General features: G+C 74.3%; 39 protein-coding genes, 1 tRNA gene and 1 other RNA gene. 19 read left to right on the forward strand and 22 right to left on the reverse strand.

Annotated elements, in window-relative coordinates:
* Positions 1 to 270 precede the first annotated feature (270 nt).
* Genes ABD158_RS17120 through ABD158_RS17135 form a run of 4 tightly spaced genes read right to left on the reverse strand, consistent with a single transcriptional unit; the run spans position 271 to position 5,900 of the window.
* Entirely contained in the window at positions 271 to 3,282 is a 3,012-nt protein-coding gene (locus ABD158_RS17120) for a bifunctional [glutamine synthetase] adenylyltransferase/[glutamine synthetase]-adenylyl-L-tyrosine phosphorylase (protein WP_344008835.1), read from the reverse strand.
* Between the two features lie 5 nt (positions 3,283 to 3,287).
* The gene (locus tag ABD158_RS17125) at positions 3,288 to 4,052 is read right to left on the reverse strand and encodes a type 1 glutamine amidotransferase (protein ID WP_344008836.1); all 765 of its coding nucleotides are present in this window, start codon (positions 4,050 to 4,052) and stop codon (positions 3,288 to 3,290) included.
* Between the two features lie 29 nt (positions 4,053 to 4,081).
* On the reverse strand, positions 4,082 to 5,386 hold the full coding sequence (locus ABD158_RS17130) for a glutamine synthetase family protein (RefSeq protein ID WP_425573229.1): 1,305 nt from the start codon (positions 5,384 to 5,386) through the stop codon (positions 4,082 to 4,084).
* A gap of 55 nt (positions 5,387 to 5,441) precedes the next feature.
* Positions 5,442 to 5,900: a hypothetical protein gene (locus ABD158_RS17135; RefSeq protein WP_344008838.1), complete on the reverse strand. Its 459-nt coding sequence runs from the start codon at positions 5,898 to 5,900 to the stop codon at positions 5,442 to 5,444.
* Between the two features lie 82 nt (positions 5,901 to 5,982).
* Here ABD158_RS17135 and ABD158_RS17140 point away from each other — a divergent pair, with 82 nt between their 5' ends.
* Positions 5,983 to 6,672 (forward strand): response regulator transcription factor, encoded by a 690-nt coding sequence (locus tag ABD158_RS17140; RefSeq protein ID WP_344008839.1) that lies wholly within the window; start codon positions 5,983 to 5,985, stop codon positions 6,670 to 6,672.
* A gap of 7 nt (positions 6,673 to 6,679) precedes the next feature.
* The gene (locus ABD158_RS17145) at positions 6,680 to 7,996 is read left to right on the forward strand and encodes a sensor histidine kinase (protein ID WP_344008840.1); all 1,317 of its coding nucleotides are present in this window, start codon (positions 6,680 to 6,682) and stop codon (positions 7,994 to 7,996) included.
* 78 nt (positions 7,997 to 8,074) lie between these two features.
* On the opposite strand, the gene ABD158_RS17150 is transcribed toward ABD158_RS17145, so the two are convergent.
* From ABD158_RS17150 to ABD158_RS17160, 3 genes are all read right to left on the reverse strand, one after another.
* The gene (locus tag ABD158_RS17150; protein ID WP_344008841.1) at positions 8,075 to 8,470 is read right to left on the reverse strand and encodes a hypothetical protein; all 396 of its coding nucleotides are present in this window, start codon (positions 8,468 to 8,470) and stop codon (positions 8,075 to 8,077) included.
* Positions 8,471 to 8,649: 179 nt separating this feature from the next.
* A complete protein-coding gene (locus tag ABD158_RS17155; protein WP_344008842.1) occupies positions 8,650 to 9,294 on the reverse strand; it encodes a DUF998 domain-containing protein in 645 nt (214 codons plus the stop codon).
* A gap of 1 nt (position 9,295) precedes the next feature.
* Positions 9,296 to 9,664 carry a winged helix-turn-helix transcriptional regulator gene (locus tag ABD158_RS17160; RefSeq protein ID WP_344008843.1) on the reverse strand — a complete coding sequence of 123 codons (369 nt, stop codon included), beginning with the start codon at positions 9,662 to 9,664 and terminating at the stop codon, positions 9,296 to 9,298.
* 129 nt (positions 9,665 to 9,793) lie between these two features.
* Between ABD158_RS17160 and ABD158_RS17165 the strand changes: the two genes are divergently transcribed.
* Positions 9,794 to 10,648 (forward strand): NAD(P)H-binding protein, encoded by an 855-nt coding sequence (locus tag ABD158_RS17165; protein ID WP_344008844.1) that lies wholly within the window; start codon positions 9,794 to 9,796, stop codon positions 10,646 to 10,648.
* A gap of 8 nt (positions 10,649 to 10,656) precedes the next feature.
* On the opposite strand, the gene ABD158_RS17170 is transcribed toward ABD158_RS17165, so the two are convergent.
* On the reverse strand, positions 10,657 to 12,708 hold the full coding sequence (locus ABD158_RS17170; protein WP_344008845.1) for an NAD(+) synthase: 2,052 nt from the start codon (positions 12,706 to 12,708) through the stop codon (positions 10,657 to 10,659).
* A 332-nt stretch (positions 12,709 to 13,040) separates the two neighbouring features.
* On the opposite strand from ABD158_RS17170, the gene ABD158_RS17175 reads away from it, so the two are divergent.
* From ABD158_RS17175 to ABD158_RS17190, 4 genes are all read left to right on the forward strand, one after another.
* Positions 13,041 to 15,254 carry a carbon starvation CstA family protein gene (locus tag ABD158_RS17175; protein WP_344008847.1) on the forward strand — a complete coding sequence of 738 codons (2,214 nt, stop codon included), beginning with the start codon at positions 13,041 to 13,043 and terminating at the stop codon, positions 15,252 to 15,254.
* Positions 15,251 to 15,472, forward strand: coding sequence for a YbdD/YjiX family protein (locus ABD158_RS17180; RefSeq protein ID WP_344008849.1), 222 nt, complete (start codon positions 15,251 to 15,253; stop codon positions 15,470 to 15,472). Before ABD158_RS17175 ends, ABD158_RS17180 begins: the two co-directional genes overlap by 4 nt.
* 73 nt (positions 15,473 to 15,545) lie before the next feature.
* Complete coding sequence (panB, locus tag ABD158_RS17185) at positions 15,546 to 16,427, forward strand: 3-methyl-2-oxobutanoate hydroxymethyltransferase (RefSeq protein WP_344008851.1); 882 nt, start codon at positions 15,546 to 15,548, stop codon at positions 16,425 to 16,427.
* A 58-nt stretch (positions 16,428 to 16,485) separates the two neighbouring features.
* Positions 16,486 to 17,676 carry a PQQ-dependent sugar dehydrogenase gene (locus tag ABD158_RS17190; protein WP_344008854.1) on the forward strand — a complete coding sequence of 397 codons (1,191 nt, stop codon included), beginning with the start codon at positions 16,486 to 16,488 and terminating at the stop codon, positions 17,674 to 17,676.
* 48 nt (positions 17,677 to 17,724) lie between these two features.
* Here the strand turns inward: ABD158_RS17190 and ABD158_RS17195 are convergent, their stop codons facing one another.
* Together ABD158_RS17195 and ABD158_RS17200 are read right to left on the reverse strand one after the other, a co-directional pair.
* On the reverse strand, positions 17,725 to 17,988 hold the full coding sequence (locus tag ABD158_RS17195; RefSeq protein WP_344008856.1) for a hypothetical protein: 264 nt from the start codon (positions 17,986 to 17,988) through the stop codon (positions 17,725 to 17,727).
* A gap of 6 nt (positions 17,989 to 17,994) precedes the next feature.
* The gene (locus tag ABD158_RS17200; RefSeq protein WP_344008858.1) at positions 17,995 to 18,183 is read right to left on the reverse strand and encodes a hypothetical protein; all 189 of its coding nucleotides are present in this window, start codon (positions 18,181 to 18,183) and stop codon (positions 17,995 to 17,997) included.
* 61 nt (positions 18,184 to 18,244) lie between these two features.
* Here ABD158_RS17200 and rnpB point away from each other — a divergent pair.
* Positions 18,245 to 18,646: RNase P RNA component class A (gene rnpB, locus ABD158_RS17205), an RNA gene on the forward strand.
* Between the two features lie 16 nt (positions 18,647 to 18,662).
* Here rnpB and ABD158_RS17210 read toward each other — a convergent pair.
* A complete protein-coding gene (locus tag ABD158_RS17210) occupies positions 18,663 to 18,863 on the reverse strand; it encodes a hypothetical protein (RefSeq protein WP_344008860.1) in 201 nt (66 codons plus the stop codon).
* A gap of 88 nt (positions 18,864 to 18,951) precedes the next feature.
* On the opposite strand from ABD158_RS17210, the gene ABD158_RS17215 reads away from it, so the two are divergent.
* Positions 18,952 to 19,725 (forward strand): YaaA family protein, encoded by a 774-nt coding sequence (locus ABD158_RS17215; protein WP_344008906.1) that lies wholly within the window; start codon positions 18,952 to 18,954, stop codon positions 19,723 to 19,725.
* A gap of 16 nt (positions 19,726 to 19,741) precedes the next feature.
* Here ABD158_RS17215 and ABD158_RS17220 read toward each other — a convergent pair whose 3' ends face one another.
* The 4 genes from ABD158_RS17220 to ABD158_RS17235 form a co-directional block, all read right to left on the reverse strand.
* Positions 19,742 to 20,455, reverse strand: coding sequence for a histidine phosphatase family protein (locus ABD158_RS17220; RefSeq protein ID WP_344008862.1), 714 nt, complete (start codon positions 20,453 to 20,455; stop codon positions 19,742 to 19,744).
* Positions 20,452 to 21,156: a zinc ribbon domain-containing protein gene (locus tag ABD158_RS17225; RefSeq protein ID WP_344008864.1), complete on the reverse strand. Its 705-nt coding sequence runs from the start codon at positions 21,154 to 21,156 to the stop codon at positions 20,452 to 20,454. Before ABD158_RS17225 ends, ABD158_RS17220 begins: the two co-directional genes overlap by 4 nt.
* Before the next feature lie 72 nt (positions 21,157 to 21,228).
* Positions 21,229 to 22,356, reverse strand: a complete 1,128-nt coding sequence (locus ABD158_RS17230; protein ID WP_344008866.1) for a Nif3-like dinuclear metal center hexameric protein — start codon at positions 22,354 to 22,356, stop codon at positions 21,229 to 21,231.
* Between the two features lie 42 nt (positions 22,357 to 22,398).
* Complete coding sequence (locus ABD158_RS17235; RefSeq protein ID WP_344008868.1) at positions 22,399 to 23,931, reverse strand: AMP-binding protein; 1,533 nt, start codon at positions 23,929 to 23,931, stop codon at positions 22,399 to 22,401.
* 126 nt (positions 23,932 to 24,057) lie between these two features.
* Between ABD158_RS17235 and ABD158_RS17240 the strand changes: the two genes are divergently transcribed.
* Genes ABD158_RS17240 through ABD158_RS17250 form a run of 3 tightly spaced genes read left to right on the forward strand, consistent with a single transcriptional unit; the run spans position 24,058 to position 26,694 of the window.
* Positions 24,058 to 24,447 (forward strand): hypothetical protein, encoded by a 390-nt coding sequence (locus tag ABD158_RS17240; RefSeq protein WP_344008870.1) that lies wholly within the window; start codon positions 24,058 to 24,060, stop codon positions 24,445 to 24,447.
* Positions 24,416 to 26,041, forward strand: coding sequence for a sensor histidine kinase (locus tag ABD158_RS17245; protein WP_344008872.1), 1,626 nt, complete (start codon positions 24,416 to 24,418; stop codon positions 26,039 to 26,041). The genes ABD158_RS17240 and ABD158_RS17245 overlap by 32 nt, the downstream gene beginning before the upstream one ends.
* Positions 26,026 to 26,694, forward strand: a complete 669-nt coding sequence (locus tag ABD158_RS17250) for a response regulator transcription factor (protein WP_344008874.1) — start codon at positions 26,026 to 26,028, stop codon at positions 26,692 to 26,694. The genes ABD158_RS17245 and ABD158_RS17250 overlap by 16 nt, the downstream gene beginning before the upstream one ends.
* Before the next feature lie 22 nt (positions 26,695 to 26,716).
* Here the strand turns inward: ABD158_RS17250 and ABD158_RS17255 are convergent.
* From ABD158_RS17255 to ABD158_RS17270, 4 genes are all read right to left on the reverse strand, one after another.
* A tRNA-Val gene (locus ABD158_RS17255) sits at positions 26,717 to 26,788 on the reverse strand.
* 167 nt (positions 26,789 to 26,955) lie between these two features.
* The gene (locus tag ABD158_RS17260; protein WP_344008876.1) at positions 26,956 to 27,444 is read right to left on the reverse strand and encodes a peroxiredoxin; all 489 of its coding nucleotides are present in this window, start codon (positions 27,442 to 27,444) and stop codon (positions 26,956 to 26,958) included.
* Positions 27,445 to 27,512: 68 nt separating this feature from the next.
* The gene (locus ABD158_RS17265) at positions 27,513 to 29,123 is read right to left on the reverse strand and encodes an AMP-binding protein (RefSeq protein WP_344008878.1); all 1,611 of its coding nucleotides are present in this window, start codon (positions 29,121 to 29,123) and stop codon (positions 27,513 to 27,515) included.
* Between the two features lie 43 nt (positions 29,124 to 29,166).
* Positions 29,167 to 29,544 carry a DUF3052 domain-containing protein gene (locus ABD158_RS17270; protein ID WP_344008880.1) on the reverse strand — a complete coding sequence of 126 codons (378 nt, stop codon included), beginning with the start codon at positions 29,542 to 29,544 and terminating at the stop codon, positions 29,167 to 29,169.
* Between the two features lie 258 nt (positions 29,545 to 29,802).
* On the opposite strand from ABD158_RS17270, the gene aceE reads away from it, so the two are divergent.
* Positions 29,803 to 32,580: a pyruvate dehydrogenase (acetyl-transferring), homodimeric type gene (aceE, locus tag ABD158_RS17275; RefSeq protein WP_344008882.1), complete on the forward strand. Its 2,778-nt coding sequence runs from the start codon at positions 29,803 to 29,805 to the stop codon at positions 32,578 to 32,580.
* A 106-nt stretch (positions 32,581 to 32,686) separates the two neighbouring features.
* Here the strand turns inward: aceE and ABD158_RS17280 are convergent, their stop codons facing one another.
* Positions 32,687 to 33,664 carry an alpha/beta fold hydrolase gene (locus ABD158_RS17280; protein ID WP_344008885.1) on the reverse strand — a complete coding sequence of 326 codons (978 nt, stop codon included), beginning with the start codon at positions 33,662 to 33,664 and terminating at the stop codon, positions 32,687 to 32,689.
* Between the two features lie 122 nt (positions 33,665 to 33,786).
* On the opposite strand from ABD158_RS17280, the gene ABD158_RS17285 reads away from it, so the two are divergent.
* The 6 genes from ABD158_RS17285 (at position 33,787) to ABD158_RS17310 (ending at position 40,427) form a co-directional block, all read left to right on the forward strand.
* Positions 33,787 to 35,076 carry a PucR family transcriptional regulator gene (locus ABD158_RS17285; RefSeq protein ID WP_344008887.1) on the forward strand — a complete coding sequence of 430 codons (1,290 nt, stop codon included), beginning with the start codon at positions 33,787 to 33,789 and terminating at the stop codon, positions 35,074 to 35,076.
* An 80-nt stretch (positions 35,077 to 35,156) separates the two neighbouring features.
* Complete coding sequence (locus ABD158_RS17290) at positions 35,157 to 36,344, forward strand: acyltransferase domain-containing protein (protein ID WP_344008889.1); 1,188 nt, start codon at positions 35,157 to 35,159, stop codon at positions 36,342 to 36,344.
* Positions 36,341 to 37,336, forward strand: coding sequence for a beta-ketoacyl-ACP synthase III (locus ABD158_RS17295; RefSeq protein ID WP_344008892.1), 996 nt, complete (start codon positions 36,341 to 36,343; stop codon positions 37,334 to 37,336). The genes ABD158_RS17290 and ABD158_RS17295 overlap by 4 nt, the downstream gene beginning before the upstream one ends.
* Positions 37,337 to 37,388: 52 nt before the next feature.
* Positions 37,389 to 37,634 carry an acyl carrier protein gene (locus ABD158_RS17300; RefSeq protein ID WP_344008894.1) on the forward strand — a complete coding sequence of 82 codons (246 nt, stop codon included), beginning with the start codon at positions 37,389 to 37,391 and terminating at the stop codon, positions 37,632 to 37,634.
* Positions 37,635 to 37,698: 64 nt separating this feature from the next.
* Positions 37,699 to 38,979, forward strand: a complete 1,281-nt coding sequence (locus ABD158_RS17305) for a beta-ketoacyl-[acyl-carrier-protein] synthase family protein (protein WP_344008896.1) — start codon at positions 37,699 to 37,701, stop codon at positions 38,977 to 38,979.
* Complete coding sequence (locus tag ABD158_RS17310) at positions 38,979 to 40,427, forward strand: carboxyl transferase domain-containing protein (RefSeq protein ID WP_344008899.1); 1,449 nt, start codon at positions 38,979 to 38,981, stop codon at positions 40,425 to 40,427. Before ABD158_RS17305 ends, ABD158_RS17310 begins: the two co-directional genes overlap by 1 nt.
* A gap of 81 nt (positions 40,428 to 40,508) precedes the next feature.
* Here the strand turns inward: ABD158_RS17310 and ABD158_RS17315 are convergent, their stop codons facing one another.
* Positions 40,509 to 41,036 carry a DUF3145 domain-containing protein gene (locus ABD158_RS17315; protein WP_344008902.1) on the reverse strand — a complete coding sequence of 176 codons (528 nt, stop codon included), beginning with the start codon at positions 41,034 to 41,036 and terminating at the stop codon, positions 40,509 to 40,511.
* 164 nt (positions 41,037 to 41,200) lie between these two features.
* Positions 41,201 to 41,863 carry a tetratricopeptide repeat protein gene (locus ABD158_RS17320; protein WP_344008904.1) on the reverse strand — a complete coding sequence of 221 codons (663 nt, stop codon included), beginning with the start codon at positions 41,861 to 41,863 and terminating at the stop codon, positions 41,201 to 41,203.
* Positions 41,864 to 42,248: the final 385 nt, after the last annotated feature.

Genomic DNA, 42,248 nt, shown 5'->3' on the forward strand with positions numbered 1-42,248 from the left:
GCCGCACCCGCAGCCGCGGTGACCATGACGACGGTCGCGAGGACCTTGGTGGAGGTGGAACGCTTGCTGGTCTTGCTGGTCTTGGTGGCCTTGTGGCTCATGGCGGTGTCTCTTCCCTCGTGCGGGACCCGGCCCCCCCGGGCTCCCTGATGAGAAGAACTCTGCCGTTCAACCCTCAACGACCCCCACGGTCAAGACCCCGCGTACGACGGAGGTATCCGCAAGCCCCCGCCACGCTTCCTCAAGGATTCCGCAATCGCCTGCGGAGCCTCAGGAGCCCTCGCCCCAGAACACCCGGTCGACGACCTCGTGGGCACGGCGGGTGGTGCGCAGCAGGTCGTTGACGAGCTCGTCGGAGCGGCCGGGGCCGTAGCCGAGCAGCGCCGCGACCCCGGCGCGCTCGCGGGCGTCGGTGGGGATCTGGTCGCCGGCCTTGCCGCGCACCAACGTGATCGCGTTGCGCACGCGGCTCACCATGCGCCACGACGCGGCGAGCCGGTCGGCGTCCTCCCGGTCGACCAGGCCGGCCTCGGCGGCGGCGTCGAGGGCGGGCAGGGTGCGCGGCGTGCGCAGCCCCTCGAGCCTGCCGGCGTGCTGCATCTGCAGCAGCTGCACGGTCCACTCCACGTCGGCGAGCCCGCCGCGGCCGAGCTTGAGGTGCGTGCGACGGTCCGCGCCGCGCGGGAGGCGCTCGGCCTCGACGCGCGCCTTGATGCGGCGGACCTCGGTCACCCCGTGCTCGTCGAGGCCGTCCGCGGGGAAGCGCAGCGGGTCCACGAGCTCGTGGAAGCGTCGCCGCAGCCCCTCGTCGCCGACGACGGCGTCGGCGCGCAGCAGCGCCTGGAACTCCCAGACGTCCGACCAGCGCCGGTAGTAGGCCTCGTACGACGCGAGCGTGCGCACGAGCGGTCCCTGCCGGCCCTCGGGGCGCAGGTCGGCGTCGACCTCGAGCGGCGGGTCGCTGGCGGGCAGCGACAGCAGGCGGCGCAGCTCGTTGACGACGCCCTGGGCGTACGACGCCGCGACCTGCGGGTCGGCGCCCTCGACGGGCTCGCTGACGAACATCACGTCGGCGTCGGAGGCGTAGGAGAGCTCGAAGCCGCCGTAGCGGCCCATGGCGACCACCGCCATCCGCGCCGGGGGTGCGTCGAGGCCGCGGGCGGCGGCCACCGAGCGCAGGGACACGTCGAGGGTGGCCTCCAGGGTGGCGTCGGTCAGCCGCGAGAGCGTCTCCTCGACCTCGGTGACGTCGACGGTGCCCACGAGGTCGCCCGCGGCGGTGCGGAACAGCTCGCGGCGGCGGATCCCGCGCACCGCGCGGACGGCGTCCTCGGCCCCGTCCCGGCGGCGGGCGACGCCCAGCATCTCGGCGGTCACGGCCTCCAGGCCGAGCGGACGCAGGTCCCCGGCGAGCATCCGCACGCCCTCGGGCTCGCGCTGCAGCAGGTCGGTGGCGTAGCGCGAGCTGGCGAGGATCCGCGCCAGCCGCTCGGCCACCTGGCCCTCGTCGCGCAGGACGCGCAGGTACCAGGGGGTGTGGCCGAGGCTCTCGCTGATCCGGCGGAAGCCGAACAGGCCGGCGTCGGGGTCCGGGGCGTCGGCGAACCACTCGAGCATCACCGGCAGCAGCGTGCGCTGGATGGCGGCCGTGCGGGAGACCCCGGAGGTCAGGGCCTCGAGGTGGCGCAGCGCCGCGGCGGGGTCGTCGTAGCCGAGGGCGGCGAGGCGGGCGCGGGCGGCGTCCGGGGAGAGCCGGATGTCCTCGCCGGCGATCTGCGCGACGGCGCCGAGCAGCGGGCGGTAGAAGAGCTTCTCGTGCAGGCGCCGGACCTCGCGCCGGTGGTGGCGCCACCACCGGTCGAGCTCGCCGGTGGGGTCCTTGTAGGCCCCGAGCGAGCGACCGAGGCGTCGCAGCACGTCGTCGTCCTGGGGGACGACGTGGATGCGCTGGAGCCGGTCGAGCTGCATGCGGTGCTCGAGGGTGCGCAGGAACGCGTACGCGTCGTGCAGCGCCTGCCCGTCCTCACGGCCGACGTAGCCGCCCTCGGTGAGCGCGTGCAGCGCGCTCAGGGTGGCCGGCTGGCGGATGCTCTCGTCGCCGCGCCCGTGGACCAGCTGCAGCAGCTGCACCGCGAACTCGACGTCGCGCAGCCCGCCGGAGCCGAGCTTGAGCTGGCGCTCGGCCTGGCCCGCCGGGATGTGCTCCACCACGCGGCGGCGCATCGCCTGCACGTCGGGCACGAAGTTCTCCCGCTCCGCGGCATGCCAGACCATCGGCGCCAGCGCCTCGACGTAGGCCCGTCCCAGCGCGGCGTCGCCGGCGACCGGCCGCGCCTTGAGCAGGGCCTGGAACTCCCAGGTCGCGGCCCACTTCTCGTAGTAGCCGACGTGGCCGGCCAGGGTGCGCACCAGCGCCCCGGCCTTGCCCTCGGGGCGCAGGGCGGCGTCGACGGGCCAGATGGTGCCCTCGGCGGTGTGGTCGCCGCAGATGGCGATGAGGTCGCTGGCCAGCCGGGTGGCGACGCGGCGGGCCTCGTTCTCGTCGGCGCCCTCGGCCGGCTCGTGGACGAACACGACGTCGACGTCGGAGACGTAGTTGAGCTCGTGGCCCCCGCACTTACCCAGCGCGACGACCGCGAGCCGGGCCGCGGCGTGGCGCTCGCCCACGCCCCCACGGGCGACCGCCAGGGCCGCGTCGAGGGTGCCGGCGGCGAGGTCGGACAGCTCCGCGGCGACGTCGTCGACGCCCATGTGGTGGGCGAGGTCGCGGGCGGCGAGCCGCACCAGCACGCGGCGGTACTCCACGCGCAGCGCGTCGGCCGCCGCCGCACGGTCCAGCTCGGCGACCGGCACCGCGGCCGGGTCCTCGCGCTGCTCGGGGGGCACGCCGACGGCCGCCAGCAGCCCGGCGCGCACGGCGTACGCCGCGGGGCGGGTCGAGCCCAGGGCGGGGTCACGCAGCTCGCGCCACTGCTCGGGGTGGCGCACGAGGTGCTCGCCGAGGGCCTCGCTGCCGCCGAGGACGCTGAGCAGGCGCATCGCGGTGCCCTCGTCGTCGACCAGCTCGCCCAGCAGGTCGGACGCGTCGTCGCCGAGCGCTTCGACCAGGGCGACGAGGAAGCGCAGCGCCCGGTCGGGGTCGGCGGTGCGCCCGAGCAGCGCGACGACCGCAGCGGCCTCGTCGCCGAGCCCGTCGCCGAGCCCGAGGAGGCGCTCCTCGCCCGCCTCGGCGTCGGTGAACCCGGCCCGGACCAGGGTGCCGCGCAGGGTGCCGCGGTTCATGCGGGTCACCCCACCCGGTCGGGCTGGCGACAGCGCCCGGCGAAGGCGAGCGCCAACGGCTCCCAGGCGGCCCGCAGCTCGGCGGCGGCGGACCCGACCTCGTCGAGCACGGCGGCCTGGTCGAGGCCCCGCTCGGCGTGGCGGGCGGCGTCGCCGACGGCCCACTCCTCGACGACCGCGCGGTCCGCCTCCGGGTGCAGCTGCACCCCCCACGCGGTCTCGGCGAAGCGGGCCACCTGCAGGGTGCCGTCGGCGCCGCGCGCGAGGGCGACGGCGCCCGGCGGCTCGGCGACGACCACGTCGTCGTTCCAGTGCACCCCGCGGCGGGGGCTCGCGAGCGGGCCGACGAGGGGGTCGGCGACGGCCTCGGGCGTCCACCGCACCGGCGTCAGGCCGACGGTCTGGCCCGCGGGGTTGCGATCGACGCGGCCGCCCAGGGCGACGGCGACGAGCTGGTGGCCGAGGCAGATGCCGAGGGTGGGCACCCGGCGCGCCACGGCGTCGCGGACCAGCGCCTTGACCGGTCCGAGCCACGCGACATCGGCGTCGTCGTGGGCGCCCATCGAGCCGCCCAGCACGAGCAGGCCGTCGTGACCGGCCAGGTCGTCGGGCAGCGCGGCGGACGACGGGTCCGAGCGCCACGGCTCGACGACGTCGAGGTCGCAGCCGGCCTGCGCCAGCCAGCGGCCGAACCAGGCGGGGGCGCAGTCGGCCTGGTGCTGGACGACGAGGACGCGGGGACGGCGAGGAGAAGGGGCGACGTCGCTCACAGCGACGAACCTACCGCCCGTCGCGGGCCTCAGATCACCGACAGCATCCGGTCGCGCTCGTAGGCGTGCACGTGCCCGCGGTAGTCCTCCCACTCGCTGCGCTTGTTGCGCAGGAAGAAGTCGTAGACGTGCTCGCCCAGCACGTCGGCGAGCAGCTCGGAGCCCTCGGCGACCTCGATGGCCTCCGCGAGGCTGCCGGGCAGCGGGTCGATGCCCAGCGCCCGACGCTCGCGGTGGGTCAGCGACCACACGTCGTCCTCGGCCTCGCGGGGCAGCTCGTAGTCCTCCTCGATGCCCTTCAGGCCGGCGCCCAGGATCACGGCGTAGGCGAGGTAGGGGTTGCAGGCGGCGTCGACGGTGCGCAGCTCGATGCGGGTCGACTGGCCCTTCGACGGCTTGTGCATCGGCACCCGCAGCATCGCGGAGCGGTTGTTGTGCCCCCACGAGATGTACGACGGGGCCTCGCCGCCGCCGAGCAGGCGCTTGTAGGAGTTGACCCACTGGTTCGTGACGCAGGTGATCTCCGCGGCGTGGTGCAGGATCCCCGCGGCGAACTTCCGCGCGACGGGCGAGAGCTGGTACTCGGCGCCGGCCTCGAAGAACGCGTTCTGGTCACCCTCGAACAACGACATGTGGGTGTGCATCGCCGAGCCGGGGTGGGTGGTGAACGGCTTCGGCATGAAGGTCGCCCAGATGCCCTGCGACAGCGCGACCTCGCGGATGACGGTGCGGAAGGTCATCAGGTTGTCGGCGGTGCTGAGCGCGTCGGCGTAGCGGAGGTCGATCTCCTGCTGGCCGGGGCCGCCCTCGTGGTGGCTGAACTCCACCGAGATGCCCATCGACTCCAGCATCGTGATCGCCTCGCGCCGGAAGTCGGCGCCCTGGCTCTGCGCGGTGTGGTCGAAGAAGCCGCTGCGGTCGACCGGGACCGGCTCGACGCCGGGCTCCGGGGGGTGCTTGAACAGGTAGAACTCCACCTCGGGGTGGGTGTAGAAGGTGAAGCCCTTCTCCCCCGCCGCCTGCAGGGTCCGCTTCAGCACGAAGCGCGGGTCGGCGTACGACGGGCTGCCGTCGGGCATCTCGATGTCGCAGAACATGCGCGCCGTCGCGGGGCCCTCGCCGCGCCACGGGAGGATCTGGAACGTCGCGGGGTCGGGCTTGACCAGCATGTCGGCCTCCTGCACCCGCGCGAAGCCCTCGATCGCGGAGCCGTCGAAGCCGAGGCCCTCCGCGAACGCGCCCTCGAGCTCGGCCGGGGCGACCGCGACCGACTTCAAGGAGCCGAGCACGTCGGTGAACCACAGCCGTACGAAGCGCACGTCGCGCTCCTCCAGCGCCCGGATGACGAAGTCCTCCTGCTTGCCCATGGCGCCAGTGTGGCGCACGGGCTCAGTCGTCGTCCGCCGGGAGCGTGTTCTCCTCGTAGTCCGCGAGCTCGGGCCGGCCGCGGTTGCAGTAGACCTCGAACTCGATGGAGCGACCGGCGTTGCTGAACACGGCGTCGACGTCGTCGTCGGGCCCGGGCTCGAAGGACACGACGTCCCAGCCGGCGGCGCGGTCGGGGCGGGCGTCGGTGGCGTAGGCGACGGCCCCGCGGCACTTGACGTCCAGCTCGCCGAACTCCTCGCGGACCGTCTGGCGCACCACCTCGGCACCGGGCAGCGGGGAGACCGCGACCTCCGGGTCGTACCGGCCCTGGCCCTGGGTCGAGCGCTCGATCCCGCCGTCGCCCAGGGGCCCGCGACCGCGCACGGAGGCGCCGACGGTGGTCACGGCGGCGATGCCGATCGCGATGGCGACGACGGCGCACACCACCCACGCGATCGCGTAGCCCAGCCGCCTGTCCACCACCCCAGTCTCGGCCCCGCCCGCCCGGGGCGCCCCAACGGCGGGTTAAGGCGACGCTAAGGCCGCCCGGTAGGTTCTCGACGTGGTGCAGGTGCTGGTGATCGAGGACGACGACCGGATCCGTCCGCTCGTGGTGCGGTCGTTGTCGGACCACGGGTTCGCGGTCTCCTCCGAGCGCACCGGGATGGCCGGCCTGGCCGCCGCGGTGGACACGCGGCCCGACCTGGTGGTCCTCGACCTCGGGCTCCCCGACGTCGACGGCACCCAGGTGCTCTCGATGCTGCGGGCCGTCAGCGAGGTGCCGGTGATCGTGGCCAGCGCCCGCGACGACGAGCCGTCGCTGGTGAGCGCGCTCGACACCGGGGCCGACGACTACGTCGTGAAGCCCTACACCACCACCCAGCTGGAGGCGCGGATCCGGGCGGTGCTGCGACGCGCGGCCACCGGTCGCACCGTCCGCCGCAGCCTGGTCGTCGGCGGGCTCGAGATCGACGTCGCCGCGCGCCGCGCGACCCTCGACGGGACCTCGCTGGACCTCAGTCCACGGGAGTTCGACCTGCTGGTCCACCTCGCCGAGCGGGCCGGGGACGTCGTGACCAAGCGCGAGCTGCTGAGCGAGGTCTGGCAGCAGGCCTGGGGCGGGTCCGACAAGACAGTCGACGTCCACCTGTCGTGGCTGCGCCGCAAGCTGGGCGAGACCGCGACCGCGCCGCGCTACCTGACCACCGTCCGCGGGGTCGGGGTGCGCCTGGCGGCGCCGGACGGCGCATGACCCGCCGGTGAGACGCCAGCTGCGGCTGACGGTGGCCGCGACCGTGTCGATCGTCCTGCTCGCGATGCTGGTGCCGATGGCCGTGCTCGTGCGCGACTACGCCCTCGAGGACCGCATCGTGCAGGCGGCGCTGGAGGTGCAGGCCACCGAGACCGTCGTGTCCGGTGCGGAGGACGGGCGGGGCGAGGTGTCCACCTACCTGGAGCGCATCAACGCCGAGGGCGACACCACCACGACGGTGTTCTTCCCCGGCGGGTCCTCGGTGGGCCCCGACGAGACGGTCGACGACCGGGTCCGCGAGGCCCGCCGTACGGGGCAGGCGCGGATCGACGACACCCCGGACGGCGGTGCACGGATCCTGGTCCCCGTCTCCCTCGGCCGCTCCAGCGCGGCCGAGACGCCGGTGGTGCAGGTGGACGTCGCGCGACCCGGCCCAGGCTCCGGGGTGCTGCGGGCCTACCTCGTGCTCGCGCTGCTCGGCCTGCTGCTCCTGGTCGGCGCGATCGTGCTGGCCGAGCGGCTCGGCCGGGCCTTCACGAGCCCGATCCGCGCGCTGGCCGGGTGGACCCAGACCCTCGGCGAGCGCCGCCGCCCCGAGCCGGTGCCGGTGGGCGGCCCCCCGGAGGTCCAGGAGCTCGGCGTCGCGCTGGAGCGGCTCGTCGGCCGGATCGAGGAGCTGCTGGAGCGCGAGCGCGAGCAGGTGGCGGACCTGTCGCACCGGCTGCGGACCCCGGTCACGGCGCTGCGGCTCCGGATCGACCAGGTGGCCGACCCGGTCGCGCGGGTGCGGCTGACCCAGGACCTCGAGGCCCTCGAGCACGCCCTCGACTCCGTCGTGCGCGAGGCACGGCGCTCCCAGCGCGAGGGCATCGTGGCGCAGACCGACGCGGTCGCCGTGGTCGCCGAGCGGGCGGCGTTCTGGGGCGCGCTGGCCGAGGACCAGGGACGCGACCTCGAGGTCGACGTGCCCGACGGCCCCGTGCCGGTGTCCGCGGGCGAGGAGGACCTCGCCGCCGCGCTCGACGTGCTCCTCGACAACGCGTTCTCCTACACCCCGGAGGGGGCCACCATCCGGGTCGCGCTCGTGCGGGCCGCGGCGCCGGACGCCGCCGCGGCGGGCGCGCTGCTGGTCGTGGAGGACGCGGGCCCGGGGTTCCCCGAGGGTCTCGACGTCTCCGACCGCGGCACCAGCGGCAGCGGGTCGACCGGCCTGGGGCTGTCGATCGTGGAGCGCACCGCGGCGGCCTCCGGCGGCGGGCTCGAGCTCGGCGCCTCCGACCTGGGCGGCGCCCGGGTGAGCGTCCGGCTCGGACCCCCGCGCTGACGCACGACACCCCCGGCCGGGTCCCGGCCGGGGGTGTCGGTCGACGCGTGTGCCGACCCGCGGGGTCGGTGCGGGGGGTCAGGCCACCCGGATGGTGGTGCGGCAGACCTGGTCGGTCGTGGTGTTGCGGTACTGCAGCAGGAACGTGTCGGCGCCGCGGGTGTTGCTGCGGTTGCGCTCGACCTCGATGTCGCCCTCACGGTCGGCGGTGCGCGCGACGTTGTAGAACGTCTTGCCGTTCTGCTTCAGCACGACGCGGTACTTGGTGCCGCCCGCGTTGTCGAGGTCGGCGGTCACCTCGTAGGAGTTGCGGCGGTCGTCGTCGCGGTCGACGCTGAACTCGTAGGTGGCGCCACCGCAGGAGCCGTTGCGGTCGACGTCGGCGCTGGCCGGGCCGGCGAGGGCGACGGTCGCGGTGCCGGCGGTGAGGGCGGCGGTGCCGAGCAGGGCGGCGACGCGGGTGCTGGTCTTCATGGTTCCTCCTGGGAGCGGGTGGTGCGTTCGGTTGATGCGTGAACTTTCCCGCGACCCGGGCTAACGACGAACCAGCGACCGGCTAAGGCCAGGCAAAGGTCGCCGGGTCGGCAGGTGCGTGCGCCCGACGACGTCCGAGTCGGCGGTCGGGTGCGACGCGACGGTCCTCCGCAGCGGGCTCAGCGGCGCAGCGCGAGACCGCCGGTGACGACGTACCAGGCGACGACGGGGTAGATCGCGACCCGCTCCGCGAGACCGGTGGTGCCGTCGACGAGCAGCAGCGCCACCCCGAGGACGCCGACGACGGTCGCGGCGAGCGTGCCGAGGGCCCAGCGACGCAGGCCGGGGTCCGCCAGCGCCGCGACGCCCGCGACCCCGACCGCGAGGGTCGCGCCCCCGATGGCCGCGGTCGCCGCGACGTAGTGCCACGGGCCGTCGCCCGCGCCGAGGGGGACGAGACCGACCCCGACGTTGCCGGCGGCCGTCACCGCGAACAGGGCCACCACGCCGGCCCGCCACCGCGGCAGCAACGGCGCGAGCAGCACGGCACCGCCGATCACGAGCGCCCCGTGCACCCCGAGCGAGACGTTGAACGCCTCCGCCCACGGCGAGCACCCGCCGTCCGCGCGACAGGCGACCCGGCCCAGGTCGCTGACGACGTCCCGCGCCGGGTCGTACGACGGGCCGGTCCAGGCGAGCGCGGCGAGCACCTCGACCACGACGTACTGCACCACGAGCAGCCACACCACGCCGCCGGCGAGCACCCGCCCGCGCGGCGCCCCCGCCGGGAGCGTCCGGGTCGGCGCGCGCGTCCCGGGGACCACCTCAGCCCCGGGCGTCGTACGACGCGCGCGCGGTCTCGATGTCGCCCAGGTGGTCGCGCGCCCACGCCTCCAGCACGGCCAGCGGGCCCGTCAGCGACCGGCCCAGGTCGGTGAGCTCGTAGTCCACGCGCACGGGCACGGTCGCGTGGACCGTGCGGGTGACCAGGCCGTCGCGCTCGAGGTGGCGCAGGGTCTGGGTCAGCATCTTCTGGCTCACGCCCTCGATCGCGCGGGCCAGGTCGCCGTAGCGCCGCGGCCCCGGCGTCAGCACGCCCATCACCAGCACCGTCCACTTGTCCCCGATGCGGTCCAGGAGCTGGCGGCTCGGGCACAGGCGCGAGTACGGGTCGGCGACGGGCGTGGTGGTCACGGTCCAACTCTCCCTCAGGTGGCTACGGCACTTCAAGGTGCCTGCTCTCCAACGGGAAGCGGCACGCGCCTGTTCCCGTTCCCTCTCCACGCGCCCCGCTCCGGGGCACCCCACCCGAGAGGAACCCCCGTGTCCATCGTCGTCACCGCCGCCTCCGGCCAGCTCGGCCGCGCCGTCGTCACCTCGCTGCTCGACCGCGGCGCCGCGCCCGCCGACGTGGTCGCCACGTCCCGCCGTCCCGAGTCCCTGGCCGACCTGGCCGACCGCGGCGTCCAGGTCCGCCGCGCCGACTACTCCGAGCCCGCCACCCTGACCGAGGCCCTCGCCGGCGCCGAGCGCGTGCTGCTCGTCTCCGGCGACGAGTTCGGCCGGCGGGTCACGCAGCACACCGCGGTCGTCGAGGCGGCCGTCGCCGCCGGCGCCGGTCTGCTCGCCTACACCTCCGCGCCCCACGCCGCGACCACCTCGCTCGCACTCGCCGCCGAGCACGCCGCGACCGAGCGGGTCCTGGTCGGGTCCCCGATCGACCACGTGCTGCTCCGCAACGCCTGGTACGTCGAGAACTACACGGGTCAGCTCGCCACCTACCGCGAGCACGGCCTCGTCGGGGCGACCGGCGAGGGCCGCGTCAGCCTCGCGCTGCGCCGCGAGTACGCCGAGGCCGCGGCCGCCGTGCTCCTGGGAGAGGGCCACGCGGGGGCGACGTACGAGCTCGGGGGCGAGGCGGTCACGCTCGCCGAGCTCGCGGCCGTGATCGGCGACGTCACCGGGGAGCCGATCGGTCACACCGACGTGCCGGTCGCCCAGCTCGAGCAGATCCTCCTCGGCGCCGACCTCCCGGCCTCGGCGGCCGCGACGTTCGCCGACGTCGACCGGGGCATCGCGGCCGGCGAGCTGCTGGTGCCGACCGACGACCTGACCCGCCTGCTGGGGCGGGCGCCGCTGTCGACGACCGACGCCGTCCGCGAGGCGCTGGCGGGCTGACGCCGGACTCAGAGGTCCTCGGGCACCTCGGCGAGCTCCGCGAGCCACGCGGCCGCCGAGGCGTCCGAGGGCATGCGCCAGTCCCCGCGCGGGCTCATCGTGCCTCCCGCGGAGACCTTCGGCCCGTTGGGCAGCGCCGAGCGCTTGAACTGCGAGGCGAAGAACCGGCGCACGAACACCTCCAGCCACCGCTTCACGGTCGCCAGGTCGTACGACGTGCGGCCGGCCTCGGGGTGGTCCGGCGGCCAGCTCCCCGCGGCCGCGTCACGCCACGCGTGCCAGGCGAGGAACGCGATCCGGGAGGGTCCGTGGCCCTGCCGGGCGAGGTGGAACAGCGCGAAGTCCGCGAGCGCGTAGGGCCCGACGGTGGCCTCCGTCGACTGCGGCGTCTCGCCCTCCCGGGTGGGGACCAGCTCGGGGGTGATCTCCTGCGCGAGGATCTCCAGCAGCACCGGGCCCGCGGCCTCGGGCAGCTCCCCCGACCCGGCGGCCCACCGGATCAGGTGCTGGATCAGGGTCTTGGGCACGCCGGCGTTGACGCCGTAGTGCGACATCTGGTCGCCCACCCCGTAGGTGCACCAGCCGAGCGCGAGCTCGGAGAGGTCGCCGGTGCCCAGCACGATGCCGCCGCGGTGGTTGGCGATCCGGAACAGGTAGTCGGTCCGCAGCCCGGCCTGCACGTTCTCGAAGGTGACGTCGTAGACCTCCTCGCCGTCCGCGAACGGGTGGCCGAGGTCGGCCAGCATCTGGGTCGCCGCGGGGCGGATGTCGAGCTCCTCGAAGCGCACCCCGAGCGCCGCGCAGAGCCGCGTCGCGAGGTCCTTGGAGGTCGCGCCGGTCGCGAAGCCCGGCATCGTCACGGCGTGCACGTCGCTGCGCGGGCGGCCCAGGCGGTCCATCGCCCGCACGGCCACGACCAGCGCGTGGGTGGAGTCCAGGCCCCCGGAGACGCCGACGACGACCGTCGGCGAGCCGATCGAGGTGAGCCGGCGCTCGAGCGCCGCGACCTGGATGTTCCACGCCTCGTAGCAGTCCTGCGCGAGGCGGGCCGGGTCGTCGGGCACGAACGGGAAGCGGTCGACCGGGCGCTCCAGCCCGACGTCGCCGGTCGGGGGTCTCAGCGCCAGCGGCACGCGACGGAAGGCACCGGTGCGGACCTCGTGGGTACGGCGGTTGTCGTCGAAGGTGCCCTGGCGCAGCCGCTCCGCGCGCAGCCGGCGCAGGTCGACGTCGGCCACCGTGACCTGCGGACCCGGCGCGAAGCGGGGGCCCTCGGCGAGCAGGTCGCCGGCCTCGTAGACCATCGTCTGGCCGTCCCACGCCAGGTCCGTGCTGGACTCGCCCGCCCCCGCCGCGGCGTACACGTAGGCGGCGAGGCCCCGCAGGCTCGCCGAGCGCACCAGCAGCGTGCGGGTGTCGGCGCGGGCGATGGTGATCGGGCTGCTCGAGACGTTCAGCAGCAGCGTGGCGCCCGCCAGCGCCGCCTCGGCCGACGGCGGCACCGGCACCCACAGGTCCTCGCAGACCTCGACGTGGAAGACCAGCCCCGGCACGTCGGTGACCTCGAACAGCAGGTCCGGCCCCAGCGGCACCTCGTCGCCGAGCAGGGCGAGGGTCGCGCCGCGGTGCTCGTCGCCGGCGCCGAAGTGGCGCCGCTCGTAGAACTCGCGGTACGTCGGCAGGTAGGACTTCGGGGCGACGCCCAGCACCTCGCCGCGGTGCACGACGACCGCGCAGTTGAGCAGCCGGTTGCCCACCGCGAGCGGTGCGCCCACCACCAGGACCGGCGTCAGGTCGACCGAGGCCGCCACGATCTCGGCCAGACCCGCCAGCACGCCGTCGAGCAGCGTGTCGGCCAGGAGCAGGTCGTCGACCGCGTAGCCCGACAGGCACAGCTCGGGGAAGGTCGCGACCGCGACGGCGCGCTCGTGGCACTCGCGGGCCTGCGCGACGACGGCGCGCGCGTTGGCGGCCGGGTCCGCGGGGGTCACGGGCACGGTGCAGGCGGCGACCCGGGCGAAGCCCTGGGCGTACGCGGAGGTGAAGCTGTCGGCGTCCACGCGGCCAGTCTCCCGCACGGGCCGACCGGGCCCGTCACGCGGCCGCCGGCAGGCGGACACCCCTGAAATTGCAGAACCGCGGAGCCGTCTCGGGTCAGCTCCGCGGTTCTGGAGTACCGAGGAGCCGTCTCGGGTCAGTTCCTCGGTACGGGAAGAATCCTGCCCGACGGCCGGTCCCCGCACCAGTAGGTGAAGGTGCAAGCAATCCACAAGACGACCGCAACCCCGGGCGGGCGAGTCCGTGGCCGCCGTCACACCCGACGGGCATATGGTGGGTCGGCCGTGCGCACCCTGTGACCCCGTGCGCGGTCTCGAGATCCCGGGAGCAGCCCATGGCCACCGACACCACCACCCCGTCCGGGCCGCCGCCCGGCGACACCGAGGACCGGCCGACCGGCCGGGGCCGTCGCCCCACCCCGCTGTCGATCGCGGCCTGGACCGCGGTCGCGCTGGTCGGGGCCACCTGCTGGACCGTGCTCGCGCTGCAGCGCGGCGAGGACGTCTCGGCGCTGTGGATCCTCTTCGCCGCGGTCTCCTCCTACCTGATCGCCTACCGCTTCTACTCCAAGTTCATCGCCCGCCGGGTGCTCAGGCTGGACGACACGCGCGCCACCCCGGCCGAGCGGCTCGAGGACGGCAGCGACTTCGAGGTCACCGACCGTCGGGTGCTCTACGGCCACCACTTCGCCGCGATCGCCGGCGCCGGGCCGCTGGTCGGCCCCGTGCTGGCCGCGCAGATGGGCTACCTGCCGGGCACGATCTGGATCGTCGTCGGCGTGATCCTCGCCGGCGCGGTGCAGGACATGGTCGTCATGTTCTTCTCGATGCGCCGCGACGCGAAGAGCCTGGGCCAGATGATCCGCGAGGAGCTCGGGGTCGTCGGAGGCATCGCCGCCCTGATCGCCGTCTACGCGATCATGATCATCCTGCTCGCGGTGCTCGCGCTGGTCGTCGTCAACGCGCTCGCCGAGTCCCCGTGGGGCGTCGTCGCGATCGGCCTGACCATCCCGATCGCCCTGTTCATGGGCGTCTACCTGCGCTACCTGCGGCCCGGTCGGGTCATGGAGGTCACGGCGATCGGCGTCGCGCTGCTGCTCGGGGCCATCGCGCTGGGCGGCGTCGTCGAGAACTCCGGCCTCGCCTCGACGTTCGAGCTGTCCCCGGAGACGCTGACCATCCTCATGGTCGGCTACGGCTTCGTCGCCTCGATCCTGCCGGTCTGGATGCTGCTGACCCCGCGCGACTACCTCTCGACCTTCATGAAGGTCGGCGTCATCTTCCTGCTGGCCATCGGCCTGATCCTGGCCCGGCCCGTGCTGCAGGCCCAGGCGGTCACGCCGTTCGCCTCCAACGGTGAGGGCCCGGTGTTCGCCGGCTCGCTGTTCCCGTTCCTGTTCATCACCATCGCCTGCGGCGCCCTGTCGGGCTTCCACGCGCTGATCAGCTCGGGCACGACGCCGAAGATGATCGCCAAGGAGAGCCACGTCCGCATGGTCGGGTACGGCGGGATGCTCATGGAGTCCTTCGTGGCCGTGAGCGCGATCATCGCCGCCTGCGTCATCGACCAGGGCCTGTACTTCGCGATGAACTCCCCCGCCGGCGTCACCGGCGGCACCGCCGAGGGCGCCGCGGAGTTCGTCCGCACGCTCGGGTTCACCATCTCCCCCGACCAGCTCAACGCGTTCTCGGCGTCCGTGGAGACCGAGCTCGTCTCCCGCACCGGCGGGGCGCCGACGCTGGCCTTCGGCATCTCGATGATCTTCAGCGAGGCGTTCGGGTCCGGCATGACGGCGTTCTGGTACTACTTCGCGATCATGTTCGAGGCGCTGTTCATCCTCACCGCCATCGACGCCGGCACCCGTGTGGGCCGGTTCATGCTGCAGGACACCATCGGCAACTTCTGGCCCCGGTTCGGCGACACCTCGTGGAAGCCGGCCGCCTGGGCCGCCTCGGCGGTCACCACCGGCGCGTGGGGCTACATGCTCTACGTCGGGGTCACCGACCCGCTCGGCGGCATCAACCAGCTCTTCCCGCTCTTCGGCATCGCCAACCAGCTGCTGGCCGCCATCGCCCTCACGCTGTGCGTCACGCTGTTCTGCAAGCACGGCTGGTGGAAGTACGTCTGGGTGCCGGCGGTGCCGCTGGCGTGGGACCTCGTGGTCACGCTGACCGCGAGCTACCAGAAGGTGTTCAGCGACAACCCCGCGATCGGCTACCTCGCCCAGGCCGACCGCTACCGCACCGCCCGCGACGCCGGCGAGGTGCTGGCCCCGGCCACCGACGCGGGCCAGATGAGCACGGTGGTGTTCAACTCCACCGTCAACGCCGTGCTGCAGGCCAGCTTCGCGATCCTGGTCGTCGTCATCGTGGCGAACGCGGTCGTCATCTGGGTCAAGGCCGCCCGTGCGGGTTCGCTGCCCACCACCGAGGTGCCCCACACCCCCTCGCAGGTCGTGGCGCCGGCCGACTTCTTCGCCACCGCCGAGGAGAAGCAGGCCGTGGCGGCCTGGGAGTCCGAGCGCCGGGGCGCGGGGGCCGGCCGGTGAGCGCCGCCCCCGTCGGTCCGGTCGCGGGCCCCGTGGCCGTCGCCCGCCGGTGGGCCGCGGGCGTGCGCTGGTACGCCCGGCAGCTCTCCGGCGAGGCCAAGTGGGACGACTACCTCGAGCGGTGCCGCCGCGACGGGGTGGAGCCCATGACCCGGCGGGCGTTCGAGCGGCACCGTGCGGACCACGCCGAGGCGAGCCCGCAGCAGCGCTGCTGCTGAGCCCGAGGGTCCCGCACCGGGTTGAGACGCCCGTCACGTGTCGCCCGGCGGCCGGCACTGGTGAGATGGGGCCATGAGCAGCGACGAGCAGCAGGCGCCGTACGGCGGCGGCCCGGCCCCCGCGGGCCCCGGGGGGCCGGCCGGTCCCGCCCGGACGGGACCCGCGCGGGTCCGCACGCGCCACCTCGCGGAGATGAAGGCCGCCGGAGAGCGCTTCGCGATGCTGACGACGTACGACCAGCACACCGCCGCGATCTTCGACGAGGCCGGCATCGAGGTGCTCCTCGTCGGCGACAGCGCCGGCAACAACGTGCTGGGGCACGCCACGACCATCCCGGTCACCGTCGAGGACCTGCTGCCCCTCACCGCCGCGGTGGCGCGCTCCGCGACCCGGGCACTCGTGGTCGGCGACCTGCCGTTCGGCTCCTACCAGGCGTCCCCGGAGCAGGCCTACCTGACCGCGGCGCGGTTCATGAAGACCGGCGGCGCCCACGCGGTCAAGCTCGAGGGCGGCGTGGAGATGGCACCCCAGATCGAGCGGCTCTCCCGCGGTGGCATCCCGACGATGGCCCACATCGGGTTCACGCCGCAGTCCGAGCACGCCCTGGGCGGCTACCGGGTCCAGGGCCGTGGCGACGCCGCCGAGCAGCTGCTCGCCGACGCGCACGCCGTCCAGGCCGCCGGGGCGTTCGCGGTCGTCATGGAGATGGTCCCCGCCGAGATCGCGGGACGGGTGACCGCGGAGCTCACCATCCCGACCATCGGGATCGGCGCCGGCGCCGACTGCGACGGCCAGGTGCTGGTGTGGACCGACGCGTTCGGGATGCGGGAGGGGCGGATGCCCCGCTTCGTCAAGCAGTACGCCGACCTGCGCGGCGTGCTCCTGGCCGGGGCCCGCGCCTACGCCGACGAGGTGCGCGACGGCAGCTTCCCCGCCCCCGAGCACGGGTTCTGAGCGGGGGGGGCGGCCCGAGGTGCTGTCCGGTGTCGGCGATCCGTCGTACCTTGCTGGCATGCGCCGTCTCCCCCGCCTCTCGGTCCTCGTCCCCTCCCTGCTGGGCCTCGCGCTCGCGGTCCCGACCGCGGGCGCCGTCGGACCGGTCGCGGCCGACGAGCCCGGCGCCGCGCCGTCGTCCGCAGGCTCCGCCGCCGAGGCGGTGCCGGGCCTGCGGGTCACCCGTCCGGCGCGTGGGCTCCGGCAGCCCTGGGACGTGCAGCCGATCGACCGCGGCCGCCTGCTCGTCACCGAGCGCGAGACCAAGCGGCTCCTGGTCGTCACCGACGGCCGCGCCCGTGCCGTGCGCTGGGGGGCCGACGTCTGGGCCGCGGGCGAGACCGGGCTCATGTCGCTGGAGGTCGACCCCGGCTTCGCGTCCAACCGCCGCTTCTACACCTGCGCCGGCGGGTTCCCCGCCGACGGCGGGCGTGACGTCCGGGTGACCGCGTGGAAGCTCAACGGCCAGGGCACCCGGGCCACGCGCGCGACGAGCCTCCTCACCGGCCTGCCGGCCTCCGGCGGTCGCCACGGCGGCTGCCGGCTCCTGATCGCCGCCAACGGCGCCCTGCTGGTCGGCACCGGCGACGCCGCCGACGAGCGCAACCCGCAGAGCCTCACCTCGCTCGGGGGCAAGACCCTGCGGATGAACCGGTTCAGCGGACGACCCTGGCCCGCCAACCCCTTCGCCGACGCCGCCAACCGCAACCAGCGCTACGTGCTCACCTACGGCCACCGCAACGTGCAGGGCCTCGCCCAGCGCAACGACGGGAGCCTCTGGTCGGTCGAGCACGGCCCCTCGCGCGACGACGAGGTCAACAAGCTCGTCGGCGGCGCCAACTACGGCTGGAACCCCGGCCCCGGCTACGACGAGAACCGCCCGATGACCGACTTCTCCCTGCCCGGCCCCCAGCTCGGCGCCCGGTGGAAGTCGGGCGACCCCACCGTCGCCACCTCCGGCGCCGCCTGGGTCCGCGGCGCCCGCTGGGGCAGCCTCAACGGCACGCTCGCCGTGGCCGCGCTCAAGGACTCCAGCGTCCGCTTCCTGCGCTTCGACGCCGACGGTCGGCTGCAGTCCGTCCGCCGCCCCGCCGCCCTCACCCGCTTCGGGCGGCTGCGCTCGGTCACCAACGCGCCCAACGGCGACCTGCTGATCACCACCGCCAACGGCACCGGCGACAGCGTGCTCCGCGTCCGCCCGCGCGGCTGACGGCGGTCCGCGAGCGGATCCTCCGGCCGGGGCCGGAGAGACCGGTGGTCAGCCCCAGCCGAAGGCCGCGGCGCCGCCGACCACCGCTCCGAACCACAGGGCGATCGCGACCACCGGCACCACGGCGCTGGTGCGGGGTCGCGGGCCGGCCAGGCGCAGCGTCACGACGAGCATCGCCAGCCACGCCAGGAGCAGCAGCACGCCCGCCCACCAGGGCACGAAGCGGAACGACGTGCCGTACAGGAAGAGCGCGGCGGCCATGGCGACCAGTGCCGCGAACGGCCAGGGCGAGGCCCGCGGCGGGAGGGCCACCGGACCTCAGTCCTCGGAGGCCTCGTCGTCCCAGCGGGACTCGCGCTCCCACTTCTCGTTGCGCTCGGCCACGATCTCGAGCGCGCGCGACGCCTGCTCGCGGGTCGGGTAGGGCCCGAGCCGGTCCTTCGCGCGGCACCCCTCCGCACCCTCGACGGTGTGGTGCTTGGTGCAGTACCAGTACTCCTCGTCCACACCGGCGAACCTACGCCACCGGGGCCCGCGGCGCCCATGCCCTAGGATCGCCGGCAGCGGATGGGCTGGCCGGGCGACCGCGTTCCTCCTCCGGGAGGGCCGAGGAAGGTCCGGGCTCCACAGGGCGAGGTGGTGGGTAACACCCACCCGGGGTGACCCGCGGGACAGTGCCACAGAGAGAAGACCGCCTCCCGGCCACGGTCGGGCGGTGAGGGTGAAAGGGTGGTGCAAGAGACCACCAGCGTGCCGGGTGACCGGTGCGGCTCGGTAAACCCCACCTGGAGCAAGGTCAAGAAGCCGTCCCCACGGGGACGGTGCGCGAGTGTCCGAGGGCGGCCCGCCCGAGCTCGCGGGTAGACCGCACGAGGCCGTCGGCGACGGCGGCCCTAGATGGATGGTCGCCAACCCCGGCGTCGCGAGGCGTCGGGGTGAACAGAACCCGGCCTACGAGCCAGCCCATCCGCCCCCGGCCGGCTCGGTCAGGCGGCGCCGTCGAGGTAGCCGATGAAGAGCCGTGCGAACACCAGCAGCGCCAGGGTGCCGCCGACGGTCCAGCCCAGGACCTTGAGCCCGACCAGGCGCGAGGAGCGCCGGACGACGGCGCCCAGGCACCGCAGCAGGGCCACGCACGTCAGCGCGGCCGCGACGATCGAGACCCAGACGAACTGCTCGGGGGACACACCTCATCCTCCCACGCGGGGGGTCGGCGTGGCCGCTCACCCGGCGTGCCCGGCCGGCCGTGCGGGCCCCTAGCCTGTCGGCGTGCTGATGCTGCTGCCGCCGAGCGAGGGCAAGACCGCTCCCCGGCGGGGACGCCCCCTCGACCTGGGCTCGCTGTCCTCCCCCGGGCTCACCGGTGCCCGGGAGGAGGTCCTCGACGCCCTCGTCGGCCTGTGCGAGGGCGACCCCGCGACGGCGGCCCGCGTGCTCGGGGTGACGGCGGGACAGCTCTCGCTGGTCCACGCCAACGCCGACCTCCGGCTGGCGGCGACCGCGCGCGCCGACCGCGTCTACTCGGGGGTGCTGTACGACGCCCTCGACCTCGCGGGCCTCGACGCCGCCGCCCGCCGCCGGGCCAGCAGCCGGGTGGCGATCACGTCGTCGGTGTTCGGGGTCCTGCGACCCGCCGACCGCGTCCCGGCGTACCGGCTCAGCGGTTCGGTGGGCCTGCCGGGCCTCGGCTCGGTCGCGGGCCACTGGCGCTCGCACCTCGGAGGGGCCGTCACCGACCTGCTGGGCGGGGGGTTGCTGGTCGACCTCCGCTCCGGCACGTACGCCGCGTTCTGGCGGCCACCGGCGGCGCTCGCCGGCCGGGTGGCCACCGTCCGCGTGCTCAGCGTCGCCCCCGACGGCGAGCGCTCCGTGGTCAGCCACTTCAACAAGCACACCAAGGGTCTCCTCGCCCGGGCGCTGCTCGTCGACGGCGCCGCGCCGCGCACCCCCGCCCTGCTGGGCGACGTGCTGCGCGACCTGGGCTGGGAGGTCGAGACCGCCGGGCCCACGCCCGCGGGGACGCGCCTCGACGTCCTGCTGCGGGCCTGAGCCCGGCGCCGGGACGTCAGGCCACCGGGCCCGCGGCTCCGGTGGGCCGTGCGTTGTAGAGACGCAGCGACGGCCGGTCGGGGCCGCCGTCGGCGTCGGCGTGGTAGCTGACGACCGTCAACGACGCCGGTGCGAGCTCCATCCGGAACACCGCCTCGAGCGGGGCGGCGAGCGCCTCCGCGACGAGCACCTTGATGGGGGTGACGTGGCTGACCACGACCGCCGTCCGGCCGCGGTGGGCCGCCAGCGTGCGGCCGAGGCCCTCGAGCACCCGCTCGCGCACGCCGGCGAAGGACTCGCCGTGGCCGCCGGCGACCGCGTCGACCCGACCCAGCCACGCGTCGAGGTCGGCCCCGTGCTGCTCGCGGACCTCCGCGAAGGTGAGCCCGTCCCAGGCGCCGAACTCCATCTCGGCGAACCCGTGCTCGAGGCTCGGGGCCGCGCTGTCCCAGGTCTCGGCGAGGACGGCCGCGGTCTCCCGGGTCCGGCGCACCGGCGAGGTCACCAGCGCCGTGCCCGGCGGCAGCGAGGGCGCCAGCCACGCCGCGGTCGCCCGGGCCTGCGCGACGCCCTCCTCGCTCAGCGGCGGGTCGGCCGACGCGAGGCCGCCCGAGAAGCGCTTGTCGACGGTGTGGGCGGTCACGCCGTGGCGCACCAGCAGCAGCGTCGTGGACTCCCCCGCACCGCCCCAGCCACGCGCCGGGGCCCGGTCGCCGGACCCGGTGCTCACAGCCCGGACTCGGCGGTGCGGACCAGGATCCGCGAGCACTCCTCGCAGCGCAGCACCGCGTCCGCCGGGGCCGACCGGATCACGCCGAGCTCGGCCGCGTCGATCGTGAGCCGGCAGCCCTGGCAGGCCCGGGCACGGAGCGCAGCGGCGCCCACGCCGTCCTTGCTGGCCCGCAGGCGCTCGTACAGCGCGGCGAGGTCCTCGGGGATCTGCTCGGCCACCGGGCCCCGCTCGGCCTCGAGCGCGACCAGGTCGGCGTCGATCTCCGCCGCGGCCGCGTCGCGGGCGGCGACGAGGTCGGCGAGCCGGTGGTCGATGGCCGCCAGCCGCTCCTGCGCCCCGTCGAGACGCCCCTGGGCCTCCTCGAGGCGCTCCATGACCTCGAGCTCCTGGTCCTCCAGGGTCGAGATCCTGCGGGCGAGCGAGACCAGCTCGGCGGAGATCCGCTCGAGGTCCTTGGGGTTGCCGACGGCGCCGGAGTCGAGGCGCTCCTGGTCGCGTCGCTGGCGGGCACGCACCTGCTCGACGTCGCCGTCGGCCCGGGCCTGCTCGGCGGTGAGGTCGTCGACGGCGATGCGCGCGTCACGGGCCTCGTCGTCGGTACGCCGGCGCTCGGTCTCGAGCCCGGCGATCTCGGTGAGCTCCGGCAACGACCGCCGGCGGTGACGCAGCCGGTCGGCGCGGGTGTCGAGCTCCTGCACGTCGAGCAGGCGCAGCTGGATGGACGGGTCGGCTCTCAGCGTGTGCTCCTTGGTGTCGGACCGGGACGGGTGTCAGACCCGGAGGTCCCAGGGGTCGGTCCGGGTCTCGCTCACCCGGGCCTCCACCGTATCGCCCAGCGCGGCCGCGAGCCGCCCCGCGAGGACGGGCAGCCAGGTCGACTCCGCGGCCCAGTGGGCGACGTCGACCAGGGCCGGGCCCTCGGGGCCCGCCGCCTCCGCGAAGTCGAGGGCCCGGTGGTGCTTGAGGTCGCTGGTCAGGTACACGTCGACGGGGGCCGAGGCCAGCTCGTCGAGCAGGAAGTCGCCGGAGCCGCCGCACACCGCGACCCGCCGGACGACGCGGTCCGGGGCACCGAGCGCCCGGACGCCCTGCGCGGTGGCCGGCAGGGCGTCGGCGACCGTCTCGAGGAAGCCCCGCAGGGTGGTCGGCTCCACCTCGCCGACACGACCGGTGCCCGCCTCCAGCGAGCCAGGTGACGCCAGCTCGATCAGCGAGTGCGCCGGCTCCTCGTAGGGGTGCGCGGCCCGCATCGCCGCGACCACCTGGGCTCGGAGCCGCCGCGGGAGGACCACCTCGATGCGCTCCTCCTCGACCACGGCGAGCGAGCCCACCTCCCCGATCGTCGGGTCGGCGCCCGGCAGCGGCCGGAACCGGCCCTGTCCCGCGGTGGTGAACGTGCAGTGGTCGTAGTCCCCGATCGCGCCCGCCCCGGCCTCCGCGACGGCGGCGCGCACCGGCGGCGCCGCGTCGGTCGGCACGAAGGCGACGAGCACGTCGAGCGGCTCGGTCGGGGCGGGCCGGATCGGGCGCAGCCGGCTCATCCCGAGCGCGGTCGCCAGCGCCTCGGAGACGCCGCCGACGGCGTGGTCGGCGTTGGTGTGCGCGGTCAGCAGGCCGCACCCGGCCGACGTCAGCGCCGCGAGGGCACGACCCTTCGGCGTCGTGGCCGCGACCGAGTGCACCCCCGTGAGGAAGAGCGGGTGGTGGACCACCAGCAGGTCCGCGTCCCAGGCGGCCGCCTCGCGGGCCACCGCCTCGGTGGGGTCGACGGCCACCATCACCTTGCGCACGGGCGCCGCCGGGTCCCCGGCGACGAGGCCCACGGCGTCCCAGGACTCCGCGGTGCCCGGCGGATACCAGTCGTGGATCAGCGCGACGGTCTCGCCCAGGGTCGTCATGGGCGACAGGCTAACGACGCCCGGGGGCGGCCCGACGAGGCGTCAGTTGACCTGGCGCTCGTAGCCCTCCCAGTAGGGCGCCCGCAGCTTGAACTTCTGCAGCTTGCCGGTGGCCGTGCGGGCCAGCTCGTCGCGGAACTCGATCGCCGTCGGGGCCTTGTAGCGCGCCACCCGCTCCTTGCAGTGCGCGATGAGGTCCGCCTCGGTCGCCGTCTCGCCCTCCGCGAGCACGACGAGCGCGAGGATCGTCTCGCCCCACTTCTCGTGGGGCACCCCGATCACGGCGACCTCCGCGACGGCCGGGTGGCTGAACAGGGCGTCCTCGACCTCGATGGAGGACACGTTCTCGCCGCCGGTGATGATGACGTCCTTGCGGCGGTCGGCGATGGTCAGGTAGCCGTCCTCGCCGATGGTGCCGCCGTCGCCGGTGTGGAACCAGCCGTCCCGCAGGACGCGCGCGCTCTCCTCCGGCTGCTCCCAGTAGCCCTCCAGGACCACGTTGGAGCGGGCGCGCACCTCGCCCTCCTCGTTGGTCGACAGCCGCACCCCCAGCGCCGGGGCGCCGGCACGGACCAGCCGGGTGGCGCGCTCGTGGGCGTCGAGGTCGTCCCACTCCGCGCGGGTGCGGTTGACCGTGAGCAGCGGCGAGGTCTCGGTGAGGCCGTAGATCTGGATGAACTCCCAGCCCAGCTCCTCCTCCACCCGCGCGACCGTGCGGGTGGGCGGCGGCGCGCCCGCGACGATGATCCGCACCCGGTCGCGCCCGGGGATCTCGCCCTCCCACGTCTGCGCGGCCTCGAGGACCGAGGCCACGACGGCGGGCGCCGCGCACATCACGGTGACGCCCTGGTCGCGCACGCGGCGCAGGATCTCGGCGCCGTCGACCTTGCGCAGGACGACGTGGCGCACCCCCATCCCGGTCATCGCGAAGGGCATGCCCCAGCCGTTGGCGTGGAACATCGGCAGCGTGTGGAGGTAGACGTCGCGGTCGGTGACACCGGCGTGGAGGGCGAACGTGGTGGCGTTGACCCAGATGTTGCGGTGGGTGATCTGCACGCCCTTGGGTCGCGCGGTCGTGCCGGAGGTGTAGTTGATGCAGGCGGTCGCGTTCTCGTCGGCCTCCCACGGCTGCGGGACGGCCCCGGGCGCGGCGTACAGCTCGTCGTCGTCACCCAGCACGTGCTTCACGTCGGCGTGGACCGACGACAGCGACCCCTCCAGCTCCGGGTCGACCCACAGCACCGAGGCCCCGGAGTGCTCGACGATGTAGGCGACCTCGTCGCGGCTGAGGCGGAAGTTCACGGGCACCAGCACCCGTCCGCTGCCGGCGACGCCGAAGAAGGACCCGAGCAGGCGTGCGCTGTTGTGCGAGACCACCGCCACCCGCTCGCCGACCCCCACCCCGAGCTCGTCGAGGCGCGCGGCCTGCCGCTGCGCCAGCGCGCCGAGGTCGGCGTAGGTGAGCTCCCCCAGCGAGGGGGCGGGCTGCTGCGGCTCGTCGACGACACCGACCCGGTCGGCGTACACGGTGGTCGCACGGTCGAGGAAGTCCGACACGGTCAGCGGCACGAGCATGGTGGAGTGACCCCGATCACGATGGACGACAGGTGGGGTCACTGTAGCCACGGTCGCGACCGAGGATGAGAGTCCTCTCATGGTGTTCTCACCCCCGTGCCACCCGGGCGCGGCAGGCTCTGCGTCATGACAACGGTGTGGAAGGTGCTGCTCGGTCTGGCCCTCGTGGTCCCGATGGGGGCGTACGTCGTCGGCTCGCTCGTGGCGTCCTCCAGCACACCCGTCGCCGAGCAGAGCGCGGTGGTGGTCCCCCGGGCCCCCAGCAGCCCGTCGATCGCGCCGGGCACGCGCTTCGAGGAGCGCGCCACCGCGCCGACCCCGACGCCCCCGCCGGCCGGCGACGACGACACCGCGGGCGACGACGACGTCGACGACAACGGCGTCCGCATCGTCACCCCCGAGCCCCAGCCGGTGCCGCAGGGCGGCGGCGGCGACGATGACGACGATGATGATGACGACGACGGGGACGACGACGGGGAGGACGATGACGACGGGGACGACGACGGGGACGACTGAGGCCCCGCGCTCCCGGCGCCCGTGGCGCCTGCCCGGCGGCTTCTCGGTCCGCACCCGGATCACCGTCGTCATCACCCTCCTCGCGGCGCTGTCGCTCGCCGGGGCGGGCCTGCTGGTCTACGTCCTGGAGTCCGCGCGCGTCGAGCGGCAGACCACCGAGCAGGTCCAGCAGGAGATCGCCGAGTTCCGGGAGCTGCAGCTGCGCGGCGACGACCCGGAGACGGGTGAGCCGTTCACGAGCGCGCCGCGCCTGCTGGAGCTCTTCATCGCCCGCAACGTCCCCGACGACGACGAGATGCTGGTCATCTACCCACCCGGGGCGGGCGCACCCACTGCGCGGACGCCCAACCCGAACGGTGAGGAGATCCTGCGCGAGGAGCGCTACCGCTCCACGGTCGCCGACCTGGAGGACACCGGCGGCACCCGCGTGCTCGAGGACTTCGACCCGTACGGCGAGACCTGGGTGACGGTGCTGCCGGTGCAGGAGGAGGACCGCGACGAGGCCGGCGCCCTCGTGATCGTCAACTTCCTCGACGACGAGCGCTCGGAGATCACGGACACGATCCGCACCTACGCGATCGTCGCACTGCTCAGCCTGGGCCTGATCGTGCTGCTGGCCGGCACCCAGTCGGGTCGCCTGCTCGCTCCGCTGCGCACCCTGCGAGACACCGCCGAGGACATCCGCACCACCGACCTCTCGCGCCGGATCCCCGAGCGCGGCAACGACGACATCACGGCGCTGACGCGGACCGTCAACACGATGCTGGACCGGCTCGAGGACGGCTTCGGCGCCCAGCGGCAGTTCCTCGACGACGCCGGGCACGAGCTGAAGACCCCGCTCACCGTGCTGCGCGGCCACCTGGAGCTGCTGGACCCCGACGACGCGGCCGAGGTCACCGAGACCCGCGAGCTGCTGCTGGAGGAGATCGACCGCATGTCCCGCCTGGTCGGTGACCTCATCCTGCTCGCCAAGGCCGACCGCCCCGACTTCACCACCCTGCGCCCGGTCCCCGTGGCCGGTCTGGTCCGGGGGGTGCTGGCCAAGGCGCGCGGCCTCGGCGACCGCGTCTGGCACGACGACGGCTCGGACGGCGGGACCGTGCTCGCCGACGAGCAGCGGCTCACCCAGGCGCTGCTGCAGCTCGCCGACAACGCGGTCAAGCACACCGGCCCCGGCGACCTGGTGGCCGTCGGGTCGGAGGTCGTGGGCGACCGGGTGCGGCTCTGGGTCCGCGACACCGGCGACGGCGTCCCCGAGGCCGACCGCGACCGGATCTTCCAGCGCTTCGGGCGCAGCATCGTGCGCCAGGGCGACGAGGGCTTCGGGCTCGGCCTGTCGATCGTGTCCGCCATCGTCGCGGCGCACCACGGCACCGTGCACGTCGAGGACGGCGAGCCCGTCGACGGACGGCCCCGCGGGTCCCGCTTCGTGCTCACGCTGCCCCACGAGGGCGCCCCGACCACAGCCCCGACCTCGGCCCCGACCTCGGCCCATCCCTCGGCCCACCCCTCGGCCGCCGACCAGGCGCCCGAGACCACCACCCCCCTGCCCGTCGTACGCACCTCGGAGGAGCACTCGTGGCCCGCATCCTGATCGTCGAGGACGAGGACCGCATCGCGTCCTTCGTCGCCAAGGGCCTGCGGGCCGACGGGCACGTCGCGACCACCGTCGGCGACGGCCACTCCGGCCTCGACGAGGCGCTGTCGGGCGGCTACGACCTCGTCGTCCTCGACATCGGCCTGCCGGGCATGGACGGCTTCGAGGTCCTCGACCAGCTGCGCTCCTCGGGGTCGCGGGTGCCGGTGGTGGTGCTGACCGCGCGCGACTCCGTCACCGACACCGTCGCGGCGCTGGAGACCGGCGCCGACGACTACATGCCCAAGCCGTTCCGTTTCGCCGAGCTCCTCGCCCGCATCCGGCTGCGACTCCGGCAGGGCCAGGAGGGGCCCGCGGGCCGCGAGGACGCGATCAGCGTCGGCGAGGTCACCCTCGACCTGCGCACCCGACGCGCCACCGTGGGCGAGAGGCAGGTCGACCTGTCGGCGCGCGAGTTCACGCTGGCCGAGATCTTCATGCTCAACCCCGGCCAGGTGCTCTCCCGCGAGCAGCTGCTCGACCACGTGTGGGGCTTCGACTTCGACCCCGGCTCCAACGTCGTCGACGTGTACGTCGGCTACCTGCGCAAGAAGTTCGGGGCCTCGACGATCGCGACGGTGCGCGGGATGGGCTACCGCTTCGACGCCTGAGGCGCCGCAGGGCCGTCCCCGGTGGGCGCAGAGGGGATCGAACCCCCGACCACCTCGTTGTAAGCGAGGGGCTCTACCGCTGAGCTATACGCCCGGGCGCCCCGTGGCCGAGGCGCGGACATCCTGGCACAAAGAAGTCGCGCCGCTGGCGTCTCGGGTCACCAGCGGCGCGACGTGGCCAGTATGGCACTCGCACGGTGAGCCCGTCAGCCGGAGGACCGGATCGCGGACCGTCGGGACGCTCCCGGACCCGGCCTGAGGTCAGAGGGCCGCGCGCAGCTCGCGCAGGTGCTGGTCGAGGTCGCGGCCCTGCGGGACCGAGTTGTGCACGGCCCAGCGCACGAGACCCTCGCGGTCCAGGACGTACGACGAGCGCCGCGGGCAGCCGCGGGCCTCGTCGAACACGCCGTACGCGCGGGTGACCTCGCCGTGGGGCCAGAAGTCGCTGAGCAGCGGGAAGTTGAGCCCGTCGGCGTCGGCGAAGGCGCGCACGGCGGGCAGCGGGTCGCAGGAGATCGCGACCACCTCGGTGTCGAACGTGAGGAACTCGGCCAGCCGGTCCCGCACCTCCGTGAGCTCGCCGGTGCAGACCCCCGAGAACGCCCAGGGGTAGAACAGCAGCGCGACCGCCTTCGTCCCGCGGTAGTCCGACAGGGACACCTCCTGGCCGAACTGGTCCTGCAGCGTGAAGTCCGGAGCCGGTCGGCCGAGCTCGAGGCCGGCCTGCTCACCGGTGGCGCTGGTGGTCATGGCGACATCCTTGCACCGGGCCCCACCTCGCCGCCGGGGAGCGGCGAGGTCCGCCCCGCCCGACGGGCTCAGTCGGCGTCGAGGTCCTTCTTCAGGACCTTCCCCGTCGCGTTGCGCGGCAGCTCGTCGAGGAAGACGAAGTCGCGGGGCACCTTGTAGCGCGCGAGGTTGGCCTTCACGTGCTCGCGCAGGGTGTCCTCGTCGGCGGCGTCGGGGCCCGTCAGCACGACGAACGCCCGCAGGCGCTTGCCGAAGTCGTCGTCGTCGACCCCGATCGCGGCGGCCTCGTGGACGGCGTCGTGGCGCGCCAGGCAGTCCTCGACCTCCTGCGGGAACACGTTCTCGCCGCCGGAGACGATCATGTCGTCGTCGCGGCCCTCGACGTAGAGCCGCCCGTCGTCGCCGATCCGACCGACGTCGCCGGTCGACATCAGCCCGTCGAGGACCTCCTTGTGGCCACCGCCGGTGTAGCCCTCGAAGAGCAGGTCGTTGCCGACGAAGATCCGGCCCGACTCCCCCCGCGGCAGAGCCTCGCCGTCCTCGTCGAGGATCCGCACCACCGTCGCGTACGGCGGGCGCCCGGCCGAGTCGGGTGCCTCGCGCAGGTCCTCGGGCGTCGCGATGCTCACCCAGGAGACCTCGGTGGAGCCGTAGATGTTGTAGAGCGTGTCGCCGAACTGGTCCATCCAGGCGGTCGCCAGGTCCCCCGGCAGCGCGGACCCGGAGGCCGCGACCGCCTTGACGTGGGAGAGGTCGTGGTGGCGCAGGGTCTCCGCGGGCAGGCGCAGGATCCGCTGCATCATCACGGGGATGACCACGATCGAGTCACAGCGCTGGTCCACGACGGTGGCCAGGCACTGCTCGGGGTCGAAGGTGCGCCGCAGCACGATGGTCGAGCCCAGCAGCATCGCGAGCATGTAGTGCGCGTAGCCCCAGGTGTGGAACAGCGGCGCCGCGATGTGGGTGCGCCAGCCGGTGCGCAGCTGCATCCGCGACAGCATCGACACCGCCGCCGACAGGCCGGCCTCCTTGCGGGGGGCGCCCTTCGGGGTGCCCGTCGTGCCGGACGTGAGGATGACGACGCGGCCGTGGCGCGCGGGCGGGTCCAGCGGCGCCTCGTCGCCCGCCCCGATGAGCCGCTCGAGGGTCACGGTGCCGTCGGCGGGTGCCTCGTCGGTCCACGCCAGGACCCGGTCCACGCCCTCGACGCCGCTGAGCAGCTCGGTGAACTCCTCGTCGTGGACGAGGAGGTCCGGGGACTCCCGCTCGAGCACCTCGGTCAGCTGCGGGCCGGCGAAGGCGGTGTTGAGGTACAGCGCGTCCGCCCCGAGCTTGGCGACGGCGATGCTGGTCTCGACGAAGCCGCGGTGGTTGCGACACATCAGCGCGACCGAGCCGCCCTGGGCCACGCCCCGCCCGCGCAGCGCGTGGGCCAGGGCGTTGGTGCGGCTGTCGAGCTCCGACCAGGTCAGCTCGCCCAGCTCGTCGACGAGGCCGACCGCGTGGGGGGCACGGACCGCGAGGGAGATGAAGCCACCGGCCGGGCCGGTGCCCCACCGGCGCAGCGTGGCACCGAGACCGACGAGCTTCTTCGGCGAGTAGGGCCGGATGACGCCGGCCTCACCGAGGACGCGCAGGCTGACGAGGGCCGACGACGCGCCGGCAGCGATCTTTCCCATGACTGGCGGGGGTCCTTCTGGCTGGTGGGGGGCTGGGCCGGTGTCAGTCGACCGTGCGCGGGGCGACGAGGCGCGTCGCGGCCCAGTCCTTGCTCACGGTCGCGGTGGTGGTCTGCGAGAGGCCGGCGATCGGCGCGGCCTCGGCGACGTCGGCGGCGGCCACGGCGTTGGGCCGGCCGACCTTGGGCGTCATCAGCCAGATCGCGCCCCCACCGACGAGGTCGGTGATCGCGTCGACGAGGCCGTCGACGAGGTCGCCGTCGTCGGAGCGCCACCACAGCAGCACGGCGTCGACCACGTTGCCGTAGTCGCCGTCGACGAGGTCGCCGTCCACCGTGTCCTCGATGGAGATGCGCAGCTCGTCGTCGGTGTCGGAGTCCCAACCGAGCTCCTGGACCACCGATCCGGCCGTGAATCCCATGCGTTCGGCCGGGCTCGCGGCCCCGGTCTGGGTGGATCCCCCACCCGCGGTCGAGCTCACTGGCACCTCCGCCGTCCTGGGGCGGTCGCCGCCCCCGTCGCGCTGTGTGCCCCGGCCCGGTCGGACCGAGGTTGTGGGGTAGTCCATCCGACTTGCCGGGGCTGCGCAACCCCGCGGGGGTGTGACGGTGCCCGACTGCGGCCCGGGGCTACTCGTCGGTAGATTCCTCGGCCCCCGCGAGCGTGACACGATGAGGGGGTGAACGACGATCGCCGTACCGGCCCCGCCGCCCGCTCGGTCATCCACGAGGGGCTGCCGACCCAGCTCCCGGACATCGACCCCGACGAGACCACCGAGTGGCTCGACTCCTTCGACGCGATGCTCGACGGCCGGGGGCGCGACCGCGCCCGCTACGTCATGCTCCGCCTCCTCGAGCGTGCCCGCGAGAAGCAGGTCGGCGTGCCCGCGCTGCGCAGCACCGACTACATCAACACGATCCCGCCGGAGCGGGAGCCGTGGTTCCCGGGCGACGAGGACGTCGAGCGCCGGATCCGCGCCTTCATCCGCTGGAACGCCGCGGTCACGGTGACCGCCGCGAACCGCAAGGGCCTCGAGGTCGGCGGCCACATCGCGACGTACCAGTCCTCGGCGAGCCTGTACGAGGTCGGCTTCAACCACTTCTTCAAGGGCAAGGACGCCCCCGGCGGCGGCGACCAGGTCTACATCCAGGGTCACGCCTCCCCCGGCATCTACTCCCGCGCCTACCTCGAGGGCCGCCTCGACGAGCAGCAGCTCTACCGCTTCCGCCAGGAGGTGCAGCACGGCGTGGGCAAGGGCCTGCCGTCCTACCCGCACCCGCGGCTGATGTCGGACTTCTGGGAGTTCCCGACCGTCTCGATGGGTCTCACGGCGATCAACTCGATCTACCAGGCCCGCTTCAACCGCTACCTCTCCAACCGCAACATCAAGGACACCTCCGACCAGCACGTCTGGGCGTTCCTCGGCGACGGCGAGATGGCCGAGCCCGAGTCGCTGGGGGCGATCGGCGTGGCCGCACGCGAGGAGCTCGACAACCTCACCTGGGTCATCAACTGCAACCTGCAGCAGCTCGACGGCCCGGTCCGCGGCAACGGGAAGATCATCCAGGAGCTGGAGTCGCAGTTCCGCGGCGCCGGCTGGAACGTCATCAAGGTCGTCTGGGGCCGCGAGTGGGACGACCTGCTCGCCCGCGACGTCGACGGCGTCCTCGTCAACGCGATGAACAGCACCCCCGACGGCGCCTTCCAGACCTACTCCGTCGAGGGCGGCGACTACGTCCGCGAGAACTTCTTCGGCGGCGACCAGCGCCTGCGCGCCATGGTCGAGCACATGAGCGACACCCAGATCCGCAAGCTGCCCCGCGGCGGCCACGACTACCGCAAGGTCTACGCCGCCTTCGACGCCGCGACCAAGCACGTCGGGCAGCCCACGGTGATCCTCGCCAAGACCATCAAGGGCTGGACGATCGACGCCCTCGAGGGCAAGAACGCCACCCACCAGATGAAGAAGCTCACGCCCGAGGACTTCAAGAAGTTCCGCGACCGGCTCTACCTGCCGATCAGCGACCGCGACCTCGAGCGCTCCTACGAGGAGACCGGCTCCGCGCCCTTCTTCCACCCGGGCAAGGACGCCCCCGAGATCGAGTACATGCTCGAGCGCCGCACGGCGCTGGGCGGTGCGGTGCCGCGCCGGGTCGTGCGGTCCAAGCCGCTGACGCTGCCCGGTGACGACGTGTACGCCGAGCTCAAGAAGGGCGCCGGCAAGAACAAGGTGGCCACCACGATGGCCACCGTGCGCCTCCTGCGCGACTGGATGAAGGACCCCGAGATCGGTCAGCGCATCGTGCCGATCGCTCCGGACGAGTACCGCACGTTCGGCATGGACTCGATGTTCCCGACCGCCAAGGTCTACAACCCGGCCGGGCAGCGCTACGAGGCCGTCGACCGCAAGCAGCTGCTGGCCTACAAGGAGTCGACCTCGGGCCAGCTGCTCCACGAGGGCATCTCCGAGGCCGGCGCCATGGCGTCCGCGACGGCCGTGGGCTCGTCGTACTCGACGCACGGCGAGCCGATGATCCCGTTCTACATCTTCTACTCGATGTTCGGGTTCCAGCGGACCGGCGACTCGATCTGGGCGATGGCCGACCAGCTGTCGCGCGGCTTCCTGATCGGCGCCACCGCGGGTCGCACGACCCTGACCGGCGAGGGACTGCAGCACGCCGACGGCCACTCCCCGCTGCTGGCGGCGTCGAACCCGGCGATCGTCCACTACGACCCGGCGTTCTCCTACGAGATCGCGCACATCCTCCGCTCGGGTCTGCACCGCATGTACGGCGAGAGCGACGGCACCCTCGGCGAGGACGTGATCTTCTACCTCACCGTCTACAACGAGCCGGTCGCGCAGCCCGCCGAGCCCGAGGACCTCGACCACGAGGGCCTGCTCAAGGGCATCCACCGCACCTCGGTGTCCGAGGGCGAGGGTCCCCGCGTGCAGCTGCTCGCCTCCGGCGTCGCCTACCCGTGGATCGAGGACGCCAAGCGGATCCTCGCCGAGGACTACGGCGTGCAGGCCGACACGTGGTCGGTGACGTCGTGGAACGAGCTCGCCCGCGACGCGATCGCGGTCGAGGACTGGAACCTGTCCCACCCGGGCGAGGCCCCCCGCACGGCGTACGTCGCCGACAAGCTGGGCTCCGGCAACGGCGGCCCCGTCGTCGCGGTGTCGGACTACATGGCCGCGGTGCCGCTGCAGATCGCCCGCTGGGTGCCGGAGGACTACCGGGTGCTCGGCACGGACGGCTTCGGGTTCGCCGACACCCGTCCCGCCGCGCGTCGCTACTTCAAGGTCGACGCGGCGTCGGTGGTCGTGCAGGCGCTGCAGGCCCTCGCCGAGGCCGGCGAGATCGACGGCGCGGTCGTCGAGAAGGCGTTCGCCACCCTGCGCATCGACGACCCCACCGCGGTCGCCGACGTGAAGCAGGAGGGCGGCGACGCCTGATCCGCTCGTCCCGCGAGGGGCGAGCCGGTCGCCGCCGCCGAGTCGTCACGTCATCCCGTTCGTCCCGGCCCCGGGGCCGGGATCTCGTGCCGACTCGGCGGGGTGATCAGGCGCTGGGCAGCGCGACGACCTGGGCGACCGGGGCGACCGGGGCGTCGCCGGCCTCGGACTGGGCGACCTCGACGGCCGGGCCCTCCCGCAGCAGCCGACGCCACTGCGTGCGCGTGTGTGCCGCCGGCTCGGTCGAGTCGACGAAGTCGACCAGGGTGTCCACGAACAGCTCCGGGTGGTCCTTGTGGGCGAAGTGGCCCGCGTCGGGGAACACCACCACCCGCGCGCCCGGGGCGAGCGCGGCCGCGTGGTGGGCGTGGCTGACCGGGATCACCCGGTCGTCGGCGCCCCAGACCACGCACATCGGCATCGCCCGGGTCAGGTAGGCCCGGTCGCTCATCGTGACGATCTGGCCCTTCCAGTCCACGACGGCCCGGACGACGTGACGGATCGCGTGCCGGGCGCGGGGGTCGCGGAAGCTGTCGTAGATGTCGGCGACCTCGCCGAGGTCGCGGGCCGCCGGGACCCCGCTGCGGCTGAGCAGGCGCAGGCCGGTGGCTCCGACGTGCCGCACGACGGGCAGCGTCAGGACGCCCATGGCCTGGTGGAAGCCCGGCGTGGTGACCGCGCGGATCAGCGGGCTGACCTCCGGACCCATCCCGCCGGTGCTGACGAGCGCGATCCGCTCGGTGCGCTCGGGGAACTGGTAGGCGAACTGCATCGCCACCCCGCCCCCGAAGCTGTGGCCCACGACCGTCACCCGGTCGACGCCGAGCACGGTGAGCAGGTCCCGCATGCCGTTGGCGTAGCCGCCGACGCTGTAGTCGGCGCGGGGCTTGTCCGACTGGCCGTGGCCGAGCATGTCGGGCGCGATGACCGTGAAGCGGCGCGCGAGGGCGTCGACGACCGGGTCCCAGGTCGTGTGGTCGCAGCCGAGGCCGTGCAGCAGCAGCAGCGCGGGCCCGCGGCCCCGCTTCACGTAGGCACGCCGGTGGCCGTGCACCGTGACGAACGAGACCTCGTCGGACGACATCTGGGCATCCAACCACGGACGCGACACCGGCGGGCCATCCCGTCCCCGGCGCCGCCCGTCTGCCGGCCCGGTGCGCTCCGACTGCCCCGCGGCGCGGCACCGGGGTCGACTAGCCTGCCCGGGTGGAGGGGCAGGGCTGGTCGCGCGACCGGGCGGTCGCGTCGCTGCAGCGGGCGACCGGTGCGCTGGCCACCGCGGCCACCGCCCGCATGGAGTCCGACATGCCCTGGTTCGCGGGCCTCAGCGCCCAGGAGCGGTCCTGGGTCGGGATGATCGTGCAGGCCGGCATCCGCGGCTTCGTCGACTGGTACGCCGATCCGGCCGGTCCCGGGGCCGGCGGCGAGCCGGTCGCGGGTGCCGGGGACCCGACCGGGGCCGGGCTGGCGGGTCCCCACAACGTCACGGACACCGTCGGGGCCCCCGGCGCGGGACAGCCGTCCGCGCTGGCCTCGGAGGTGTTCGGGGCCGCGCCGCGCGAGCTGACGGGGGTGATCAGCCTGCGCCAGACCGTCGACCTGGTCCGCACGGGCATCGAGGTCGTCGAGGAGAACCTCGACGACATCCTCGACCCCCGCGACTTCGCCGAGGTCCGGGCCGAGGTCCTGCGCTACGCCCGGGAGGTCGCGTTCGCGACCGCCGAGGTCTACGCCCGGGCCGCGGAGGTGCGCGGCGCCTGGGACGCCCGGCTCGAGGCGCTCGTGGTCGACTCGGTGCTGCGCGCCGAGGCCGACGAGACCGTGCTGTCCCGCGCGAGCGCGCTCGGCTGGTCGGGCCGCGGCGGCGTGACCGTCGTGCTCGGCTCGGTGGCCGACGAGCGGACCGAGACCGACCTGTTCGACGAGGTGCGCCGCCGCGCCCGCGCCGCGGGCATGGACGCGCTCTGCGCCGCCCAGGGCGAGCGCATGGTGGTGGTCCTGGGCGGGGTCGCGGGCGACGGCGACCCCCTGCCGGCCGCGACCGCCGTCGCCGGTGTCTTCGGTCGCGGCCCGGTGGTCGTGGGTCCGATCGAGGCCGACCTCGCGGGCGCGCACGTCTCCGCGCGCGCCGTGATGTCGGCCCACCGCGCCGCCACCGGCTGGCCCTCGGCGCCGCGACCGGTGCGCAGCAGCGACCTGCTCCCCGAACGGGCCCTCGCCGGCGACGGCCACGCGCGCCGACAGCTGGTCGACGAGGTCTACCGCGCGCTGGAGGAGCACCCCTCGATGCTCGCCACCCTCGACGCGTACGCCGACGCCGGCGGGTCGGTGGAGGGCACGGCGCGCGCGCTGTTCGTGCACGCCAACACCGTCCGCTACCGCCTGCGCCAGATCACCGAGGTCACCGGCTACGACCCGGCGGTCGGCCGGGAGGGCCTGACGCTGCGGATCGCGATGATCCTCGGGCGCCAGGCGACGACCCGCAGCGCTTTGTAGGGTTCTGACAACGCGGGCGGGGTGCTTTTCGTGCGCGGCTGGGGCGAGGCCCATGCCCCCGGACCGGCACAGTGGTCCTCGTGCTGGTCATCGTCGCTCCCGGACAGGGGGCCCAGAGCCCCGGATTCCTCGCCCCGTGGTTGGAGGACCCGACCTTCGCCGGCCGGTTCGAGTGGCTCTCCACCGTGGCCGGGATCGACCTGGTCGCCCACGGCACCACCTCCGACGCCGAGACGATCCGCGACACCCGGGTCGCCCAGCCCCTGCTGGTGGCCTCCGGGCTGGTCGCCGCCCTCGAGCTGTTCCCGCACCCGGCCGACGCCTACACCAGCATCGGGGCCGTCGCGGGCCACAGCGTCGGCGAGCTGACCGCCGCGGCGGGCGCCCGGGTGATCACCGCTGAGCAGGCGATGGTGCTGGTCCGTGAGCGCGGCCGTGCGATGGCCGACGCCGCCGCCGCGACGCCCACCGGGATGACCGCCGTCCTCGGGGGCTCGCGCGACGAGGTCCTCGTCGTCCTCGAGCGCCACGGGCTCACCCCCGCCAACGTCAACGCCGACGGGCAGGTCGTCGCCGCCGGGACCCTGGCGCAGCTCGAGGCCCTCGCCGCCGACCCGCCCGCCAAGGCCCGGCTGACCCCCCTGTCGGTGGCCGGCGCCTTCCACACCGAGCACATGGCGCCCGCCGTGGGCCACATGGCGGGCCTGGCGCGCTCCGTGTCGACCCACGACCCGCGCACCGCCCTGATCTCCAACCGCGACGGCCGCGTGGTCCACGACGGCCGCGACGTGCTGGCACGCATGGTGGGGCAGATCTCCTCGCCGGTCCGCTGGGACCTGTGCATGGAGACGATGCTCGACCTCGGCGTCACGGGGATGCTCGAGATGCCGCCGGCCGGCACCCTCACGGGCATCGCCCGGCGTGCCATGAAGGGGGTCGAGACCTTCGCCCTCAAGACGCCCGACCAGCTCGACGACGCCCGCGCGTTCTGCGAGAAGCACGGTGCCGCCTCCCACCTGGACGCCAACCCGACCTGGCGGATGGTGGTCTCCCCCGTCAAGGGCACCTTCCACCGCCCCGCGGGGGTCGCGGAGGGCGACGTCCTCGGTCCCGACGCCCCGATCGGCGAGGTCAGCAGCCTGCGGGACCGCCTCCCGATCACCGCCGCCCACGGCGGACGGGTCGTCGAGTGGCTGGTGGAGGACCAGGACCCCGTGGCCCCCGGCCAGCCGCTGGTCCGTCTGCACCCCGAGGGTGGCCAGGGATGATCACCGTCCCCGCGGGCGCGCCGTACGCGAAGCTGATGGGCCTGGGCGTCTACCGCCCCAGCCGTATCGTCCCCAACTCCGAGATCGTCGGGGCGATCGACTCCAGCGACGAGTGGATCCAGCAGCGCTCCGGGATCCGCCAGCGCCGGTGGGCGACCGAGGACGAGACCCTGCAGATGATGACGACGGAGGCCTCGCGCCGTGCGCTCGAGGACGCCGGGGTCGACGCGGCGCAGATCGACTGCGTCATCGTCGCCACCGTCAGCCACATGATGCAGACCCCCGCGGTCGCGACCCTCGTCGCTCACGACCTCGGCACCGAGCAGGCCGCCGCGTTCGACGTCTCCGCCGCGTGCGCCGGCTTCTGCCACGCGGTGGCGATGGCCAACGACATGGTCCGCTCCGGCTCGGCACGGCACGTGCTCGCGATCGGCGCCGAGCGGCTCTCGGAGATCACCGACCCCACCGACCGCGGGTCGGCGTTCATCTTCGCCGACGGCGCGGGCGCGGTCGTGGTCGGCCCGAGCGAGACGCCCGGCATCGGGCCGGTCGTGTGGGGCTCGGACGGCGCCCAGTACGACCTGATCCGCTCGCGCGAGGACTGGCGCGACGTCATCGCCAGCGACGAGCCGCGGATGCCGCACCTCGTCATGCAGGGCAACGCGGTGTTCCGCTGGGCCTCCTTCGCGATGGCGAAGGTGGCGCAGCAGGCGCTCGACCTCGCCGGCGTCTCCGCCGAGGACCTCGACGTCTTCGTCCCCCACCAGGCCAACAACCGGATCACCGACGCCATGGCGCGCTCCATGAAGCTGCCCGCGAAGGTGCGCATCGCCCGCGACATCGCCGACCAGGGCAACACCTCGGCGGCCTCGATCCCCCTCGCCCTCGAGCGCATGGTCGCCGAGGGCGAGGCCAGCAGCGGCGACCTCGCCCTGTTCGTCGCGTTCGGCGCCGGCCTGGCCTACGCGGCCCAGGTCGTCGTCGTCCCGTGACACCCGCACCACCCGAACCCACCCAGTAGCACCCACCGAGAAGGAGGCCCCCGTGGCCAGCACCGAAGAGATCCGCACCGACCTCGCCGACATCGTCAACGAGGTCGCCGGCGTGCCCGCCGAGGACGTCCAGCTCGACAAGTCGTTCGTCGACGACCTCGACGTCGACTCGCTGTCGATGGTCGAGGTCGTCGTGGCCGCCGAGGAGAAGTTCGGCGTCACCATCCCCGACGACGAGGTCAAGAACCTCAAGACCGTCGGCGACGCCGTCGCCTTCATCGAGCGCGCCCAGGGCTGAGTCCCACCACCCGCGCTGCCGCCGGCTCGGCCCAGCCCACCACCACCTCCAGGAGGAGCACCTGATGTCGCAGACCCGCGTCGTCGTCACCGGACTCGGGGTCACCAGCCCCGTCGGCGGTGACGTCCCCACCACCTGGAGCGCCCTCCTCGAGGGCCGCTCGGGGGTGGCCCCCCTCGAGGAGGACTGGGCCGAGCCGCTCGGCGCGCGGATCGCCGCGCGCGTCGCCGTGGAGCCGTCCGAGGTGCTCGACCGGGTCAAGGCCCGGCGCCTCGACCGCTCCGGCCAGTTCGCGATGGTCGCCGCGCTGGAGGCCTGGCGCGACGCCGGTCTGCGCGTGCCCGACCCGAAGGCCGAGCCCGACGAGATCGACGGGCACGCCTCGGGCGTCGACCCGGAGCGGTTCGCGGTGGCCATGGCCTCCGGCATCGGCGGCGTCACGACGCTGCTGTCCAACTACGACAACCTGCTGGCGAAGGGCCCTCGCCGCGTCTCCCCCCTCGCGATCCCGATGCTCATGCCCAACGGCCCCGCGGCGGCGGTCGGCCTGGCGCTGGGCGCCCGGGCCGGCGTGCACACGCCGGTCTCGGCCTGCGCCGCGGGCAACGAGTCGATCGCCCTCGGCATCGACCTGATCCGCCTCGGGCGGGCCGACGTCGTGGTCGTCGGCGGCACCGAGGCCGCGATCCACGCCCTCCCGATGGCCGCCTTCGGCCAGATGATGGCCCTCTCGAAGCGCAACGACGACCCCACCGCCGCCTCGCGACCCTGGGACAAGGGACGTGACGGCTTCGTCCTCGGCGAGGGCGCGGGCGCCCTGGTCCTCGAGTCCGCCGAGCACGCCGCCGCCCGCGGCGCCCGCGTGTACGCCGAGGCCGCCGGCGCCGCCATCACCGCCGACTCCCACGACGTGGCGCAGCCCGACCCCTCGGGATCCGGTGCGACGCGCGCCATGGTGCGCGCGATGCGCGAGTCCGGCATCGACCCGGCCGACGTGGCCCACATCAACGCCCACGCGACTTCCACCCCGCAGGGGGACGTGGCCGAGGCCCTGGCCATCCGCAACGCGCTCGGCGAGTCCGCCGCGAGCGGGGCGGTCCTGACCTCGACAAAGTCGATGACCGGCCACCTCCTCGGTGCCGCCGGGGCCCTGGAGTCGGTCGCCACGGTGCTGGCGCTGCACCACCGCGTGGTGCCGGGGACCATCAACCTCGACGACCCCGAGGACATCGGGTTGGACGTGGCCGAGAAGAACCGCGACCTGCCCGCCGGCGACCTGGTCGCCCTCAACAACTCCTTCGGCTTCGGCGGCCACAACGTCGCCATCGCCTTCCGGAGCGCGTGATGAGCACCCCCGCCGCGGCACCCGCGGCCCCCGGCGCCCGCGTGAAGCTCCCCCGCGACCAGGACCCGCGCAACCCGGTGACCCGGCTGCGCGCGCTCCTCGACGACGGGACGCTGGAGCTGATCACCCCGGACGACGACTCGGGGATGCTGGCCGCGGTCGGCACCGTCCACGGCACCCGCGTCGTGGCCTTCTGCTCCGACGCCACCGTCATGGGCGGGGCGATGGGCGTCGACGGCTGCGGTGTCGTCGTGAAGGCCTACCACCGCGCGATGACCGACAGCGTCCCGATCATCGGCCTGTGGCACTCCGGCGGCGCCCGTCTCGCCGAGGGCGTCCTGTCGCTGCACGCGGTGGGCGAGATCTTCCAGGCCATGACCCAGGCGTCCGGCGTCGTGCCGCAGATCTCCGTCGTGCTCGGCCCCGCCGCCGGCGGCGCCGCCTACGGCCCCGCGCTCACGGACGTCGTCATCCTGGGCCCCGAGGGCCGCATCTTCGTCACCGGACCGGACGTCGTGCGCTCCGTGACGGGCGAGGACGTCGACATGCTCCGTCTCGGAGGTCCCGAGCCGCACGGGCGCCGCTCCGGCGTCGTGCACGTCCTCACCGAGTCCGAGGAGGAGGCCCTGGAGCGCGCCCGGACCGTCGCCACGCTCCTGGGCAGCCAGGGGAGCCTGGAGCTGGACGACGTCGAGGACCGCGACCTCGGCGCCGAGCTGCCCGAGAACCGCAAGCGGGCCTACGACGTGCACCCCCTCGTCGAGTCGCTGCTCGACGAGGGCAGCACCCAGGAGCTGCACGCCCGCTGGGCTCCCAACATCGTCACCGCGCTGGGTCGCCTCGGCGGTCGCACCGTCGGCGTCGTCGCCAACAACCCGCTGCGCCTCGGCGGGTGCCTCGACTCGCTGTCCGCCGAGAAGGCGTCACGGTTCGTCCGGCTCTGCGACGCGTTCGGCGTGCCCCTGGTGGTCGTCGTGGACGTGCCGGGCTACCTCCCCGGCGTGGGCCAGGAGTGGGACGGTGTCGTGCGCCGCGGAGCGAAGCTCCTCCACGCGTTCGGCGAGTGCGTGGTCCCCCGGGTCACCCTCGTCACGCGCAAGACGTACGGCGGCGCCTACATCGCCATGAACGCCCGCTCGCTCGGCGCGACCCGCGTCTTCGCGTGGCCCGGCGCCGAGGTCGCCGTCATGGGCGCCGTGGCCGCGGTGCGGATCCTGCACCGACGCCGGCTCGCCGACGTCGCGCCCGACATCCGACCGCAGGTGGAGGCCGAGCTGGCGGCCGAGCACGAGAGGATCGCCGGCGGCGTCGACCGGGCGATCGAGATCGGCGTCGTGGACGAGGTCGTGGAGCCGGACGTCACCCGCGGCGCCATCGCGCGGGCGATCACCGACGCGGTGCGCCGCGACGGGGTGCGCCGCGGACGCCACGGCAACATCCCGCTCTAGACGGCGACGTACCGGGCACGACGACGGGCCCCTCCGCCACGGCGGAGGGGCCCGATCGACGTGTGTACCTCGAGCGGCGCGTTAGACGACCTGGTGCAGCCAGCGGACGGGGGCGCCGTCGCCGGCCCGGCGGAAGGTCTCCAGCTCGTCGTCCCACGGCTTCCCGAGCAGCCGGTCCAGCTCGTCGGGCAGGGAGGCCTCGCCCAGCGCGGCCTTCATCGCGGCGGCGCGGAGCCGGTCCTCGGGGATCATCAGGTCGCCGTGCAGGCCCGTCACCCCGTGGAAGACACCCAGCGACGGCGTGTAGGACCACCGGCCGCCCTCCGTGCCGGAGGTGGCCTCCTCGGTGATCTCGAAGCGCAGGTGCTCCCAGCCGCGCAGCGCCGAGGTGATCGCCGCGGCCGTGCCGGCCGGCCCGGACCACGACAGCTCACCGCGCTGGGTGCCGGGCTGGGCGGGCTGCGGAATCCAGTCGAGGCTCACGGCAGCGCCGAGCACGCCGGCAGCCGCCCACTCCACGTGGGGGCACAGGGCCGTCGGCGAGGCGTGCACGAACAGCACACCGCGCGTCGTCGGGCCCGCGGGTCGGGGGGTGATACGTGTGGTCACTTCGGTCTCCTTCGTGCACCGGCGTCGAGGTACGCCTTCCCCAGCGGTCTCGATCGGTCCACGCGGACGTGGTGACGCGTGTGAACTTGTGGTGCCATTGTGACCCAGAGCCGGGCTCCGCGCCAGTCCCCGCGGGGATCCCGGCGTGCGACGCCTGCCGCGGATCAGCGCTCGAGCGCCCGCTCCAGTGTGGCGGCGCGCGCGGCCGCGTCGGTGAGCTCGTCGGCGTCGATGGCGTGGGCGCGGTGGAACCACTCCAGCGCGTCCTCGCGTCGCCCGGCCGCCTCGAGGGTGTCCGCGTACGCGTAGCGCAGCCGCACGACCCAGGCCTCACGGTTCTTCGCGTTGAGGGGCGCCTGCTCCAGCACCCGCAGCGCGGCGTCGAGCTGGCCCAGGTCACGACGGGCGCCCGACTCCACGAGCGTCATCTCCGCCTTCGCCGGAGCGGCGAAGTTGCGGACCGACGGACTCTGGGCGAGCTTGAGGGCCTGCTGCGGCTGACCGAGTGCACGGTGGCAGTCGGCCATGATCGGCAGGTAGGCCGTGGCGCCGTTCATGCGCTTCGCGGCCCGCAGGTCCGCGAGGGCCTCGTCGTAGTGACCGGCGGCGTAGGCCGCCTCCCCGTTCGCCTCGCGCACCACGGCGAACCGCGACGCGCGGGCACGGGCGGCCTTCGTGTGCTGGTAGGCGGTCTCGGGGTCGCTGTCGACGACCCGCTGCGCCGCCGCCAGGTGCCGGGCGACACGGGCCGCGAGCTTGTCCGGCAGGCCCTTCAGCTGGGAGGTCACCGACGGGTCGAGCTCGCGCGCCGTGACGTCCTCGGGCAACGGGGGCCCGTCGTAGGTCGCCTGGTCGGCGGTGCGGTCCTCACGTCGGGGGGCCCGGTCGCGGAACCCCCCGCGGGCACGGTCGTCACCGCCGCGCTGGGGGCCACGACCGTCCGTACGACGGCCACCGGACGGACGACCGCCACCCCCGGAGGAGCGCCCACGGCCGGCACCGCCCCCCTGGCCCGGTCGCGAGGAACCTCCGCCGGTGCGGGAGGGACGTGAGGAATCGGCCATGGCGGTGCGTGCTCCTGCTCGAGTCGGTGAAATGCAACGAGGGGGCCACCTGGGTAGGTGACCCCCTCGTCGTTCCTGCAAAGTGGATGTCCGGCGGCGTCCTAGTCTCCCACAACCTCTCGGTTGCAGTACCATCGGCGCTGAAAGG

It is taken from the genome of Nocardioides lentus (assembly GCF_039529515.1).
Lineage (GTDB): Bacteria > Actinomycetota > Actinomycetes > Propionibacteriales > Nocardioidaceae > Nocardioides > Nocardioides lentus.

Excerpts from the sequence above, each read along its gene's own strand:
- ABD158_RS17120 (WP_344008835.1), bottom strand. The coding sequence starts at position 3,282 with ATGAACCGCGGCACCCTGCGCGGCACCCTGGTCCGGGCCGGGTTCACC.
- ABD158_RS17150 (WP_344008841.1), bottom strand. The coding sequence starts at position 8,470 with ATGAAGACCAGCACCCGCGTCGCCGCCCTGCTCGGCACCGCCGCCCTC.
- ABD158_RS17175 (WP_344008847.1), top strand. The coding sequence starts at position 13,041 with ATGGCCACCGACACCACCACCCCGTCCGGGCCGCCGCCCGGCGACACC.
- panB (WP_344008851.1), top strand. The coding sequence starts at position 15,546 with ATGAGCAGCGACGAGCAGCAGGCGCCGTACGGCGGCGGCCCGGCCCCC.
- ABD158_RS17190 (WP_344008854.1), top strand. The coding sequence starts at position 16,486 with ATGCGCCGTCTCCCCCGCCTCTCGGTCCTCGTCCCCTCCCTGCTGGGC.
- ABD158_RS17215 (WP_344008906.1), top strand. The coding sequence starts at position 18,952 with ATGCTGCTGCCGCCGAGCGAGGGCAAGACCGCTCCCCGGCGGGGACGC.
- ABD158_RS17230 (WP_344008866.1), bottom strand. The coding sequence starts at position 22,356 with ATGACGACCCTGGGCGAGACCGTCGCGCTGATCCACGACTGGTATCCG.
- ABD158_RS17235 (WP_344008868.1), bottom strand. The coding sequence starts at position 23,931 with ATGCTCGTGCCGCTGACCGTGTCGGACTTCCTCGACCGTGCGACCACC.
- ABD158_RS17240 (WP_344008870.1), top strand. The coding sequence starts at position 24,058 with ATGACAACGGTGTGGAAGGTGCTGCTCGGTCTGGCCCTCGTGGTCCCG.
- ABD158_RS17245 (WP_344008872.1), top strand. The coding sequence starts at position 24,416 with ATGACGACGGGGACGACGACGGGGACGACTGAGGCCCCGCGCTCCCGG.
- ABD158_RS17260 (WP_344008876.1), bottom strand. The coding sequence starts at position 27,444 with ATGACCACCAGCGCCACCGGTGAGCAGGCCGGCCTCGAGCTCGGCCGA.
- ABD158_RS17265 (WP_344008878.1), bottom strand. The coding sequence starts at position 29,123 with ATGGGAAAGATCGCTGCCGGCGCGTCGTCGGCCCTCGTCAGCCTGCGC.
- ABD158_RS17270 (WP_344008880.1), bottom strand. The coding sequence starts at position 29,544 with ATGGGATTCACGGCCGGATCGGTGGTCCAGGAGCTCGGTTGGGACTCC.
- ABD158_RS17280 (WP_344008885.1), bottom strand. The coding sequence starts at position 33,664 with ATGTCGTCCGACGAGGTCTCGTTCGTCACGGTGCACGGCCACCGGCGT.
- ABD158_RS17295 (WP_344008892.1), top strand. The coding sequence starts at position 36,341 with ATGATCACCGTCCCCGCGGGCGCGCCGTACGCGAAGCTGATGGGCCTG.
- ABD158_RS17305 (WP_344008896.1), top strand. The coding sequence starts at position 37,699 with ATGTCGCAGACCCGCGTCGTCGTCACCGGACTCGGGGTCACCAGCCCC.
- ABD158_RS17310 (WP_344008899.1), top strand. The coding sequence starts at position 38,979 with ATGAGCACCCCCGCCGCGGCACCCGCGGCCCCCGGCGCCCGCGTGAAG.